The sequence below is a fragment of the Streptomyces sp. NPDC001532 genome, from assembly GCF_040298625.1.
GTDB lineage: Bacteria > Actinomycetota > Actinomycetes > Streptomycetales > Streptomycetaceae > Streptomyces.
Window position 1 is genome coordinate 75,142 of record NZ_JBEPAL010000006.1, and the last position, 53,361, is coordinate 128,502.

The 53,361-nt window shown below is 70.1% G+C and carries 65 protein-coding genes (1 of these 65 only partly in view); 8 read left to right on the forward strand and 57 right to left on the reverse strand.

What is annotated here, in order from left to right:
- Together ABT232_RS08255 and ABT232_RS08260 are read right to left on the reverse strand one after the other, a co-directional pair.
- Positions 1 to 844, reverse strand: an 844-nt coding sequence (locus ABT232_RS08255) for an RpnC/YadD family protein (RefSeq protein ID WP_351837606.1), incomplete at its 3' end; no start/stop codon positions are given.
- A gap of 130 nt (positions 845 to 974) precedes the next feature.
- Positions 975 to 1,346: a holo-ACP synthase gene (locus ABT232_RS08260; RefSeq protein WP_351837608.1), complete on the reverse strand. Its 372-nt coding sequence runs from the start codon at positions 1,344 to 1,346 to the stop codon at positions 975 to 977.
- A gap of 134 nt (positions 1,347 to 1,480) precedes the next feature.
- On the opposite strand from ABT232_RS08260, the gene ABT232_RS08265 reads away from it, so the two are divergent.
- Positions 1,481 to 2,452, forward strand: a complete 972-nt coding sequence (locus ABT232_RS08265) for a tetratricopeptide repeat protein (protein ID WP_351837611.1) — start codon at positions 1,481 to 1,483, stop codon at positions 2,450 to 2,452.
- 13 nt (positions 2,453 to 2,465) lie between these two features.
- The gene (locus tag ABT232_RS08270; protein WP_351837614.1) at positions 2,466 to 4,223 is read left to right on the forward strand and encodes a M16 family metallopeptidase; all 1,758 of its coding nucleotides are present in this window, start codon (positions 2,466 to 2,468) and stop codon (positions 4,221 to 4,223) included.
- Between the two features lie 52 nt (positions 4,224 to 4,275).
- On the opposite strand, the gene glmS is transcribed toward ABT232_RS08270, so the two are convergent.
- The 3 genes from glmS to ABT232_RS08285 form a co-directional block, all read right to left on the reverse strand.
- On the reverse strand, positions 4,276 to 6,123 hold the full coding sequence (glmS, locus tag ABT232_RS08275; protein WP_351837616.1) for a glutamine--fructose-6-phosphate transaminase (isomerizing): 1,848 nt from the start codon (positions 6,121 to 6,123) through the stop codon (positions 4,276 to 4,278).
- Positions 6,124 to 6,284: 161 nt separating this feature from the next.
- The gene (locus ABT232_RS08280) at positions 6,285 to 7,094 is read right to left on the reverse strand and encodes an ABC transporter permease (RefSeq protein WP_351837619.1); all 810 of its coding nucleotides are present in this window, start codon (positions 7,092 to 7,094) and stop codon (positions 6,285 to 6,287) included.
- On the reverse strand, positions 7,091 to 8,101 hold the full coding sequence (locus ABT232_RS08285) for an ATP-binding cassette domain-containing protein (RefSeq protein ID WP_351837621.1): 1,011 nt from the start codon (positions 8,099 to 8,101) through the stop codon (positions 7,091 to 7,093). Before ABT232_RS08285 ends, ABT232_RS08280 begins: the two co-directional genes overlap by 4 nt.
- A gap of 181 nt (positions 8,102 to 8,282) precedes the next feature.
- On the opposite strand from ABT232_RS08285, the gene coaA reads away from it, so the two are divergent.
- Positions 8,283 to 9,272: a type I pantothenate kinase gene (gene coaA / locus ABT232_RS08290; protein WP_351837623.1), complete on the forward strand. Its 990-nt coding sequence runs from the start codon at positions 8,283 to 8,285 to the stop codon at positions 9,270 to 9,272.
- Positions 9,273 to 9,304: 32 nt separating this feature from the next.
- The gene (locus tag ABT232_RS08295; protein ID WP_351837626.1) at positions 9,305 to 10,243 is read left to right on the forward strand and encodes a DUF389 domain-containing protein; all 939 of its coding nucleotides are present in this window, start codon (positions 9,305 to 9,307) and stop codon (positions 10,241 to 10,243) included.
- A 90-nt stretch (positions 10,244 to 10,333) separates the two neighbouring features.
- Here ABT232_RS08295 and glmM read toward each other — a convergent pair whose 3' ends face one another.
- The 4 genes from glmM to ABT232_RS08315 form a co-directional block, all read right to left on the reverse strand.
- Entirely contained in the window at positions 10,334 to 11,692 is a 1,359-nt protein-coding gene (gene glmM, locus ABT232_RS08300) for a phosphoglucosamine mutase (RefSeq protein WP_351837629.1), read from the reverse strand.
- A gap of 222 nt (positions 11,693 to 11,914) precedes the next feature.
- A complete protein-coding gene (gene rpsI, locus ABT232_RS08305) occupies positions 11,915 to 12,427 on the reverse strand; it encodes a 30S ribosomal protein S9 (RefSeq protein WP_103812805.1) in 513 nt (170 codons plus the stop codon).
- A 42-nt stretch (positions 12,428 to 12,469) separates the two neighbouring features.
- Positions 12,470 to 12,913 (reverse strand): 50S ribosomal protein L13, encoded by a 444-nt coding sequence (rplM, locus tag ABT232_RS08310; RefSeq protein WP_030046395.1) that lies wholly within the window; start codon positions 12,911 to 12,913, stop codon positions 12,470 to 12,472.
- Between the two features lie 251 nt (positions 12,914 to 13,164).
- Positions 13,165 to 14,379, reverse strand: a complete 1,215-nt coding sequence (locus ABT232_RS08315; RefSeq protein WP_351837632.1) for a glycosyltransferase family 87 protein — start codon at positions 14,377 to 14,379, stop codon at positions 13,165 to 13,167.
- Positions 14,380 to 14,453: 74 nt separating this feature from the next.
- Here ABT232_RS08315 and ABT232_RS08320 point away from each other — a divergent pair, with 74 nt between their 5' ends.
- Positions 14,454 to 15,338, forward strand: a complete 885-nt coding sequence (locus ABT232_RS08320) for a hypothetical protein (protein WP_351837635.1) — start codon at positions 14,454 to 14,456, stop codon at positions 15,336 to 15,338.
- 6 nt (positions 15,339 to 15,344) lie between these two features.
- On the opposite strand, the gene truA is transcribed toward ABT232_RS08320, so the two are convergent.
- The 31 genes from truA to rpsJ all read right to left on the reverse strand — a co-directional run bounded on the left by truA (position 15,345) and on the right by rpsJ (position 32,758).
- Positions 15,345 to 16,208 (reverse strand): tRNA pseudouridine(38-40) synthase TruA, encoded by an 864-nt coding sequence (truA, locus tag ABT232_RS08325; protein WP_351837637.1) that lies wholly within the window; start codon positions 16,206 to 16,208, stop codon positions 15,345 to 15,347.
- Positions 16,209 to 16,292: 84 nt separating this feature from the next.
- Positions 16,293 to 16,793 (reverse strand): 50S ribosomal protein L17, encoded by a 501-nt coding sequence (gene rplQ / locus ABT232_RS08330; protein WP_351837640.1) that lies wholly within the window; start codon positions 16,791 to 16,793, stop codon positions 16,293 to 16,295.
- A 116-nt stretch (positions 16,794 to 16,909) separates the two neighbouring features.
- Entirely contained in the window at positions 16,910 to 17,932 is a 1,023-nt protein-coding gene (locus ABT232_RS08335) for a DNA-directed RNA polymerase subunit alpha (protein ID WP_003966937.1), read from the reverse strand.
- A gap of 150 nt (positions 17,933 to 18,082) precedes the next feature.
- Positions 18,083 to 18,487 (reverse strand): 30S ribosomal protein S11, encoded by a 405-nt coding sequence (gene rpsK / locus ABT232_RS08340; RefSeq protein ID WP_003956432.1) that lies wholly within the window; start codon positions 18,485 to 18,487, stop codon positions 18,083 to 18,085.
- 64 nt (positions 18,488 to 18,551) lie between these two features.
- The gene (rpsM, locus tag ABT232_RS08345) at positions 18,552 to 18,932 is read right to left on the reverse strand and encodes a 30S ribosomal protein S13 (protein ID WP_020135802.1); all 381 of its coding nucleotides are present in this window, start codon (positions 18,930 to 18,932) and stop codon (positions 18,552 to 18,554) included.
- Between the two features lie 189 nt (positions 18,933 to 19,121).
- Positions 19,122 to 19,235: a 50S ribosomal protein L36 gene (gene rpmJ, locus ABT232_RS08350; protein ID WP_004984509.1), complete on the reverse strand. Its 114-nt coding sequence runs from the start codon at positions 19,233 to 19,235 to the stop codon at positions 19,122 to 19,124.
- 71 nt (positions 19,236 to 19,306) lie between these two features.
- Complete coding sequence (gene infA, locus ABT232_RS08355; protein WP_003948620.1) at positions 19,307 to 19,528, reverse strand: translation initiation factor IF-1; 222 nt, start codon at positions 19,526 to 19,528, stop codon at positions 19,307 to 19,309.
- Between the two features lie 318 nt (positions 19,529 to 19,846).
- Entirely contained in the window at positions 19,847 to 20,683 is an 837-nt protein-coding gene (gene map, locus ABT232_RS08360; RefSeq protein WP_351837644.1) for a type I methionyl aminopeptidase, read from the reverse strand.
- Positions 20,684 to 20,784: 101 nt separating this feature from the next.
- A complete protein-coding gene (locus ABT232_RS08365; RefSeq protein WP_351837647.1) occupies positions 20,785 to 21,447 on the reverse strand; it encodes an adenylate kinase in 663 nt (220 codons plus the stop codon).
- Complete coding sequence (gene secY / locus ABT232_RS08370) at positions 21,447 to 22,760, reverse strand: preprotein translocase subunit SecY (protein WP_351837650.1); 1,314 nt, start codon at positions 22,758 to 22,760, stop codon at positions 21,447 to 21,449. Before secY ends, ABT232_RS08365 begins: the two co-directional genes overlap by 1 nt.
- A 235-nt stretch (positions 22,761 to 22,995) precedes the next feature.
- Complete coding sequence (gene rplO / locus ABT232_RS08375) at positions 22,996 to 23,451, reverse strand: 50S ribosomal protein L15 (RefSeq protein WP_023547373.1); 456 nt, start codon at positions 23,449 to 23,451, stop codon at positions 22,996 to 22,998.
- Between the two features lie 2 nt (positions 23,452 to 23,453).
- Positions 23,454 to 23,636 (reverse strand): 50S ribosomal protein L30, encoded by a 183-nt coding sequence (rpmD, locus tag ABT232_RS08380; protein WP_003974250.1) that lies wholly within the window; start codon positions 23,634 to 23,636, stop codon positions 23,454 to 23,456.
- Between the two features lie 2 nt (positions 23,637 to 23,638).
- Positions 23,639 to 24,244 (reverse strand): 30S ribosomal protein S5, encoded by a 606-nt coding sequence (gene rpsE / locus ABT232_RS08385; protein ID WP_004984517.1) that lies wholly within the window; start codon positions 24,242 to 24,244, stop codon positions 23,639 to 23,641.
- Positions 24,245 to 24,285: 41 nt separating this feature from the next.
- Positions 24,286 to 24,669 (reverse strand): 50S ribosomal protein L18, encoded by a 384-nt coding sequence (gene rplR / locus ABT232_RS08390; RefSeq protein ID WP_217143309.1) that lies wholly within the window; start codon positions 24,667 to 24,669, stop codon positions 24,286 to 24,288.
- A gap of 3 nt (positions 24,670 to 24,672) precedes the next feature.
- On the reverse strand, positions 24,673 to 25,212 hold the full coding sequence (rplF, locus tag ABT232_RS08395; RefSeq protein WP_351837654.1) for a 50S ribosomal protein L6: 540 nt from the start codon (positions 25,210 to 25,212) through the stop codon (positions 24,673 to 24,675).
- 24 nt (positions 25,213 to 25,236) lie between these two features.
- Entirely contained in the window at positions 25,237 to 25,635 is a 399-nt protein-coding gene (gene rpsH, locus ABT232_RS08400; RefSeq protein WP_007384075.1) for a 30S ribosomal protein S8, read from the reverse strand.
- Positions 25,636 to 25,844: 209 nt separating this feature from the next.
- Positions 25,845 to 26,030: a type Z 30S ribosomal protein S14 gene (locus tag ABT232_RS08405; protein WP_003948630.1), complete on the reverse strand. Its 186-nt coding sequence runs from the start codon at positions 26,028 to 26,030 to the stop codon at positions 25,845 to 25,847.
- Between the two features lie 5 nt (positions 26,031 to 26,035).
- Positions 26,036 to 26,593: a 50S ribosomal protein L5 gene (gene rplE / locus ABT232_RS08410; protein ID WP_053661885.1), complete on the reverse strand. Its 558-nt coding sequence runs from the start codon at positions 26,591 to 26,593 to the stop codon at positions 26,036 to 26,038.
- Positions 26,593 to 26,916 carry a 50S ribosomal protein L24 gene (rplX, locus tag ABT232_RS08415; protein ID WP_033272457.1) on the reverse strand — a complete coding sequence of 108 codons (324 nt, stop codon included), beginning with the start codon at positions 26,914 to 26,916 and terminating at the stop codon, positions 26,593 to 26,595. The genes rplE and rplX overlap by 1 nt, the downstream gene beginning before the upstream one ends.
- Before the next feature lie 2 nt (positions 26,917 to 26,918).
- Positions 26,919 to 27,287, reverse strand: a complete 369-nt coding sequence (rplN, locus tag ABT232_RS08420) for a 50S ribosomal protein L14 (protein WP_003998823.1) — start codon at positions 27,285 to 27,287, stop codon at positions 26,919 to 26,921.
- A 96-nt stretch (positions 27,288 to 27,383) separates the two neighbouring features.
- On the reverse strand, positions 27,384 to 27,671 hold the full coding sequence (gene rpsQ, locus ABT232_RS08425; protein ID WP_020941675.1) for a 30S ribosomal protein S17: 288 nt from the start codon (positions 27,669 to 27,671) through the stop codon (positions 27,384 to 27,386).
- Positions 27,668 to 27,892 carry a 50S ribosomal protein L29 gene (gene rpmC, locus ABT232_RS08430; protein ID WP_007494763.1) on the reverse strand — a complete coding sequence of 75 codons (225 nt, stop codon included), beginning with the start codon at positions 27,890 to 27,892 and terminating at the stop codon, positions 27,668 to 27,670. The genes rpsQ and rpmC overlap by 4 nt, the downstream gene beginning before the upstream one ends.
- Positions 27,892 to 28,311: a 50S ribosomal protein L16 gene (rplP, locus tag ABT232_RS08435; protein WP_009190136.1), complete on the reverse strand. Its 420-nt coding sequence runs from the start codon at positions 28,309 to 28,311 to the stop codon at positions 27,892 to 27,894. The genes rpmC and rplP overlap by 1 nt, the downstream gene beginning before the upstream one ends.
- Before the next feature lie 5 nt (positions 28,312 to 28,316).
- Entirely contained in the window at positions 28,317 to 29,144 is an 828-nt protein-coding gene (rpsC, locus tag ABT232_RS08440) for a 30S ribosomal protein S3 (RefSeq protein ID WP_196460385.1), read from the reverse strand.
- Positions 29,144 to 29,491 carry a 50S ribosomal protein L22 gene (gene rplV, locus ABT232_RS08445; RefSeq protein WP_351837660.1) on the reverse strand — a complete coding sequence of 116 codons (348 nt, stop codon included), beginning with the start codon at positions 29,489 to 29,491 and terminating at the stop codon, positions 29,144 to 29,146. Before rplV ends, rpsC begins: the two co-directional genes overlap by 1 nt.
- Positions 29,492 to 29,534: 43 nt before the next feature.
- Positions 29,535 to 29,816: a 30S ribosomal protein S19 gene (gene rpsS, locus ABT232_RS08450; RefSeq protein WP_023547380.1), complete on the reverse strand. Its 282-nt coding sequence runs from the start codon at positions 29,814 to 29,816 to the stop codon at positions 29,535 to 29,537.
- A gap of 12 nt (positions 29,817 to 29,828) precedes the next feature.
- A complete protein-coding gene (gene rplB / locus ABT232_RS08455; protein WP_073940533.1) occupies positions 29,829 to 30,665 on the reverse strand; it encodes a 50S ribosomal protein L2 in 837 nt (278 codons plus the stop codon).
- Between the two features lie 38 nt (positions 30,666 to 30,703).
- Positions 30,704 to 31,123, reverse strand: coding sequence for a 50S ribosomal protein L23 (gene rplW, locus ABT232_RS08460; protein ID WP_351837664.1), 420 nt, complete (start codon positions 31,121 to 31,123; stop codon positions 30,704 to 30,706).
- The gene (gene rplD, locus ABT232_RS08465; RefSeq protein ID WP_351837667.1) at positions 31,123 to 31,779 is read right to left on the reverse strand and encodes a 50S ribosomal protein L4; all 657 of its coding nucleotides are present in this window, start codon (positions 31,777 to 31,779) and stop codon (positions 31,123 to 31,125) included. Before rplD ends, rplW begins: the two co-directional genes overlap by 1 nt.
- An 8-nt stretch (positions 31,780 to 31,787) precedes the next feature.
- Positions 31,788 to 32,432, reverse strand: coding sequence for a 50S ribosomal protein L3 (gene rplC, locus ABT232_RS08470; RefSeq protein ID WP_351837670.1), 645 nt, complete (start codon positions 32,430 to 32,432; stop codon positions 31,788 to 31,790).
- Between the two features lie 17 nt (positions 32,433 to 32,449).
- Complete coding sequence (gene rpsJ / locus ABT232_RS08475) at positions 32,450 to 32,758, reverse strand: 30S ribosomal protein S10 (RefSeq protein WP_003948644.1); 309 nt, start codon at positions 32,756 to 32,758, stop codon at positions 32,450 to 32,452.
- Between the two features lie 553 nt (positions 32,759 to 33,311).
- Here rpsJ and ABT232_RS08480 point away from each other — a divergent pair.
- Positions 33,312 to 33,614, forward strand: coding sequence for a hypothetical protein (locus ABT232_RS08480; protein ID WP_351837673.1), 303 nt, complete (start codon positions 33,312 to 33,314; stop codon positions 33,612 to 33,614).
- 19 nt (positions 33,615 to 33,633) lie between these two features.
- Here the strand turns inward: ABT232_RS08480 and ABT232_RS08485 are convergent, their stop codons facing one another.
- Both ABT232_RS08485 and ABT232_RS08490 read right to left on the reverse strand, forming a co-directional pair.
- The gene (locus tag ABT232_RS08485; RefSeq protein ID WP_351837676.1) at positions 33,634 to 33,828 is read right to left on the reverse strand and encodes a DUF397 domain-containing protein; all 195 of its coding nucleotides are present in this window, start codon (positions 33,826 to 33,828) and stop codon (positions 33,634 to 33,636) included.
- Complete coding sequence (locus ABT232_RS08490; protein ID WP_351837678.1) at positions 33,825 to 34,703, reverse strand: helix-turn-helix domain-containing protein; 879 nt, start codon at positions 34,701 to 34,703, stop codon at positions 33,825 to 33,827. Before ABT232_RS08490 ends, ABT232_RS08485 begins: the two co-directional genes overlap by 4 nt.
- Positions 34,704 to 34,826: 123 nt before the next feature.
- Between ABT232_RS08490 and ABT232_RS08495 the strand changes: the two genes are divergently transcribed.
- Positions 34,827 to 35,258 carry an ATP-binding protein gene (locus tag ABT232_RS08495; RefSeq protein ID WP_351837681.1) on the forward strand — a complete coding sequence of 144 codons (432 nt, stop codon included), beginning with the start codon at positions 34,827 to 34,829 and terminating at the stop codon, positions 35,256 to 35,258.
- On the opposite strand, the gene ABT232_RS08500 is transcribed toward ABT232_RS08495, so the two are convergent.
- From ABT232_RS08500 to ABT232_RS08515, 4 genes are all read right to left on the reverse strand, one after another.
- The gene (locus ABT232_RS08500) at positions 35,219 to 35,770 is read right to left on the reverse strand and encodes a hypothetical protein (protein ID WP_351837684.1); all 552 of its coding nucleotides are present in this window, start codon (positions 35,768 to 35,770) and stop codon (positions 35,219 to 35,221) included. The two genes, ABT232_RS08495 and ABT232_RS08500, sit on opposite strands and share 40 nt — an antisense overlap.
- A complete protein-coding gene (locus tag ABT232_RS08505) occupies positions 35,767 to 37,836 on the reverse strand; it encodes a hypothetical protein (RefSeq protein ID WP_351837687.1) in 2,070 nt (689 codons plus the stop codon). Before ABT232_RS08505 ends, ABT232_RS08500 begins: the two co-directional genes overlap by 4 nt.
- Positions 37,837 to 37,838: 2 nt before the next feature.
- Positions 37,839 to 38,258, reverse strand: a complete 420-nt coding sequence (locus ABT232_RS08510; RefSeq protein WP_351837690.1) for a hypothetical protein — start codon at positions 38,256 to 38,258, stop codon at positions 37,839 to 37,841.
- 136 nt (positions 38,259 to 38,394) lie between these two features.
- Positions 38,395 to 39,570 (reverse strand): hypothetical protein, encoded by a 1,176-nt coding sequence (locus ABT232_RS08515; RefSeq protein WP_351837693.1) that lies wholly within the window; start codon positions 39,568 to 39,570, stop codon positions 38,395 to 38,397.
- Positions 39,571 to 39,741: 171 nt separating this feature from the next.
- Here ABT232_RS08515 and ABT232_RS08520 point away from each other — a divergent pair, with 171 nt between their 5' ends.
- Positions 39,742 to 40,317 carry a hypothetical protein gene (locus ABT232_RS08520; RefSeq protein ID WP_351837695.1) on the forward strand — a complete coding sequence of 192 codons (576 nt, stop codon included), beginning with the start codon at positions 39,742 to 39,744 and terminating at the stop codon, positions 40,315 to 40,317.
- A gap of 20 nt (positions 40,318 to 40,337) precedes the next feature.
- On the opposite strand, the gene ABT232_RS08525 is transcribed toward ABT232_RS08520, so the two are convergent.
- The 11 genes from ABT232_RS08525 to ABT232_RS08575 all read right to left on the reverse strand — a co-directional run.
- Positions 40,338 to 40,787, reverse strand: coding sequence for an FAD synthase family protein (locus ABT232_RS08525; protein WP_351837698.1), 450 nt, complete (start codon positions 40,785 to 40,787; stop codon positions 40,338 to 40,340).
- Complete coding sequence (locus ABT232_RS08530) at positions 40,787 to 42,364, reverse strand: fibronectin type III domain-containing protein (protein WP_351837701.1); 1,578 nt, start codon at positions 42,362 to 42,364, stop codon at positions 40,787 to 40,789. The genes ABT232_RS08525 and ABT232_RS08530 overlap by 1 nt, the downstream gene beginning before the upstream one ends.
- A gap of 79 nt (positions 42,365 to 42,443) precedes the next feature.
- Entirely contained in the window at positions 42,444 to 44,021 is a 1,578-nt protein-coding gene (locus ABT232_RS08535) for an oligosaccharide flippase family protein (RefSeq protein WP_351837704.1), read from the reverse strand.
- Complete coding sequence (locus ABT232_RS08540) at positions 44,018 to 45,700, reverse strand: hypothetical protein (protein WP_351837707.1); 1,683 nt, start codon at positions 45,698 to 45,700, stop codon at positions 44,018 to 44,020. The genes ABT232_RS08535 and ABT232_RS08540 overlap by 4 nt, the downstream gene beginning before the upstream one ends.
- Positions 45,697 to 47,130: a hypothetical protein gene (locus ABT232_RS08545; RefSeq protein WP_351837710.1), complete on the reverse strand. Its 1,434-nt coding sequence runs from the start codon at positions 47,128 to 47,130 to the stop codon at positions 45,697 to 45,699. Before ABT232_RS08545 ends, ABT232_RS08540 begins: the two co-directional genes overlap by 4 nt.
- Before the next feature lie 151 nt (positions 47,131 to 47,281).
- Complete coding sequence (locus ABT232_RS08550; protein WP_351837713.1) at positions 47,282 to 48,487, reverse strand: glycosyltransferase family 4 protein; 1,206 nt, start codon at positions 48,485 to 48,487, stop codon at positions 47,282 to 47,284.
- A gap of 46 nt (positions 48,488 to 48,533) precedes the next feature.
- Complete coding sequence (locus tag ABT232_RS08555) at positions 48,534 to 49,514, reverse strand: NAD-dependent epimerase/dehydratase family protein (protein ID WP_351837716.1); 981 nt, start codon at positions 49,512 to 49,514, stop codon at positions 48,534 to 48,536.
- 62 nt (positions 49,515 to 49,576) lie between these two features.
- Positions 49,577 to 50,359 (reverse strand): CDP-alcohol phosphatidyltransferase family protein, encoded by a 783-nt coding sequence (locus ABT232_RS08560; protein ID WP_351837719.1) that lies wholly within the window; start codon positions 50,357 to 50,359, stop codon positions 49,577 to 49,579.
- A gap of 3 nt (positions 50,360 to 50,362) precedes the next feature.
- Positions 50,363 to 51,526, reverse strand: coding sequence for a glycosyltransferase (locus ABT232_RS08565; protein WP_351837722.1), 1,164 nt, complete (start codon positions 51,524 to 51,526; stop codon positions 50,363 to 50,365).
- Positions 51,523 to 52,110: an LbetaH domain-containing protein gene (locus tag ABT232_RS08570; RefSeq protein ID WP_351837724.1), complete on the reverse strand. Its 588-nt coding sequence runs from the start codon at positions 52,108 to 52,110 to the stop codon at positions 51,523 to 51,525. Before ABT232_RS08570 ends, ABT232_RS08565 begins: the two co-directional genes overlap by 4 nt.
- A gap of 159 nt (positions 52,111 to 52,269) precedes the next feature.
- A protein-coding gene (locus tag ABT232_RS08575; protein WP_351837727.1) for an exopolysaccharide biosynthesis polyprenyl glycosylphosphotransferase crosses the window boundary here: on the reverse strand, positions 52,270 to 53,361 show its 3' portion. The gene runs 381 nt beyond the window's last position; 1,092 of the gene's 1,473 nt are visible here — the last part of the coding sequence; the start codon falls outside the window, past its right edge — the gene reads right to left on this strand; its stop codon occupies positions 52,270 to 52,272.

Here is a 53,361-nt window from a genome sequence, read left to right on the forward strand (position 1 = left end):
GCCCCCGAACCTCGTCGGACACGAACAGCCCCCGCGCCTCCAGCACAGCCAACAGAGACTCGGCCTTGCCCTCCGCCTTGCCCTCCGCCTTGCCCTCCGCCTTGCCCTCCGCCTTGCCCTTGACCTCTCCCTTGGCCTCGCCCTCCAGGAAGGCCTCCTCGAAGACCGTGCCCCTGCCCGGGAAGTAACTGACGACCATCTTCTCCAGCTCTCTCCACGTCTCCTTGGCCGGAGTGTTCTCCAGGCCGACTTCCAGCAGTTCGGACCAGTACGTGGCCGTCGCCTTGTCGAACGACCGCATGGCGCGGGCCAGCAGATTGAGTATGGCGTCGATGCCGCGGCTCTCGCTGTGGACGATGGCGCTGAATGTCGCCATCGCGGGATTGCGTGCCACGGCCGACTCGTCGGTGATCTCGGGCACCGTGTCCGGGCCGAGGACGAAGGGGCGGGTCGTCTGGGTCGCCCAGGGGCCGACGCCGCACACGAACGGCCCCGCCGCCCACGCCGCCGTGGATCTGTGCCGGCAGACCGCGACGAGCAGCACGGGCAGGCCGAACTTCGCTCGTAGGTAAGAGATGTAATACGCCCAGCTGGCGCCCTTGTCCGGTGTCTTGCTCGTCTGTGCCTCGATGGCGACCAGGAAGCTCTCCCAGTCCGACGGCTCGACCTTCAGGACCGTGTCGACGCGCCGTTCCAGCGGTTTGAGTTCCGTGGTGTCGGGCGTGATGGCCTCGATGTCCGCCTTGACGGGCGTCGGCAGCCCCAGCGCCTCGAAGATGGGTGCGAGAACCTCCGGATGGTCCTGGAAGATCCGGTGCGAGGTCTCGTGGGTGGATGTCACCATGCCCGCCACTGTGGCGGGCGGGACCACCGGAAATCCGCCTCTTGCGGACCCGTTCACCCATTCGAGCGTCGGCGAAACGTTCACCCGGTCCGACCAGGTCTCACCCGGTCACCGCGCCCACCCTCCGCGCTCACCCCTCCGCGATCACCACCGCCGAGGCCACCCCCGCGTCATGGCTGAGCGAGACGTGCCAGGACCGTACGCCCAGTTCCGCCGCTCGGGCCGCCACCGTGCCGGTGACGCGGAGCCGGGGGCGGCCGCTGTCCTCGACGTAGACCTCCGCGTCCGTCCAGAGCAGTCCGGGTGGCGCGCCAAGGGCCTTGGCCAAGGCTTCCTTCGCGGCGAAGCGGGCGGCGAGCGAGGCAACGCCCCGGCGCTCGCCGCTGGGCAGCAGCAACTCCCGTTCCCGGAACAGCCGTTGGGCCAGCGCGGGGGTGCGCTCCAGCGACGCCGCGAACCGGTCGATCTCGGCGACGTCGATGCCGACTCCGATGATGCTCATGCCGAGCACCCTACGGTCGGACGCCCCCGTGACGGGCTGCTAGCCTGCGGCGACTTCACACTTCACACACGTCGGGGCGCTCTGGGGGGCCAGTTCGCGCAGCGGCGGCGCGACAGCAGCCTGGGGGCGGAGGAATGAGCAGCACCACCAGCGGCGGCATACCGGGCGCGGTGCCCGGCACCGGACCGTTCTTCGATCCGTACGACACCCTGCCCGAACTCCTCCCCCTGCGGACCGCCGCCCGCGACGGCGACTGGGACGCCGTACGCGCCCGTCTCGCCGCCCTCGACTCGCCGGAGCGGGTCAGCTTCGCCGTCGGGCTGCTCGCCGAGGAGGACGGCGTCGAGACGATGCTGGAGCGGGCCGCCGCCGAGCACCCGGCCGATCCGCTGCCGCGCACCCTGCTGGCCGACCGGTACGTGCGCATCGGCTGGGCCATCCGCAGCTCCGCGCGTGCCGAGCACGTCTCGCGGGACCAGTTCGCGCAGTTCCACGAGTGGCTGCGCAAGGCCGAGCGGATCCTGATCGAGGTGTGCGCGCAGCAGCCGTCGTACGCCCCGGCCTGGACCGTGCGCCTGATCACCGCGCGCGGCCTCCAGCTCGGCCAGGCCGAGGCCCGCCGCCGCTACGACCGGCTCAGCGCCCACCACCCGCACCACTACCCGGCGCAGACCCAGCTGCTCCAGCAGCTGTGCCCGAAGTGGGGCGGTTCCTGGGAGGCCGCGCACGGTTTCGCCCGTGAGGCCACCACCGCCGCACCGGACGGCGCGCACACCGGCGCCCTGGTCGCGCTGGCCCATCTGGAGCACTGGCTGGAGCTGGACGACGCCGAGGGCATCGCGTACCTGAAGGGCGTCCCGGTCCGCGACGATCTGCGGTTCGCCGCGCAGGTGTCGGTGCTGCACCGGGACTACCGGCCCGGCTGGCACTGGATCGGCGCGCACAGCGCGTTCGCGATGGCCTTCTCCCTCGGCGGCCACTTCGCCGACGCCCACCCGCACTTCGCGGTCCTCGGCGACCGGGCGAGCGACTTCCCCTGGTCCTATCTGTCGGATCCGAAGGCCGCGTTCCGCAAGTACCGCAAGTCCGCGCTGGCGACGCTCTGAGGGGGCCGCACACATGACCACCGAGATCACCGACGCCTCCGGGCCGACCGGCCTCGACGCCCTCTCGGGCCTCGTCTCCCACACCACCACCCAGGGCGTTCCCACGCTGTACGCCCCGGCGCAGGGCGAGATCACCGCCGGGCTGTTCTTCCGGGTCGGCCGCGCCGACGAGACCCTCGCGACCAGCGGCATCACCCACCTGGTGGAGCACCTGGCACTGCACCGGCTGGGCCTGTCCGACCTGCACCACAACGGCACCACCGCCAACGTGTACACCCTCTTCCACGTCACCGGCGGCGAGGAGGAGGTCGTCGCGCACCTGAACGCGGTGTGCGCGGCGCTGCGGGACCTGCCGCTGGACCGGCTGGAGACGGAGAAGGAGATCCTGCGCACCGAGGCCGCCGGCCGCGGCCAGGGCCCGAGCTCGCAGCTGCCGCTGTGGCGCTACGGCGCCCGGGGCCACGGCCTGTCCAGCTACCGCGAGCTGGGCACCTGGAGCCTGACCCCGGACCAGGTCCGGCACTGGGCCGAGACCCGGTTCACCCGGGACAACGCGGTGCTGTGGATCACCAGCGACCACGTCCCCGAGGGCCTGGACCTGACCCTGCCCGCCGGCTCCCGCATCCCGGCGCCCGCGCCGACCTGCGCGCTGCCGGTCACCCCGGCGTACATCCACGGCGACGACGGCCATGTCGTCCTCACCTCGGTGCTGCGCCGCACCACCGCCGCCGCCGTCTTCGCCGACGTCCTCGGCCGCGCCCTGTTCCAGGACCTGCGCCAGGAGGGCGGCTACTCCTACACCGCGGAGGCCGACTACAGCCCTCGCGACGCCGACTTCGCCACCCTCACCGCGTACGCGGACGCGCTGCCGCGGAAGCAGGACGCGGTCGTCGGCGGCTTCGTCGACACCCTCGCGCGGCTGCGGGCGGGCCGTATCGAGCAGGCGGAACTGGACGCCGTACGCGGCAAGATCCTCAAGATGTACGACGTCCCGGACCTGGGCGCCGCCGCGCTGCCGTCGTACGCGCTGAGCCTGCTGCTCGGCCACCGCGTCCTCTCCCCCGAGGGGCACCGCGCCGAGCTGGCGGCGGTCACCGTCGAGGACCTGCGCGAGGTGGCCCGCGAGGCGTGGGACTCGGCGCTGCTCCAGGTGCCGGGGCGGGGCGCCGACTGGGCGGGCTTCACCCTCGCCCCGCAGTACTCGGCGGACGCCCTCACCGGCACCCGGCACTCCTCCCTGGAGGACGAGCGGGTCACGCTGGTCATCGGCGCGGAGGGCGTGAGCCTGCTGACGCCGGGCGGCCCGGTGACGGTGCGCTACGACGCCTGCGCCGCGATGTCCGCCCGCCCCGACGGGTCCCGCGTCCTCACCGGTCACGACGGGTTCTCGGTGACGGTGGAGCCCACGCTGTACAAGGGCCTCACGCCGGAACGGATCGCGGCACTGGACGCCGCCGTCCCGCCGGGCGCGGTGGTCCGCCTGCCGGCCCGCGACCCGGAGGACATTCCCCGGCCGAGCGAACGCCGGGCGGCGGGGTCCGGCCGTCCGCTGCGCGGCCGGAGCAAGGCGGCCCTGGCCTGGAACATCGGTCTGTGGCTGTGTGCCGCGGTGGCGATCGTCTGGGGTTCGCTGTGTGCGCTGGTCACCGTCGACGAGGCCGGCGCGGTCCGCCCCGAGTGGGACGCGGTCATCGGTATCTGGGCCCTGGAACTGCCGCTGCTGTTCGTCAGCTGGAAGCTGTACCGGGAGCCGCGCCGCAGGGCCCGCTGACGGCCGGGTCCTCCGGGGTGCCGCCGCGGCGGCACCCCGAGAACCGCTCCGGCTACTCCACCGTCACCGACTTGGCCAGGTTCCGCGGCTGGTCCACCTCGTTGCCGCGGGCGGTGGCCAGTTCGCAGGCGAAGACCTGCAGCGGGACCGTCGCGACCAGCGGCTGGAGCAGGGTCGGGGTGGCGGGGATGCGGATCAGGTGGTCGGCGTAGGGCACGACCGCCTCGTCGCCCTCCTCCGCGATCACGATGGTGCGGGCGCCCCGGGCGCGGATCTCCTGGATGTTGGAGACGATCTTGTCGTGCAGGACGGACCGGCCGCGCGGTGACGGCACGACCACCACCACCGGCAGGTCCTCCTCGATCAGCGCGATCGGCCCGTGCTTCAGCTCGCCCGCCGCGAAGCCCTCGGCGTGCATGTAGGCGAGTTCCTTCAGCTTGAGCGCGCCCTCCAGCGCCACCGGGTAGCCGACGTGCCGGCCCAGGAACAGCACCGTGTTCTTGTGGGCGAGGGTGCGGGCCAGCGCCCGCACCGGCTCCATGGTCTCCAGCACCCGCTCGACCTCGCCGGAGACCTTCGACAGCTCCCGGACCACGTCCCTGATCTCGTCGCCCCACTTGGTGCCGCGCACCTGGCCGAGATAGAGCGCCACCAGGTAGCAGGCGACCAGCTGGGTCAGGAACGCCTTGGTGGAGGCGACGGCGACCTCCGGACCGGCGTGCGTGTACAGCACGGCGTCCGACTCGCGCGGGATCGTGGAGCCGTTGGTGTTGCAGATGGCCAGCACCTTGGAGCCCTGCTCCCGGGCGTGCCGCAGCGCCATCAGGGTGTCCATGGTCTCCCCGGACTGGGAGATCGCGATGACCAGCGACTGCGGGTCGAGGATCGGGTCGCGGTAGCGGAACTCGCTGGCCAGCTCCACCTCGCAGGGGATCCGCGTCCAGTGCTCGATGGCGTACTTGGCGATCATCCCGGCGTGGAAGGCGGTGCCGCAGGCGACGATGACGACCTTGTCGATCTCCCGGAGCACCCGCGGCGGGATCCGCACCTCGTCCAGCGTCAGTGATCCGGAGGCGTCGATACGGCCGAGCAGGGTGTCGGCGACCGCCTTGGGCTGCTCGGCGATCTCCTTGAGCATGAAGTAGTCGTAGCCGCCCTTCTCGGCGGCCGAGGCGTCCCAGTCGACGTGGTAGGAGCGGACCTCGGCGGGCCGGCCGTCGAAGCCGGTCACCGTCGCCCCGTCCCGGCGCAGCTCCACCACCTGGTCCTGGCCCAGTTCGATCGCGGAGCGGGTGTGGGCGATGAAGGCGGCGACGTCCGAGGCGAGGAAGGCCTCGCCGTCGCCGACGCCGACCACGAGCGGCGAGTTGCGCCGCGCGCCGACCACCACGTCCGGCTCGTCGGCGTGCACGGCGACCAGCGTGAACGCGCCGTCGAGCCGCCGGCACACCAGCCGCATCGCCTCGGCGAGGTCGGCGCAGGCGGAGAACTCCTCGGCGAGCAGGTGCGCCACGACCTCGGTGTCGGTCTCGGAGGACAGTTCGTGCCCGCGCTCGGCCAGTTCCGCCCGCAGTTCGGCGAAGTTCTCGATGATCCCGTTGTGGACGACGGCGACCCGGCCCGCGTTGTCGAGGTGCGGGTGGGCGTTGGCGTCGGTGGGCCCGCCGTGTGTGGCCCACCGGGTGTGCCCGATGCCGGTGGTGCCGGTCGGCAGCGGCCGTTCCACCAGTTCCTTCTCCAGGTTGACCAGTTTCCCGGCCCGCTTGGCCGCGGCGAGCCGGCCGTCCGCGAGTACGGCGACTCCGGCCGAGTCGTAGCCCCGGTACTCCAGGCGCTTCAGTCCGGCCGTCACGACGTCCAGCGCCGACTGCGACCCCACGTATCCCACGATTCCGCACATGACCGGCAGCCTACGGTCGTTTCGCGATCCGAACCCGCTGTCGCGTGCCCGAAATCGGAAATTCCCACCGGGGTACGAAGCCCCGAACGGCCCCGAACGGCTGCCGCGGCCGCCACGGCCTCCACGGCCTCCACGGCCTCCAGCGGTCGCAACGGCCCGCGTCAGGTCTTCGCCCGGTACGCCCGCATCGCCAGCGGATAGAACACCAGCGCGATCCCGGCCGCCCAGACCAGCGACCACATCACCGGCTCCGCCACCGGCCCGCCGAGCAGCAGCCCGCGGTAGGCGTCGGACAGATGCGTCACCGGATTCACGTCGCTCCACGCCTGCAGCCATCCCGGCATGGTGTCCACCATGACGAACGCGCTGCTGGTGAAGGTGATCGGAAAGATCAGGGTGAAGGCGAACGCCTGCACCTTCTCCGCGTCCCCGGCGAGCATCCCGATCAGCACCGCGCTCCACGACACGGCCGCCGCGAACACCACCAGCAGCAGCGCGCCGAGCAGGAACCCGTCGAACCCTCCGGTGATCCGGAAGCCGAGCAGCAGCCCGAGGCCGATCATCAGCAGCATCGCCCAGACATGCTTGGCGAGGTCCGCGGTGATGCGTCCGACCAGCGGCGCGGAGCGGGCTATCGGCAGGCTGCGCAGCCGGTCGAAGACGCCCTTGGTGAGGTCGGTGTTGAGCGCCATCGCCGTGTACATCGTCATGAACAGGGTGTTCTGCACGATGATCCCGGGCAGCGCGTACTTCAGGTACGCCTCGGGCGATCCGGCCATCTGGCCGCCCAGCACATAGGTGAACAGGAACACGAACATGATCGGCGTGATGCTGTAGTCGACCAGTTCGAGCGGGTTGTGCTTGACGGCGACCAGGCTGCGCCAGGCCATGGTGAAGGTCTGCCGCAGTCCGGCGAGCGGCGGCACCCGGCCGGACGCGGTGAGCGGCGGGGTGACGGTGGTGGCGGTCATGGCCGCATCACCGCCTTCTGCAACTCGTTCTCGTCGTCCCGGACGGCCGCGCCGCCGTTGCCCTCGGGCGCGCCGGGTTCGGCCCGGTGGCCGGTCAGCGCCAGGAACACCTCGTCCAGCGAGGAGCGGCGCAGCGCCAGCTCGCCCACCGCGATCCCCTCGCGGTCCAGCGCCCGTACGACGGCCGGCATCAGCTCGGGGTCCTTCACCGGGGCGGTGACGGTCTCGCCCTCGATCCGCGCGTGCGGTCCCGCGGCCCCGGTCACCAGCGCGTGCGCCCGCGTCAGGTCGCGCTCCAGGATCGGCCGCAGTTCCAGCACCTGTCCGCCGACCTGCGACTTCAGCTGGTCGGGCGTGCCTTCGGCGATCACCCGGCCCTTGTCGATCACCACGATGTCGTCGGCGAGCACATCGGCCTCGTTCAGGTACTGCGTGGTCAGCAGGGCCGTGGCACCGTCCGCGACCAGGCCGCGGAGCATGTCCCACAGCTCACCGCGGCTGTGCGGGTCCAGACCGGTGGTCGGTTCGTCGAGGAAGAGGATGCTCGGCCGGCCGACGAGCGAGGCCGCCAGGTCCAGGCGCCGGCGCATACCGCCGGAGAAGGTCTTCACGGCCCGCCCGGCCGCGTACGTCAGCTGGAACCGCTCCAGCAGCTCTCCCGCCCGCGCCTTGGCCGCGCGCCGCGGCAGTCCCAGCAGCCGGCCGATGAGCAGCAGGTTCTCGGTGCCGGTCAGGTTCTCGTCGACGGCGGCGTACTGTCCGGTCAGCCCGACGAGGGAGCGCACCACCCCGGCGTCCCGCTCCACGTCGTGGCCGGCCACTCGGGCGGTGCCGCCGTCCGGGCGCAGCAGCGTCGCGAAGATCCGCACCGCGGTGGTCTTCCCGGCGCCGTTGGGTCCGAGCAGCCCGAGCACCGAGCCCTTGCGGGCCGCCAGATCGACACCGGCCAGCGCCTCCGTCTCCTTGAACCGTTTGACCAGGCCTTCCGCCTCTATCGCATACGTCATGGGTCACCCCTCGGGGTCGGTGGACCCGGCGCGGCCCACCCTTCCCACAACTGTGACGCACGCCACTGACATTCCCCCGTTCGCCCCGCTTCCTCCCGTTCCACCCGGTGCCGGCCGGGCCCCGGCCCCCGCGTGACGGATCCCACCCCACCGCCTGTTCGTACTCCCGTAACAATGGACTGTGATCTCTCCGGTCCCCTCGCTGCCCCGGAGCGCCCACCGGCCCCGCCCGGAGGCGACTCCCTACCTCGACCTCACCCGCGCCGAGTGGAGTGCGCTGCGCGACAAGACGCCGCTGCCGCTCACCGCCGACGAGGTCGAGAAACTGCGCGGCCTCGGCGATGTCATCGACCTCGACGAGGTGCGGGACGTCTACCTCCCGCTGTCCCGGCTCCTCAACCTCTACGTCGGCGCCACGGACGGACTGCGCGGGGCGCTGAACACCTTCCTCGGCGAGCAGGGCTCCCAGTCCGGCACCCCCTTCGTCATAGGGGTCGCCGGCTCGGTCGCCGTCGGCAAGTCCACGGTCGCCCGTCTCCTCCAGGCCCTGCTCTCCCGCTGGCCGGAGCACCCGCGCGTCGAGCTGGTCACGACCGACGGCTTCCTGCTGCCCACCAAGGAGCTCCAGGCCCGCGGCCTGATGTCCCGCAAGGGCTTCCCCGAGTCCTACGACCGCCGCGCCCTGACCCGCTTCGTCGCCGACATCAAGGCGGGCAAGGAAGAGGTCACGGCCCCGGTCTACTCGCACCTCATCTACGACATCGTCCCCGGCGAACGCCTGGTCGTGCGCCGCCCGGACATCCTGATCGTCGAGGGCCTGAACGTCCTCCAGCCCGCCCTGCCCGGCAAGGACGGCCGCACCCGGGTCGGCCTCGCCGACTACTTCGACTTCAGCGTGTACGTCGACGCCCGCGCCGAGGACATCGAGCGCTGGTACCTCAACCGGTTCAAGAAGCTGCGCGCGACGGCCTTCCAGAACCCGTCCTCGTACTTCCGCAAGTACACCCAGGTGTCGGAGGAGGAAGCCCTCGACTACGCCCGCACCACCTGGCGCACCATCAACAAGCCGAACCTGATGGAGAACGTGGCCCCGACGCGCGGCCGCGCCACCCTCGTGGTGCGCAAGGGCCCCGACCACAAGGTGCAGCGGCTGAGCCTGCGGAAGCTGTGACGCCGTCAGAAGGCCCTGTTTAGATAGGCGCCATGCTGCATCTGCGCCTGATCACGCCGGCCGACCGGACCGACGCCGTGTGCCGGCTGATCGAGAACACGGTCGGCACCACCCACCTGGTCGTGGTGCCGGGCGCCGCCCGCAACCCCGCCGGCGATGTCGTCCTGTGCGACGTCGCCCGCGAGGCCGGTGACGAACTCCTCGCCGGACTGCGGAAGCTGGACATCGAGACGACCGGCTCGATCGCGGTCGAGAACATCGACCTGTCCTTGTCGAAGCGCGCCGAGAAGGCCGAGGAGGAGGCACCCGGAGAGGCCGCGGACGCGGTCCTCTGGGAGCACCTGGTGGACGCGACCCACGAGGAGTCGACGCTCTCCGTCACCTACGTCGCCTTCATCACCCTGGCCACGATGATCGCGGCCTGCGGTGTGGTGCTCGACAACGCCATCCTGATCGTCGGCGCGATGGCGGTCGGCCCGGAGTTCGGCCCGCTGGCCGGCTTCTGCACCGCGCTCGTCCAGCGCCGTCGGCGCCTCGCCGTGCGCTCGCTGAACGCGCTGCTCGCCGGCTTCGCCGTGGCGATGCTGGTGACGGTCGGCTTCAGCTACTTCATGGACGCGGTCGACCTGTTCAGCGCCGAGGCCCTGGACGCCGACCGCCCCAACACCAACTTCATCTACCGCCCCGACTGGTTCTCGTTCGTCGTGGCGGTCCTGGCCGGCTGCGCCGGCACCCTCTCCCTGACCTCGGCGAAGTCCGGCGCCCTGGTGGGCGTCGCCATCTCGGTGACCACGGTCCCGGCCGCCGCCAACGCGGCGGTCGCCTTCAGCTACGCGGAGTACCGCCAGGCCTGGGGCTCCACGGAACAGCTCCTGCTGAACCTGCTGGGCATCATGCTGGCCGGCACCCTGACGCTGCTGGCCCAGAAGTGGCTGTGGGCCGCGCAGCGCCGGAAGGCCGACGCCGCCTAGAGGTGCGGTGAACCGCACGAGCCACCACGGACCCGCAGGCCCGCAGCGCGCCCCGCACGGAACCCCGCACCACGGACCGGCCGCCGAGAACTACCCCAGCGCCGACTTCACCGCGTCAGCCAGCCGCCCCGCGACCGACCGGGCCTGCTCGATGTCCGCCGCCTCGACCATCACCCGGACCAGCGGCTCGGTCCCGGACGGCCGCAGCAGCACCCGTCCGGTCGCGCCCAGCTCACGCTCCGCCTCACCGACCGCGACGGCCAGCTCCGCGGAGTTCCCGACCCGGGACCGGTCCACGTCCGGCACATTGATCAGCACCTGCGGCAGCCGCTCCATCACGCCCGCCAGCTCCCGCAGCGGCTTCCCGGTCTGCGCGACCCGCGCGGCCAGCAGCAGCCCGGTCAGCGTGCCGTCGCCGGTGGTCGCGTGGTCGAGGATGATCACGTGCCCGGACTGCTCGCCGCCGAGGGCGAAGCCGTGCTCCTTCATCTCCTCCAGGACGTACCGGTCGCCGACCGCGGTCTGGACGAGCCGGATCCCGGCGCGCTCCATGGCCAGCTTGAAGCCCAGGTTGGACATGACCGTGGCGACGACGGTGTCGGACCTCAGCTCCGACCGCTCCCGCATGGCGAGCGCCAGCACGGCGAGGATCTGGTCGCCGTCGACCTCGGCGCCGGTGTGGTCGACCGCGAGGCACCGGTCCGCGTCACCGTCGTGCGCGATGCCGAAGTCCGCGCCGTGCTCGACGACGGCGGCCTTGACCAGGTCCAGGTGGGTGGAGCCGCAGCCGTCGTTGATGTTCAGCCCATCGGGCTCGGCACCGATGGTGACGACCTCGGCGCCGGCCCGCTGGAAGGCCTGCGGGGAGACCACGGAGGCCGCGCCGTGCGCCTCGTCGAGGACGATCTTCAGCCCGTCGAGCCGGTTCGGCAGCACGCTGAGCAGGTGCTCGACGTACTGTCCGGCCCCCTCCTCGTACGCCCGCACCCGGCCGACGCCGCTGCCGGTCGGCCGGTCCCAGGGCGCACCGGTGCGGTGCTCCTCGTAGACGGACTCGATGCGGTCCTCGATGTCGTCCGGCAGCTTGTGACCGCCGCGGGCGAAGAACTTGATCCCGTTGTCGGGCATGGCGTTGTGGCTCGCGGAGAGCATGACGCCCAGGTCGGCGCCGAGCGCCCCGGTCAGATGGGCCACCGCGGGGGTGGGCAGCACGCCGACGTTCAGGACGTCCACGCCGGCGCTGGCGAGTCCGGCCACGACGGCGGCCTCCAGGAACTCCCCGGACGCGCGCGGGTCCCGCCCGACCACGGCTTTCGGCCGGTGCCCCTCGAAGGTGCCCGCCTCGGCCAGCACGTGGGCCGCCGCGACGGACAGTCCGAGCGCCATCTCGGCGGTCAGATCCGCGTTGGCGACACCGCGCACACCGTCCGTGCCGAAGAGTCGTCCCACTTGTCCTCCTGAGGAAGCGTCAGTTCCGAGAGCCCCCGCCGGTGCGGCCCGGGCAGGCGACTCCCGTGATCCCGGGCGAAGCGAACGCCCAGCCCGGCCATCCGATCACACAAGCCTTTGAGCGTCTTGTGCCGTTATACGCCTGTGGTTGTGATAAACGAACGCCCCGGCGGCACAGTGGCGTGCCGCCGGGGCGTTCGGAGTACGAGCAGGCAGCTGTGGTTAGCGCTTGCTGTACTGCGGAGCCTTGCGGGCCTTCTTCAGACCGGCCTTCTTGCGCTCGACCGCACGGTCGTCGCGCTTGAGGAAGCCGGCCTTCTTCAGCGGGCCGCGGTTGTTGTCGACGTCGGCCTCGTTCAGCGCACGGGCGACACCGAGACGGAGCGCACCGGCCTGACCGGAGACACCGCCACCCGCGATGCGGGCGATGACGTCGTAACGGCCTTCGAGCTCGAGAACCTTGAAGGGCTCGTTGACTTCCTGCTGGTGCACCTTGTTGGGGAAGTAGTCCTCAAGGGTGCGACCGTTGATCTTCCACTTGCCGGTGCCCGGAACGATCCGGACACGGGCGATGGCGTTCTTGCGACGGCCCAGGCCGGCGGCCGGCTGGGGCTCACCGAAGCGCGAGGCGAGGGACTCGGAGGTGTACTCACCCTCCACCGGAACCTCGGACTCGGTGGTGTAGCTGTCGATGTCAAGCTCTTCGAGCGGCTGCTCGGCAGTGGTCTCGGCCACGATTCTCCTCAGATTCTGTTCAGTCTTAGGGGGTGGCCGGACTTACTGCGCGACCTGGGTGATCTCGTACGGCTGCGGCTGCTGCGCGCCGTGCGGGTGCTGGTCACCCTTGTAGACCTTCAGCTTCGAGAGCATCTGACGGCCCAGCGTGTTCTTGGGGAGCATGCCCTTGACGGCCTTCTCGATGGCCTTCTCGGGGTTCTTGTCGAGCAGCTCGTCGTAGCGGACGGAGCGCAGACCACCCGGGTAGCCGGAGTGGCGGTACGCCATCTTCTGGGTCCGCTTGTTGCCGGACAGGTGCACCTTGTCGGCGTTGATGATGATGACGAAGTCACCGGTGTCGACGTGGGGCGCGTAGATCGGCTTGTGCTTGCCACGCAGGATGGAGGCCGCGGTGGAGGCCAGACGGCCCAGGACGACGTCCTGAGCGTCGATGACGTGCCACTGGCGCGTCACATCGCCGGGCTTGGGGCTGTACGTACGCACGGTTCGTAGCCTTCGCTTCGAGTGAATGGTCCTGAACAGGTCACCGAAACGATCACGACAGCCTAGACCGCACGGCGGCGACGCATACCGCGTACGTGGGGTCGCTGGTCATCGGCCCGGTGGACCGGTGTAAGGGCCCGTCCCGTGAGAATGAGCAAGCCAATACACAACGAACATGCAGGATACCCGCGCTTGCCCGGACGGGTCAAAACGCGGCGCCACCAGGTACGAGACCTGGTGCCTGCACACTCTCAGGGTACGCGAGCCGCGCCGCCCGACGGCTCCCGGCGCGGTGTGACGATGCCCGCGGGGGCCCGCGCCGCCCGGCGCCCGGCGCAGTGGGCGGCGACTCCGGCGGCCAGGGCCCACAGGGTGAGCGCGTCCTTGACGGCCCGGCGCCGGGGCGACTCCAGGTAGGGCAGGGTCAGGGACGGCAGCTGCGGCGCCAGCGCCAGCCAGAACCAGGGCCGCCGGGCCACCGCACCGGGATACGGCAGCCCGGCGAGCAGCAGCGGCAGCACGACCAGCAGGTAGTGGTCGTACGACGGCCTGGACACCAGGAACGCCGAGAGCATCAGCCCCGTCGCGGTCTCCGCCAGCCGCAGCGGCCCGGCGTCGGCCCGGCGCCAGCGCCGGTGGGCGCACCACACCCCCACGGCGGCCATCGCCGCCCCGATCAGTGCGGCCAGGACCGGCGGCACACCGAGCCGGGGCAGCACGGCGCCCGGGGACGCCTCGTAGAGCCGTACGAAGTCGTCGTGGCCGTGCAGCAGGAAGGGCAGGGTGCGGGTGAAGAAGGCCGCCGGGTCCGGCATCAGCAGACCCGCGCCGGCCGAGGCCACCGCCGGGACCAGGACCGCCGCGGCCAGCGCCGGCCACCGGCGGGCGAACAGGAACAGCAGCGCCATCGGAGCCAGCAGCGGTTTGAGCGCCACCGCGGCGCCGATCACCACGCCGGCCGCCGTCCACCGCCCGCGCCCGGCGAGCAGCAGCGCCAGCGGCAGGGCCAGCGCCGCGGTCACCGTCCAGTTCGCCAGCGACACCAGATGCGCGAACGGCGCGAACCCGGCCGCGAGCCCGGCCAGGCCGAGCGCGGCGAAGCGGCTGCCCAGCGGCACCCGGTGCAGCCGCAGCGCGCAGGTCCAGGCGGCCACCAGCAGGGCGCACACCGCGAGCGGCACCAGGGCCCGCAGCCAGAGCTGGGGCAGCAGGGCCTGCGGGGCGGCGGCGAGGACCGCGCTGGGCAGATAGAGGAAGTGCGGGTCGTCGTACGGGGAGCCGCCGGACAGCCAGGTGCGCGCCGCCCGCACGACGATCGCGTTGTCCATCCCGCCGTCCGGGACCGGCCGCCCCACCCGGGCCGCCTGGGCGCCGATGACGATCGCCGGCACCACCCAGAGGTGCCAGGAGGCCGGTCGCAGCAGCCACCCGGAGATGTCGGTATTGCCGTTGTTGCCGGAATTCATGGACGGCACGCTAGGGGTTCCGGGCCCTTCGGAGGCGGACCAGCGCGCCGCCCGGCCCGTCTAAGATGCGGCCCATGAGCTATGGGCAGGGGGGACCCCAGTCTCAGTGGGATCCCTGGACACCGCAATCGCAGCAGCAGTCCTGGAACAGCGCCGACGGCCAGACCCCGGACTGGGCCGCGCTCGCCGAGGCCTCCGAGGCCCGCAACAAGAGGCGCCGTCTGCTGTTCGTCGGCGGTGGCGCGCTCGCCACCGTCGCGATCGGCACGGCCGTCGCCATGGCCGTCGTCTCGGCGAACGGCGACAGCGGGCAGGCGAACAACCAGACCTCGCAGCTGCCCGTCACCGCGGACATCCCCAGCGAGTCCACCGCCCCACCGCCGTCCTTCGCCCCGACCAGCGCCCCGCCGCCGCTGGACCCCAAGGACTTCGTCTCCAGCAAGTCGAAGGACACCGCCGCGCTCAGCCCGCAGATCCTCTTCCCCGGCACCCAGCTGACCATGGGCGAGACGGTCTACAAGAAGGGCCCGACCGCCGACACCAAGAGCTGTGCCACCGCCGCCCGGCAGACCCTCCCCAAGGTCCTCACCGCCAACGACTGCACCCGCATGCTGCGTGTCACCTACACCAAGGGCGGGATAGCCGTCACGGTCGGCGTGGCCGTCTTCGACACCGAGGCGCAGGCCCTCAAGGCCAAGACCCAGGCCGACAAGAGGAGCATCGTGAAGTCCCTGAACGGCGGCGGAGTGCCCGCCTTCTGCGACTCCGCCGTCTGCCGCACCACCACCAACTCCTACGGCCGGTACGCCTACTTCACCATCGCCGGCTTCACGAACGGCAAGGACGTCACCACCAAGGACACCGAGGTCTTCGCGACCGGCGACGACCTGGCCGAGTTCACCTACCGCCAGATCCGCCGCCGCGGCGAGGCCCAGGCCTCCGCGGCCGCCGAGCAGTAGGCCGCCTCAGCAGCACCCGGCGGCCGGCGCTCCCGGCAGCGACCGCTTGTTGCGCGCCTCCCTGCTCCGCGCCGCCAGCAGCTCGTCCGCCGGGTAGCCGACCTCCTCCAGCGTCAGCCCGTGCGGCCGTACGACATGCACCGCCGAGTCGCGCACGCCGGCCGCCAGCACCTTCGCCGGCCAGTCCGCCGGCCGGTGCCCGTCGCCCACGAACAGCAACGCGCCGATCAGCGAGCGCACCATGTTGTGGCAGAACGCGTCGGCCCGCACGGTCGCGGTGACGATCCCGTCGTCGCCGCGCACCAGGCTCAGCTCCTGGAGCGTACGAATGGTCGTCGCACCCTCGCGCTTCTTGCAGTACGCCGCGAAGTCGTGCTCCCCGAGCAGCCCCCGCGCGGCCTCGTTCATGGCGTCCACGTCGAGCGGCCAGTCGTGCCACAGGACGTGGCCGCGCAGCAGCGGGTCCACTCCCCCGGGGTTGTCGGTGACCCGGTACGCGTAGCGCCGCCACACCGCCGAGAACCGCGCGTTGAAGCCGCTCGGCGCCTCGCGCAGGGCCCAGACCCGCACATCCTTCGGCAGCCGCCCGGCGAGCCGCTTCAGCAGCTTCTCGTGGTGCTCACGCCACACCTCCTCGGGCAGATCCACATGCGCAACCTGCCCGCGCGCGTGCACCCCGGCGTCGGTCCGCCCGGCGACCGTCAGTTCGTACGTCTCCCGCGACCGCGTCACGGTCCGCAGCGCGTCCTCGATCTCCCCCTGCACGGTCCGCTTCCCGCCGGCCTGCTTGGCCCACCCGTGGAAGCCGGTTCCGTCGTAGGACAGGTCGAGTCGGACCCGGACCCGGCCGGGCTGCACTTCTTCACTCACGGGGCAAATCCTCTCAGCAACGCGGAAGCGGGCCCGCTCCGGAAGGGAGCGGGCCCGCTTTTCGCCTGATGGGGCGCGGAACGCTTACGCGTCCTTCGACTCCTCGGCGGGGGCCTCGGCGGCCTCGGTCTCCTCGACCTTGGTCTCCTCGACCTTGGCCTCGTCGGCCTCCTTGACCGCACGCTTGGTGGCGGCCTCGGCCTCACCCACGGCCTTCTGCTGCACCGTCAGCGCCTCGACCAGCTCGATGACAGCCATGGGCGCGTTGTCGCCACGGCGGTTACCGATCTTGGTGATGCGGGTGTAGCCACCCGGACGGTTCTCGTAACGCGGGCCGATCTCGGTGAAGAGCGTGTGCACGATGCTCTTGTCCGTGATGACCTGGAGCACCTGACGGCGGTTGTGAAGGTCGCCCTTCTTCGCCTTGGTGATCAGACGCTCGGCGTACGGGCGCAGACGGCGCGCCTTCGCCTCGGTGGTGGTGATCTTGCCGTGCTCGAAGAGCGACTTCGCGAGGTTCGCGAGGAGCAGCTTCTCGTGCGCGGCGCTGCCGCCCAGACGGGCACCCTTGGTGGGCTTCGGCATGATGTTTCTCCTAGGTGTCTGCCCCGGCCGTATCAGGTACCGGAGTCAGTATCCGAGCAGGCGGTCGCCTGTCGGAGATCCGGGGGACGCGGACGTCCCCCGGAAAGTGGATCCGATCAGTACTGCTCGGTCTCCACGAAGCCGGCGTCCGCGTCGTCGTCGGCGCCGAAGGCGTCCGCGGCGGCGGTCGGGTCGAAGCCGGGAGGCGAGTCCTTGAGCGCCAGGCCCATGCCCGCGAGCTTCGCCTTGACCTCGTCGATCGACTTCGCACCGAAGTTGCGGATGTCGAGCAGGTCCGCCTCGGACCGGGCGACGAGCTCACCCACGGAGTGGATGCCCTCGCGCTTGAGGCAGTTGTACGACCGAACGGTGAGCTCCAGCTCCTCGATCGGCAGCGCCAGATCGGCGGCGAGCGCGGCGTCCGTCGGGGACGGACCCATGTCGATGCCCTCGGCGTCGATGTTCAGCTCGCGGGCGAGACCGAACAGCTCGACCAGGGTCTTGCCGGCGGAGGCCATGGCGTCACGCGGACGCATCGCCTGCTTGGTCTCGACGTCGACGATCAGCTTGTCGAAGTCGGTGCGCTGCTCGACACGCGTGGCCTCGACCTTGTACGTGACCTTCAGCACCGGCGAGTAGATGGAGTCGACCGGGATACGGCCGATCTCCTGGCCGACCTGCTTGTTCTGCACGGCGGAGACGTAGCCGCGACCGCGCTCGACGGTCAGCTCCATCTCCAGCTTGCCCTTGCCGTTGAGCGTGGCGAGGACGAGGTCGGGGTTGTGCACCTCGACACCGGCCGGGGGCGCGATGTCGGCGGCGGTGACCAGACCCGGACCCTGCTTGCGCAGGTACATCACGACCGGCTCGTCGTGCTCCGAGGAGACGACCAGCTGCTTGATGTTGAGGATCAGGTCGGTGACGTCCTCCTTGACGCCCGGCACGGTGGTGAACTCGTGCAGCACGCCGTCGATCCGGATGCTGGTGACAGCGGCACCGGGGATCGAGGAGAGGAGGGTACGGCGCAGGGAGTTGCCGAGGGTGTAGCCGAAGCCCGGCTCCAGCGGCTCGATCACGAACCGGGAGCGGAACTCGTCGACGACCTCTTCGGTCAACGAGGGACGCTGAGCGATCAGCATGTGTGGATCAGATCCTTCATTCGTGGACGCCCGCTATTTGACGCCCGACGGAAACCGCACCCATGAGAAGTGCGGGTACTGCAAGGGTACGGGCGGCACGACCCGAAGGAGCCGTACCGCCCGAGAACCACAGCCGAGAAGCGGCGTACGTCAGACGCGACGACGCTTCGGCGGGCGGCAGCCGTTGTGCGGGGTCGGGGTGACGTCCTGGATGGAGCCGACCTCGAGGCCCGTGGCCTGCAGGGAGCGGATCGCGGTCTCACGACCGGAACCCGGGCCCTTCACGAACACGTCGACCTTGCGCATGCCGTGCTCCTGGGCGCGGCGGGCAGCCGACTCGGCGGCCATCTGCGCGGCGAACGGCGTGGACTTGCGGGAGCCCTTGAAGCCGACGTGGCCGGCGGAGGCCCAGGAGATCACGTTGCCGGACGGGTCCGTGATCGAGACGATCGTGTTGTTGAACGTGCTCTTGATGTGCGCGTGGCCGTGAGCGACGTTCTTCTTTTCCTTGCGGCGCACCTTCTTGGCAGCGCCCTGACGACCCTTGGGGGGCATCTATAACTCCTACGGGAGGTGGTCGGTCCTACAGCGAAGACCGCTGATAAGCGTCCGCTGAGGACTACTTCTTGCCCGGCTTCTTCTTGCCGGCGATGGCGCGACGCGGGCCCTTGCGGGTACGGGCGTTCGTGCTGGTGCGCTGACCGCGGACGGGCAGACCACGACGGTGACGGAGACCCTGGTAGCAACCGATCTCGACCTTGCGGCGGATGTCGGCCTGGATCTCGCGACGGAGGTCACCCTCGGTCTTGATGTTGTTGTCGACGTACTCACGAATCGCGACGAGCTGCTCCTCGGAGAGGTCGCGAACGCGGGTGTTCGGGTCGATGCCGGTCTCGGCCAGCGTCTGCTGGGAAAGGGTCCGGCCGATGCCGAACACGTAGGTCAGGGCGACCTCCACGCGCTTTTCGCGCGGGATGTCAACACCGGAAACGCGTGCCATTCAATGGCTCCAGTTGATCTTCGGAGGTCTTCCGCAGAACCGACTCCCAGCCGCCGTACCAGGTACGAACTGGGTCCCCGGCCTCCGAACCGGGGGTGTCAAGCTGGATGGCTTGGGCTCTGCGTATGAACAAATTCAGCTCGCGTCGCGCGAAGTCTCTGCGTTAGGACAGAGGGAATGATCGAGCGGTCAGCCCTGGCGCTGCTTGTGGCGCGGGTTCTCGCAGATGATCATGACCCGACCGTGACGGCGGATCACCCTGCACTTGTCGCAGATCTTCTTGACGCTCGGCTTGACCTTCATGGGATGTGAGGTTCTCCGGGTCAGTTGCCGGCAGTCCCGCGCACAGGGAGAGCACGGGACCTGGGCAAGATCTACTTGTACCGGTAGACGATCCGGCCACGCGTGAGGTCGTACGGAGACAGCTCCACCACGACCCGGTCGTCAGGGAGGATGCGGATGTAGTGCATACGCATCTTGCCGCTGATGTGTGCCAGGACCTGGTGGCCGTTCTGGAGCTCGACCTTGAACATGGCGTTCGGCAGAGACTCGACGACAGTGCCCTCGATCTCGATGGCACCTTGCTTCTTGGCCACGCTTTGCCCTTCGAATCGACTACCTTGATCGACTCAGTGTGAGCGCATGCAGACATGCGGGTACACAAGAGCCGACGAGTCAGTCTACGTCAGCGCACCCGGAAACACGAATCGAGGCAGTCTGCCCCACGCGAAAGATCATTATGCGACCTCAGCCCAGCGGGTCCGGAGCCGCCGTCACGCCGTACTCGGCGAGCTTGGCCCGGCCGCCGACCCGATTCCGGACGCCGCCCTCGCGGGCTCGGCGCCCGGGGCGCCTCACAGGCTTCGGCCGGCGGCACCGGCCTCCGGCCGGCGGCTGTCCGGCTGCGCGCTCCGTCAGCCCAGCGGGTCCGGAGCCGCCGTCACGCCGTACTCGGCGAGCTTGGCCCGGCCGCCGTCGGGGGCGGTCAGGACCAGCGGGCCCTGCTCGGTCAGCGCGACGGAGTGCTCCCAGTGGGACGACCACGTGCCGTCGGTCGTGATGACCGTCCAGTCGTCCGCCAGGACCTCCGTCCTCGGGGTGCCCAGGGAGACCATCGGCTCGATGGCGAGGCAGAAGCCGGGGACCAGCTTGGGGCCCTTGCCGCGGCGCCGGTCGACGTAGTTCAGCAGGTGCGGGTCCATGTGCATCTCGGTGCCGATGCCGTGGCCGCCGTAGTCCTCGATGATCCCGTACCGGCCGCCGCCCGGCTTCGGCTGGCGGCGGATGTACGTCTCGATGGCGCGGGAGACGTCGACGAGCCGGTTGCCCTGCTTCATCGCCGCGATGCCCGCCCACATCGACTCCTCGGTCACCCGGGACAGCTCGATGAGCTCCGGAGCGTGACCGGACCCGACGAACGCCGTGTAGGCGGCGTCACCGTGCCAGCCGTCGACGATCGCGCCGCAGTCGATGGAGATGACGTCCCCGTCCTTCAGGACGACGTCCTCGGAGGGGATGCCGTGGACGACGACCTCGTTCACGGAGGTGCAGATCGTCGCGGGGAATCCGCCGTAGCCGAGGAAGTTCGACTTCGCGCCGTGCTCGGCGAGGACCTTGCGCGCCACCTGGTCGAGGTCCTTGGTGGAGGCACCGGGGACCGCGGCCTCCAGGGTGGCCGCGTGGATGGCTGCGACGACCAACCCCGCCGCACGCATCTTGGCGATCTGCTCGGGGGTCTTGATCTGCACCATGAGGGCCCTGCGCTCTCCGTCACTCGCGTCAACCGGTTACCTGCACAACAGTACGGCCGTGACGCCCCTCAGGGCGCCACGGCCGGTACCGCGACCGACGGCTACTTGCCGTCGTCCTCACGCTTCAGCGCTTCCAGCGCACGCCCCGTGACCTCGTCGACCGCACCCAGCGCGGAGATGGTGACGACCAGCCCCTGCGCCTTGTAGTAGTCGATGATCGGCTCGGTCTGCGTGTGGTAGACCTCCAGCCGCTTGCGGACCGTGCCCTCGGCGTCGTCGTCACGCTGGTACAGCTCGCCGCCGCAGACGTCGCAGACACCCTCGACCTTGGGCCGGCTGTACGTCACGTGGAAGACGTGGCTGGAGTCCTTGCGGCAGATCCGGCGGCCGGCGATCCGCTTGACGACCTCGTCCTCGGGGGCCTCCAGGTCGAGCACCGCGTCGAGCTGGATGCGCTCGGTGGTCAGCAGCTCGTCCAACGCCTCGGCCTGCGACACGTTGCGCGGGAAGCCGTCCAGCAGGAAGCCGTTCTCGGCGTCCGGCTGCTCCATGCGGTCCTTCGCCATCGCGATCGTGACCTCGTCCGGCACGAGGTTGCCGGCGTCCATGTAGGACTTCGCGAGCTTGCCGAGCTCCGTCTGCTGGCTGATGTTGGCGCGGAACAGGTCGCCCGTGGAGATGTGCGGGATCGACAGCTTCTCGGCAAGGCGCGTGGCCTGCGTACCCTTACCGGCGCCCGGCGGCCCGACGAGGACGATTCGCATCAGCGGAGGAACCCTTCGTAATTGCGCTGCTGGAGCTGGCTCTCGATCTGCTTCACCGTCTCAAGACCCACACCCACGATGATCAGGATGCTGGTCCCGCCGAAGGGGAAGTTCTGGTTTGCCCCGAAACCAGCCAACGCCATTGTCGGAACGAGAGCGATCAGACCCAAGTACAGCGAACCCGGCCAGGTGATCCGGTTGAGCACGTACGACAGATACTCAGCGGTCGGTCGGCCAGCCCGGATGCCCGGGATGAAGCCACCATACTTCTTCATGTTGTCCGCGACTTCCTCGGGGTTGAACGAGATGGCCACGTAGAAGAACGCGAAGAAGACAATCAGGAAGAAGTAGATGGTGATGTGAACCGGGGCCGCGGTGTCCGCGAGGTTCCCCTGGATCCAGCTCGCCCAACCAGCAGTGGAGTTGGAGAACTGGACGATCAGCGCGGGGATGTAGAGCAGCGACGAGGCGAAGATGACCGGAATCACACCGGCCTGGTTCACCTTCAGCGGGATGTAGGTCGACGTACCGCCGTAGGACCGGCGGCCGATCATCCGCTTCGCGTACTGGACCGGAATGCGGCGCTGAGCCTGCTCGACGAAGACCACCAGGCCGACCATGAAGAGGCCGACGAGGATGACGGTCCCGAACTCGATCCAGCCGTCGGCCAGCGAGCCCTGCTCCTTGATGGCCCACAGCGCGGCCGGGAAGGTGGCGGCGATCGAGATGAACATCAGGATCGACATGCCGTTGCCGATACCGCGGTCGGTGATCAGCTCACCCAGCCACATGACGACGGCGGTGCCGGCGGTCATGGTGATGACCATGGTGACGGTGATGAAGATGGACTGGTCCGGAACGATCTCCGAAGCGACCGGGCAGCCGTTGAACAGGGCGCCGCTGCGGGCGGTGGCCACCAGGCCGGTGCCCTGCAGGATGGCGAGCGCCACGGTCAGGTAGCGGGTGTACTGCGTGATCTTCGCAGTGCCGGCCTGGCCTTCCTTCTTCAGGGCCTCCAGGCGCGGGATCACCACCGTCAGCAGCTGCAGGATGATGCTCGCGGTGATGTACGGCATGATGCCCAACGCGAAGATCGTGATCTGCAGCAGTGCGCCGCCACTGAACATGTTGACCAGACCGAACAGACCCTGGTTGCCCTTGGCCACGTCGATACAGGTCTGGACGTTCCGGTAGTCGACACCCGGGATCGGGATGTGCGTACCGATCCGGTACACCACGACGATGCCGAGCGTGAAGAGCAGCTTCTTGCGCAGGTCGGGCGTCTTGAACGCCCGGGCGAACGCGGTGAGCACGGTGCCTCCTGCGACCCCCCGCGTTACTGCGCGGTAGGCGACGGTCTTGAGGTTCGACGAATAAGTAACGGTCAACTGCCGCTCAAGGTGCCCGAGGTGCGACACCCATGGAAAGTTGGCAGTGCAGGCCACCTTACCGGCGAGACCGCCACCCTAGGAACGACCAACCGGGGATACCCCATTTGTGGGGTATCCCCGGTCGGGATCGATCAAGTCATCGAGACGCCTGAAGGACTCAGACGAGCTCGGTGACGGTACCGCCGGCGGCGGTGATCTTCTCCTTGGCGGAGCCGGAGACGGCGTCGACCGTCACCTGCAGCGCCACGGAGATCTCGCCCTGGCCCAGGACCTTGACGAGGCTGTTCTTGCGAACGGCACCCTTGGCCACGAGACCCTCGACGGTGACCTCGCCACCCTCGGGGTACAGCGCCGCCAGCTTGTCGAGGTTCACGACCTGGAACTCGGTCTTGAACGGGTTCTTGAAGCCCTTCAGCTTCGGAAGACGCATGTGGAGGGGCATCTGGCCACCCTCGAAGCGCTCCGGAACCTGGTAACGGGCCTTCGTACCCTTGGTACCACGACCGGCCGTCTTACCCTTCGACGCCTCACCACGACCGACACGGGTCTTGGCGGTCTTGGCGCCCGGGGCGGGACGGAGGTTGTGGATCTTGAGCGGGTTCTGCTCCGCCATGATCAGTCGACCTCCTCGACCGTCACGAGGTGGCGGACGGTGTGCACCATGCCGCGGAACTCGGGGCGGTCCTCCTTGACGACCTGCGTGTTGATGCCCTTGAGACCAAGGGAGCGCAGGGTGTCACGGTGGTTCTGCTTGCTGCCGATGTAGGACTTCACCTGCGTGATCTTGAGCTGCGCCATGATCACACACCCGCCCCGGCACGCGCACGGAGCAGAGCCGCGGGGGCGACGTCCTCGAGCGGCAGACCACGGCGGGCCGCGATCTCCTCGGGACGCTGCAGACCCTTCAGGGCCTCCACGGTCGCGTGCACGATGTTGATCGCGTTGTCGGAGCCGAGCGACTTCGACAGCACGTCGTGGATACCGGCGCACTCGAGCACGGCACGCACCGGACCACCGGCGATAACGCCGGTACCCGGGGACGCGGGCTTGAGCAGCACGACGCCGGCAGCCTTCTCACCCTGGATGGGGTGCGGGATGGTGCCCTGGATACGCGGGACCTTGAAGAAGTGCTTCTTGGCCTCCTCAACGCCCTTGGCGATGGCGGCCGGCACCTCCTTGGCCTTGCCGTAACCGACACCCACGGTGCCGTCACCGTCGCCCACCACGACCAGCGCGGTGAAGCTGAAGCGACGACCACCCTTCACAACCTTGGCGACACGGTTGATCGCGACGACGCGCTCAACGTATGCGGTCTTCTCGGCGGCAGCTGCGCCGCCGTCACGGCCCTTCCGGTCCCGCCGCTCGCCGCCACCGGCACCGCCACCGCGGCGCTGGGGTCCAGCCATTGGAATTACCTCTCTCTGTTTCCGCTAGCTACGGAACCGGCTCAGAACTTCAGACCGGCTTCGCGGGCGGCGTCCGCCAGGGCAGCGATGCGCCCGGCGTACTGGTTGCCACCACGGTCGAACACGACAGCCTCGACGCCGGCGGCCTTGGCACGCTCGGCGACCAGGGCGCCGACCTGCTTGGCCTGCGCCGACTTGTCGGCCTCGCCGCCACGGATCGAGGTGTCCAGGGTGGACGCCGACGCCAGGGTGTGCCCCTTGAGGTCGTCGATCACCTGGGCCACGATGTGGCGGTTGGAGCGGGTCACGACCAGACGGGGACGCTCCGCGGTACCCGCGATCCGCTTGCGGATACGGATGTGACGGCGCTTGATCGCGGCGCGCTTGTAGGCGTCGCCCTTGAGGATCTTCTGCCCGTATGCCATGGCTTACTTACCCGCCTTTCCGACCTTGCGGCGGATGACTTCGCCCTCGTACTTGACACCCTTGGCCTTGTACGGGTCGGGCTTGCGCAGCTTGCGGATGTTGGCCGCAACCTCGCCGACCTTCTGCTTGTCGATGCCCTCGACCGAGAAGCGGGTGGGGGCCTCCACCTTGAAGGTGATGCCCTCGGGCGCCTCGATCAGGATCGGGTGGCTGTAACCGAGGGAGAACTCCAGGTTCGAACCCTTGGCGACAACGCGGTAACCGACACCGCTGATTTCGAGCTTCTTCACGTAACCCTGGGTCACGCCGGTGATCATGTTCGCCACCAGCGTGCGGGACAGGCCGTGCAGGGCCTTGTTCTGACGCTCGTCGTTCGGGCGGGTGACGTTCAGGACGCCGTCCTCACCCTTGACGATCTCGATCGGTGCCACGACGGTGTGGGTCAGCTCGCCCTTGGGGCCCTTGACCTTGACCGTACGGCCGTCGATGGTGACGTCCACGCCGGCGGGAACCGCGATGGGGAGCTTGCCGATGCGCGACATAGCTGTTTCCTCCGTTCCCTTCCGCTACCAGACGTAGGCGAGGACTTCCCCACCCACGCCCTTCTTGCCGGCCTGCTTGTCGGTGAGGAGCCCGTGCGACGTGGAGATGATCGCCACGCCCAGGCCGCCGAGCACCTTCGGCAGGTTGGTGGACTTCGCGTACACCCGGAGACCGGGCTTGGAGATCCGCTTGATGCCCGCGATGGAGCGCTCACGGTTGGGGCCGAACTTCAGCTCCAGGACGAGGTTCTTGCCGACCTCGGCGTCCTCGACCTTCCAGCCCGTGATGAAGCCCTCCTGCTGGAGGATCTCCGCGATGTGAGACTTGATCTTGGAAGCGGGCATCGTCACGGAGTCGTGGTATGCCGAGTTCGCGTTCCGCAGACGCGTAAGCATGTCTGCGATCGGATCAGTCATGGTCATGAATTGGCCTTCGGCCTCTCTCGCCGGGGTTTCCTGGTGCGCCATCCCTCTCCCCGATCCGAGACGGGACGGGTGCGGCGCGGTGGACCTACGGCGTAGTAAGTCGTACGGGCGGCAGACGCCCAACCCCACAAGCCTAAGGCATGCGGGCTGGGCGGTCTGCCGTCCCAGATGCTTACCGAGAGCCCTGCGAATCCCTAAAAGGGGGATTACCAGGAGCTCTTGGTCACGCCCGGCAGCTCGCCACGGTGAGCCATCTCACGAAGGCAGACGCGGCACAGGCCGAACTTGCGGTACACGGAGTGCGGACGACCACAGCGCTGGCAGCGGGTGTAGCCACGCACACCGAACTTGGGCTTGCGAGCAGCCTTAGCGATCAGAGCCTTCTTCGCCATCTCGCTCACGCCTCCTTGAACGGGAAGCCGAGGTGACGAAGGAGCGCGCGGCCCTCAGCGTCGTTGGTCGCCGTGGTCACCACGGTGATGTCCATACCCCGGACGCGGTCGATCTTGTCCTGGTCGATCTCGTGGAACATGACCTGCTCCGTGAGACCGAAGGTGTAGTTGCCACGGCCGTCGAACTGCTTGGGGGACAGGCCGCGGAAGTCGCGGATGCGCGGGAGCGCGAGCGACAGGGTGCGGTCCAGGAACTCCCACATGCGGTCGCCACGGAGCGTGACGTGGGCACCGATCGGCTGGCCCTCACGCAGCTTGAACTGCGCGATGGACTTGCGGGCCTTGGTGACGGCCGGCTTCTGACCGGTGATCGTGGTGAGGTCGCGGATGGCGCCCTCGATCAGCTTGGAGTCGCGGGCGGCGTCGCCCACACCCATGTTGACCACGATCTTGACGAGGCCGGGAACCTGCATGACGTTCTCGTACTTGAACTCGTCACGCAGCTTGCCCGCGATCTCCTCGCGGTACTTCGTCTTCAGACGCGGAGTGGTGGTGGTCGCCATCAGATGTCCTCACCCGTCCGCTTGGCAACGCGGATCTTGTTGCCTTCGTCGTCGAAGCGGTAACCGACGCGGGTCACGACCTTGTTGCCGTCCTTCTCCACGACCAGCTGAACGTTGCTGACGTGGATGGGGGCCTCGGTGGTCACGATCCCGCCGGCCTGCGAGCCGCTGGCGGTCGGGCCGGCCTTGGTGTGCTTCTTGACCCGGTTGACACCCTCGACCAGGACACGGTCCTCACGGGGGAAGGCCGCGATGACCTTGCCCTGCTTGCCCTTGTCCTTACCGGTGATGACCTGGACCAGGTCGCCCTTCTTGATCTTCATGCTTACAGCACCTCCGGCGCGAGCGAGATGATCTTCATGAACTTCTTCTCGCGCAGCTCACGGCCGACCGGGCCGAAGATACGGGTGCCGCGAGGGTCGCCGTCGTTCTTCAGAATGACGGCGGCGTTCTCGTCGAAGCGGATGTACGAGCCGTCCGGACGGCGGCGCTCCTTGACGGTGCGAACGATGACCGCCTTGACGACGTCACCCTTCTTCACGTTGCCACCGGGGATCGCGTCCTTGACGGTGGCGACGATGACGTCACCGATGCCCGCGTAGCGGCGACCGGAGCCACCGAGCACACGGATGCAAAGGATCTCCTTCGCACCAGTGTTGTCGGCGACACGCAGTCGCGACTCCTGCTGGATCACGTCTATCTCCTGATCGTCTGCCGGTTCCCCGGGGGCCGCTCAGTGAGCGGCCCCCGGAGCCTGGCGGAACTGACCTGCGGGTTTGCCCGCAGGAAATTACTTGGCCTTCTCGAGGATCTCGACGACGCGCCAGCGCTTCGTCGCGGACAGCGGCCGGGTCTCCATGAGGAGGACGCGGTCGCCGACACCCGCGGCGTTCTGCTCGTCGTGCGCCTTGAGCTTGTTCGTACGGCGGATGACCTTGCCGTACAGCGCGTGCTTGACGCGGTCCTCGACGGCGACGACGACGGTCTTGTCCATCTTGTCGCTGACGACCAGGCCCTCACGGGTCTTGCGGAAGCCGCGCGCCTCGGTGTTCTGCTCAGTCACGTTGTTCTCGCTCATGCGTTCTCCACCGTTTCGATGCCCAGCTCGCGCTCGCGCATCAGGGTGTAGATCCGCGCGATGTCCTTACGGACGGCCTTCAGCCGACCGTGGTTCTCGAGCTGACCCGTCGCCGCCTGGAAGCGGAGGTTGAACAGCTCTTCCTTGGCCTCGCGGAGCTTCGCCAGAAGCTCCTCGTTGCCCAGCTCGCGCAGCTCGGACGCCTTGGTACCGGCCGACATCACGCTTCACCTGCCTCGCGCTTGACGATCCGGCACTTCATCGGCAGCTTGTGGGCCGCACGGGTCAGCGCCTCACGGGCGATCTTCTCGTTGGGGTACGACAGCTCGAACATGACGCGTCCGGGCTTGACGTTGGCGATCCACCACTCCGGAGAACCCTTACCGGAACCCATGCGGGTCTCGGCCGGCTTCTTCGTCAGCGGGCGGTCCGGGTAGATGTTGATCCAGACCTTGCCGCCACGCTTGATGTGACGGGTCATGGCGATACGAGCCGCTTCGATCTGGCGGTTCGTGACGTACGCCGGGGTCAGCGCCTGGATGCCGTACTCGCCGAACGCAACCTGCGTCCCACCCTTGGACATACCGTTGCGCTTCGGGTGGTGCTGCTTGCGGTGCTTGACCCTACGGGGGATCAGCATTTCGGTCAGGCCTCCGTTCCGGTGCTCTCAGCCGGAGCGGCGGCAGCGGGAGCCTCGGCCTTGGGGGCCTCGGCGCCGGCAGCCTGCTGCGGCTTGCGACCGCGCCGCTCGCCACCACGGCCACCACGGGCCGGGCGGTCGGAGCCGCCACCGCGAGCCGGGCGGTTACCCGCACGGGCGGCAGCGTTCTCGGCGCGGACCTCGGCGATGTTCTTGACGTCGCCCTTGTAGATCCAGACCTTCACGCCGATGCGGCCGAAGGTCGTCTTGGCCTCGAAGAAGCCGTAGTCCACGTTCGCGCGGAGCGTGTGCAGGGGCACACGGCCCTCGCGGTAGAACTCCGAGCGGGACATCTCGGCGCCGCCGAGGCGGCCACCGCACTGGATCTTGATGCCCTTGGCGCCCGCCTTCATCGCCGACTGCATGCTCTTGCGCATGGCACGGCGGAAGGAGACACGGGAGGAGAGCTGCTCGGCGACGGCCTGGGCCACCAGCTGAGCGTCCGTCTCCGGGTTCTTGACCTCGAGGATGTTCAGCTGGACCTGCTTGCCGGTCAGCTTCTCCAGGTCACCGCGGATGCGGTCGGCCTCGGCGCCGCGGCGACCGATGACGATGCCGGGACGCGCGGTGTGGATGTCGACGCGGACGCGGTCACGGGTGCGCTCGATCTCCACCTTCGAGATGCCGGCGCGCTCCATGCCGGACGTCATCATCCGACGGATGGCGACGTCTTCCTTGACGTAGTCCTTGTACAGCTTGTCGGCGTACCACCGGGACTTGAAGTCCGTGGTGACACCGAGCCGGAACCCGTGCGGGTTTACCTTCTGGCCCATTACCGGGTTCCTTCCTTGCTGGCGACGACCACGGTGATGTGGCTGGTCCGCTTGCGGATCCGGTAGGCACGGCCCTGGGCACGCGGACGGAACCGCTTCAGGGTCGGACCCTCGTCGACATAGGCCTCGGAGATGTAGAGGCTCTCAGCGTCGGTGTGGTCGTAGTTGTGCGCGGCGTTGGCAATGGCGCTGTCGAGCACCTTGCCGACCGGCACGGAGGCTGCCTGCGGAGCGAATCGCAGAACAGCCTGGGCCTCCGTGGCGTTCATGCCACGGATGAGGTCCACCACGCGGCGGGCCTTCATGGGCGTGACGCGGATGTACCGCGCCTGGGCCCTGGCTTCCATGGTTGTCCCTTCAGTTACTTACGTGTCTGAATGCGATCCGCTACTAGCGGCGCTTCGACTTCCGGTCTTCCTTGACGTGACCCCGGAAGGTACGCGTCGGCGAGAACTCACCGAGCTTGTGGCCGACCATCGACTCGGTGACGAACACCGGGATGTGGGTCTTGCCGTTGTGCACCGCGAGCGTGTGGCCGAGCATGGCCGGCACGATCATCGAGCGACGGGACCAGGTCTTGATGACGTTCTTGGTGCCGGCTTCGTTCTGGGCGTCCACCTTCTTGATCAGGTGGTCGTCGACGAAGGGCCCCTTCTTCAAGCTACGAGGCATCTCAACCCGTCCTTAGCGCTTCTTGTTCGTCTTGCGGCGGCGGACGATGTACTTGTTCGACGCCTTCTTGGGCGAACGAGTACGGCCTTCCTTCTTGCCCCACGGGGAGACCGGGTGGCGGCCACCGGAGGTACGACCCTCACCACCACCGTGCGGGTGGTCGACCGGGTTCATGACCACACCACGGACGGTCGGGCGAACGCCCAGCCAGCGCTTACGGCCGGCCTTACCCCAGTTGATGTTGCTCTGCTCGGCGTTGCCGACCTCGCCGACGGTGGCGCGGCAGCGCACGTCGACCAGGCGGATCTCTCCGGACGGCATGCGGAGGTGGGCGTAGGCGCCCTCCTTCGCGAGCAGCTGCACGGAGGCACCGGCGGAGCGGGCGAACTTGGCACCGCCACCGGGACGGAGCTCGATCGCGTGGATCGTGGTACCGACCGGGATGTTGCGGAGGGCCAGGTTGTTGCCCGGCTTGATGTCGGCCCCGGGACCGTTCTCGACGCGGTCACCCTGCTGCAGGTTGCGCGGGGCGAGGATGTAGCGCTTCTCGCCGTCGGCGTAGTGCAGCAGCGCGATGCGCGCGGTGCGGTTGGGGTCGTACTCGATGTGCGCGACCTTCGCCGGCACGCCGTCCTTGTCGTGACGACGGAAGTCGATCACGCGGTAGGCGCGCTTGTGGCCACCGCCCTGGTGGCGGACGGTCACACGACCGGAATTGTTACGGCCGCCCTTGCTGTGCAGGGGACGGACCAGCGACTTCTCCGGCGTGGACCGCGTGACCTCGACGAAGTCGGCGACGCTGGAGCCACGGCGGCCCGGCGTAGTCGGCTTGTACTTGCGGATTCCCATTTCTCAGTCCTCGTCCGATATCGGACGATCCGACCCGCTTACGCGGTCGGACCGCCGAAGATGTCGATACGGTCGCCCTCGGCAAGAGTCACGATCGCGCGCTTGGTCGCCGCACGCTGGCCGAAGCCGGTACGGGTCCGCTTGCGCTTGCCCTGGCGGTTGATCGTGTTGACCCCGGTGACCTTGACCGAGAAGACCGCCTGGACGGCCTGCTTGATCTGGGTCTTGTTGGCGCTCGGGTCGACGATGAACGTGTACTTGCCCTCGTCGAGGAGCGCGTAGCTCTTCTCGGACACGACCGGCTTGAGCAGGATGTCACGGGGGTCCGTGTACGCCTTGCTCGCCGGGGTGACGACGGTGTTCTTGCCCTCGGCCTCGTGGCGACGCGCCTTGGCGACGCGCGCGGCCTTGGCGGCCTTGGCGGCCTTGGAGGCAATGGCGGGGTGACGGATAGCCATCAGGCCTCGCTCCCTTCGGTGTCATTGGCCTTCGGGCCGGACACGAAGGACTCGAAGGCGGCCTTGGTGAAGACCACGTCGTCGGAGACGAGAACGTCGTACGTGTTCAGCTGGCCCGGCTCCAGGATGTGGACCTGGGGCAGGTTGCGGGCGGACAGCCACGCGGCCTCGTCGGCGCGGTCGACGACCAGGAGCAGGTTCTTGCGCTCGCTGATCTTGCCGAACAGGCTCCGGGCGGCCTTCGTGGACGGGGTGTCGCCCTCGATCACGCCGGTGACGACGTGGATGCGGTCGTGGCGCGCCCGGTCGGTGAGGGCGTGACGCAGAGCGGCAGCCTTCATCTTCTTCGGGGTGCGCTGCGAGTAGTCGCGCGGCACGGGACCGTGCACGACGCCACCACCGGCGAACTGCGGCGCGCGGGTCGAACCCTGACGGGCGCGACCGGTGCCCTTCTGGCGGTAAGGCTTCTTGCCACCGCCGCGGACCTCGCCACGGGTCTTGGTCTTGTGCGTGCCCTGACGGGCGGCAGCCAGCTGCGCGACGACGACCTGGTGGATCAGCGGGATGCTGACCTTCTCAACGCCGAAGATCTCCGCGGGGAGCTCGACGGAACCGGCCTTGTCGCCCGCCGGCGAAAGGATGTCAACAGTGCTCATCGGTTACCTCAGGCCCCCTTGGCCGCGGTGCGGACCAGGACGAGGCCGCCGTTCGGACCGGGAACCGCGCCCTTGATGAGCAGCAGACCCTTCTCCGCGTCAACGGCGTGGACGGTCAGGTTCTGGGTGGTGACCCGCTCGTTGCCCATACGACCCGCCATGCGGAGGCCCTTGAACACGCGGCCCGGGGTGGCGCAGCCACCGATGGAACCGGGCGAGCGGTGCTTGCGCTGGGTGCCGTGTCCGGCGCCGAGGCCACGGAAGTTGTGGCGCTTCATGACACCGGCGAAGCCCTTGCCCTTGCTCTTGCCGGTGACGTCGACCTTCACGCCGGCCTCGAAGACCGCGGCCGTGACTTCCTGGCCGAGCGTGTACTCGGAGGCGTCGGCGGTGCGGATCTCGACGAGGTGACGACGAGGGGTGACGTCGGCCTTGGCGAAGTGGCCCTTGAGGGGCTTGTTCACCTTGCGAGGGTCGATCTCGCCAAAGGCGATCTGGACCGACTCGTAGCCGTCGACGTCGTTCGTGCGGACCTGGGTGACGACGTTGGGGCCGGCCTTGACGACGGTGACCGGAACAACACGGTTGTTCTCGTCCCACACCTGCGTCATGCCGAGCTTCTCGCCCAGGATGCCCTTGATCTGCTTAGCCATCTGTCAGATCACCGGCCTCAGAGCTTGATCTCGATGTCGACACCGGCCGGGAGGTCGAGTCGCATCAGAGAGTCAACGGTCTTGGGGGTCGGGTCGAGGATGTCGATCAGGCGCTTGTGCGTGCGCATCTCGAAGTGCTCGCGCGAGTCCTTGTACTTGTGCGGCGACTTGATGACGCAGTACACGTTCTTCTCAGTGGGCAGCGGCACCGGGCCCGCGACCGACGCACCAGTGCGGGTCACCGTCTCGACGATCTTCTTCGCCGAGCTGTCGATGACCTCGTGGTCGTAGGCCTTGAGCCGGATGCGGATCTTCTGTCCCGCCATGGCTACTCAGTAGTCCTGTCTCTCTAACGCTCCGGAACCCGGAGTTGTCTTCACTTTCTCCGACCCACGCGGTCGGGCGTGTCGCGCTCCCGCTGACACAGATGTCCCTTGTTCGAACATCCCTGCGGGGAATGCACACACGGCCCTACCGGAACCGCAAGCCGGAGGCGAAAGACCCACCGGGTGCCTGGCCGGTGCCGCACTGACACTTCCCGGAAGATTCCCGTACGTCCGCCCCTGATCAGGGGCGACGAGTACTGTGGGACTCGCTTCCGGTCCTCCCGGCGGGAGGCGCGCAGCATCAACACTCGACCGAGCAACTCGGACAGTCTGCCATATGGGGCAGGCCGGGCGCCAATCGAGCCGGAGAGAATACCCCGAGGGTGACGAAGGTCAAACACCTGGCAGTCTGACGGGCATGAGCATGATGACCGGGTCGTGGGTGCGGCGCGGCCGTCCCGGCCGGTGAGCCTTCTGGCTGACCTACGACGACGGGCGCGGCGAGCAAGCGCGAGAGCGGAAGGCCTGCGCGGGCCTGGTCACCGGCCCGGACGTGATGGACCTGCGCCACGACACGGTCCGGGCCACGACGGACCGGACCATCGCCCAGGAAGCCCTTCTCCTACGACTCGGGCGAGCGGGACGTCACGCCGTCACCGTCCGCTCGGAGTGCGCCGGCGCCGTCTCGTCCGAAGCACCCGGCCTGCTGACCGTCACGGCACGCGCCGACTACGACGCCGACTTCGGCGACAGCGCGCTCACCCGCTCCCCCTGGTGGCTGCGCACGACTACGTACTTCGGCGCCGACGCCCGCTCGGTCGGTCGCCGGGAGGACGTCCTGCGGGCCACCTCGTGAAGCCACCGTCGGCTTCTGCCTACCGGGACTGACCGGCGTACGAGACGAACCCGGCCCAGGCGGCGGGAGTGAGGGCGAGGCGGGGGCCGGCGGGGTGCTTGGAGTCGCGGACGTGGACGGCGTCGGGGGCTATGGCGATCTCGACACAGCTGTCGCCGTCGGGGCCGCTGCTGTGACTGCTCTTGAACCACGCCGGTTCAGGCTTGCGGATCATGTTTCTCCCAGCACGTGCTCGACAAGGGCCAGCGACTCCCCAGGCGGCAGAGCCTGAGCCCGGATGGTGCCATATCGCAGCTCAAGGATGCGCAGCTGACGCAGATCAGTGACGGGTCGCCCGTTGAACGCGCCGTCCGAGCGCCCGACGGCGGTTCCGTCCTCGAACTTCAGCAGCTCGATCCTGCCGCTCATGCCGGGGTGCGCCGCGCTGTCCATCGGCATCACCTGGAGGGAGACGTTGCTCAACTGGCCCACCTCCAGCAGGTGTTCGAGCTGCGACCGTCGAACCATTGTGCCCCCGACCTTCCGTCGGAGCGTCGCCTCTTCCAGGACGAAGCTCAGCGCCGGTGCGGGCGATCGCTCATACACCGCCCGCCTGGCGATACGGGCCGCGACCCGTCGCTCCAGATCCTCCGGCGAGTAGGCGGGCTGCCATGACCGCAGCAGCGCACGGGCGTGCTCAGGCGTCTGGAGCAGACCGGCGATGTTGCTGGTCTCGTACACGCCGATCTCGACCGCCCTCGCCTCCATCTCCGCGAGGTCCCGCACCTTCTTCGGGTACCGGACCTTCCTCACGTCCTCCTTCATCGCGGCCAGAAGCCCCCGCGCGCTCAGCACCTCGTCCGCCCTGTCCAGGAACTCGGGGCGGGGGATCCGCTTCCCCGCCTCGATCTTGTAGACCATGTCCTCGCCGTACCCGACCGCTGTCGCGAAGTCGGCGGCGCGCATGCCCACGGACTCGCGCCGCAGCTTCAGCTGCCGTCCGACGGTGGCGACGACCGCGAGGCCCCACTCGTCGTCCGGGTCGACCTCCCACCCCGGCTCGTCCGCCTCGGTCGTGAGCCGACCCGCGTCACTGTCGACCGCCACCATGCCGTGCCCCTCCGTCCCACCGCCCCGACAGACCCGGACACGGCCGGACGAGCACTGGACAGTGACCCTACGTATCAGCTCGATCACTTATCACGGTAAGCGCAGGCCGCCACGCTGAGTGACGTGAATCAGGAAATCGCTGTCCGCAACCTCGGCCTGCAACTGTCGTCCACACCGCGCGGAGCCCGCCTGGCCCGCCTGCTGGCGGCCGAGCAACTCCGCTCGTGGGGCCTGCCGGCGCACCCGGCGGATCAGATCGTCGCGGAGCTCGCGGCCAACGCCGTCACGCACGGGCGCGTGGCCGGACGAGACTTCCGGCTGTTGCTGTACGTCGTCGGCGGCACGCTGAGGATCGAGGTCACGGACACGCGCGGTGACCGGCTGCCGCACGCCGGGGCAGCCGGCTCCGAGGGCGAGGGCGGGCGGGGTCTGCTCCTCGTGGAGGCGTACGCCGACCGCTGGGGCGTGACCCTGGGCCCGGCTCCGCGCAAGACCGTATGGGCGGAGGTGTGCGCTCAGTCACAGTCCAGGGTGTCGAGGGTCGCCGGGAAGTAGGAGCGCAAGAACTTTTCGAGGCTCGGCCGGTAAGTGACCCTTGTCTGATCAACGCCGTCGAGAAGCACCGAGAGAGTGAAGTACGACCCCTCGGCCGTGGTGCAGGGGGCGGTGGCAATGGCTCCGTTGTTGCCGATCACCGCCCGGCTCTTGGGGACCTTCACTCGCTCGGGCACCTCAAGGAAGGAGACGGAAGAGTGCGACTCGGCGATCCGCAGTGGATCGATCCGGTCCGAGTGCCAGGCGAATCTCAGCCGGAGGGCGGATTCTCCTCCCGCGGTCACCAGACACCAGGACGACGGCTTGGGGTCGTTCCGGTCCACGCCGTCGTCCTGGGAGACGTCTCCGTCGGCTGGAAGCAGCGGCTCCAGAAACTCGGCACCGACCCGCGTACCGCACAAGGAGTCGGGCAGCGTGCGCTCATCACCCCGCCCAGCGAGCCACACTCCAGCGAGGACGACGAGAACCAGCGCCACGACGCCGGGGACGGCGATGCGCGCAGGGCGACTCATGACGCCCCCGCAATGCCGGAGACACCCTGCGCGTGATAGATCCCGCTCTGCGCTGCACGTTCGATCTCGTCAGCCGGCAGGTAACCAGCACCCTCACTACCGTCGTGCACCAGTGCCCATTCCCGAGCCAGGGCAGTGAGCTGCCCGTTCCTCTTCTCGAAGTGAGCGACGTTGTCTTCGGTGGCCTGATCGTCGAGCCTCTTCTGCTCGTCCTCCAGCCACTTCTCGGTGACGTAGTCGACGCCTTGCTGCACCTTGTCCGCGACCATCGGGATGTAACTGATGGCCTCGTCGATCAGCGGCTTCGCCGCGAACTCCGCGGTTTCAGGGTCCCCCTGCGCCTGGATACGCGCCTCCTCCAGGAAACCGACCGTGCGACCGGCCCGCGTCAGTGACTCCTTCGATCCGGACTGGCCGTTGTCATGGATATCGGCCACCATCGCCTGGTTCAGCCCGCCGTTCAGCGTGCTGTAAGCGTCCTGGTCCTTCGAGACCTGCTTGGTGACTTCGAAGAGGTCGGTCTGGTTGAGCGCCGATCCGGCCATGTCGACCTCACTCATGGCCTTATGGACCGTGTCGCCGTGGTTGACGAGGATGTTGGCCATCGGCTGCCGCAGCGAGGCGGGGAGGTCGTCGCCGCTGTCCGCCGTGTACGTGAGGACGGACTTGAACACCGCGTCGTTCTGTTTGCTGTGCTCGACGTAGCGGGCGTTCCCGTCCGACGGGTCGATGCCGGTCGCCGCGGCTTGGAGAGCCGCTCCGAGGCCGGCGCGGGTGTCGCCGTCCTCGCCATGCGAGTAGGTGCTGACCTTCGGGCCCTCGCGTTCGTGGAGGGTGACGTTCCAGTCGCGGTCCTCGATGAGGTACTTCAGCTTCTCGTCGGAGCCGAGGTAGCGCGCCGCGGCGTCCGGGTCGTGGCTCATGATGCCGAGCATTCCGTCGACCGGGTCGTTGGCGAACCAGCCGTCCCGCTTGCCGCTGTACTCGCCCTTGAGCTGCCAGATGTAGGGGTCCCTCCGCTCCGCCGCGATCATGTCGTCGGTGAGGTCGCCGAGCATCTCGGGCGCGTAGCCGTGGCCCTTCTGCATGAGGGTGACGAGCGACTGGTAGCCGACGGCCTTGTCGAGGCGCGTGCCCTGGACGTCGGTGCCGTGGCGCTCGACGCCGGCCGAGCGCATGTCCTCGCGCCAGTCCTCGTACCAGGGCGACTTGGTGTCCCTGGTCGCCGAGGCGAGGGCGTCGGCGAGGCCCGTCTCGATCACCGCGTAGTCGCCGGCGCGGTCGCCGCCGCGTACGTGGATCAGGTCGTTCAGCTGGTTCGTCAACTCGATCGTGCCGGTGGCGCCCAGACCGTCCAGGAGAGCCCGGGAGAACGCGGGGTCGTCGCTGTTGTCGCGGAAGGTCCGCCTCAGCTCGGCGATCTCCTTGTCGGTGAGAGTGCCGCCCTTGCCGAGCTTCGCCAGTGCTTCCTCGGCGGCCTGACCCTCGTACTTCTCGATGTCGCCCTGCGCTTCGCCGTTGAAGCCCTTGCCGCCCGCGATGACGCCGGAATCGACCACGACTGCCTGGAGGGCGATCCGTACGCCGTCGTCCGCGTCCGTGACGTCCTGGACCGCCTTGTTGATGCGCTCCTGCCAGGACCGGACGGCCTCCAGGTAACCAGGGTCGTGATGGACGGCCTTGCGTTCCTGCTCCGTCATCCGCTCGATGTCCAGGCTGACGACGCCCTGGTCGGAGACCTTCATACGCGCGTCGACGGCTTCCTGCCGCGCGGTCTTCAGCCGGCCGCGCAGGTCGGTGAACTGCGTATGGGCGTCGCGCAACAGACCGGCGACGGCCTTGGCCTCGGTCTGGGCGTACTGGAACTGCTTGAGCGTGACGTCGAAGCGGTTGTCGGCCGCCTCCGCGCTCAGGCCGATCCAGCCGTTGCCCATGGAGATGCCGTGGACGTCCCGGCGGTAGGCCTTCTCCTGCTTGGCGAACTCCTCCGCCATGCCGTCCCAGCTCTTCGCGGCGGTCGTCAGCGCGGAGAGATCGGTGGTCATGATCTCGTGGTAGGTCGGCATGTCTAGCTCCGCCCCCGCGAGTACGTGTCGAAGACCGAGAGCCGGGTGACGCCACCTCGAACCGCGAGGTCGGTGCCGGTGAGAGTGGTGTCGGCCTGCCGCAGTTGGTCCTTCTCCGCGCCGAGTCGGTCCATGAGGTTCTTCACCTGGTCGTGCCAGGTCTCATGAGCCTTCTTCAGAGCCGTCGACGTGTCCCAGCCGTCTCCGTCCTTGGCGCGGAACGCCTTGACCGCGCTCGCGGTGTCCTCGTCGGCGTGCCGTCCGGCTTTCCCCGTGTCCGGCTCGATGTGGTCCTGAAGGGCCTTCGCCGCGGCCTTCTTCTCGGCTGGCGTCGACACCAGGTTCTTGCCTCCGCCCGCGGGAGCGCCGCCGCCCCCGCCCTGGTCGGCCGGAAGCTGGTTCAGTCTCGTCCCCGTCGTCACCCGGCGCCTCCCTGTGTGCCTGGTCTCCGCTGCGCCCGCGTCGAGCAAATTCGCGGGGGCTACTTCCGATACGGCGTTCCGCACCGTATCGCGATCACCGCAGAGAGGCATAAGCCGGTCATCCGGCCTCTTTCCATCAGCTTCGCGTCACCGTCCCGCAGTCCCCGCCCTCGAAGACCTCGCCCAGCGGAGTCTCCAGGTCGTAGGGGTCGTGGGCCTCGCCGGTGGGTGGGGTGGCGGTGGGGGCGGCCGTGGGGAAGGACGGGTGGAGCCAGCCGCCGTCGTTCTCGCAGGCGACGTTGAAGAACGCCGAGTCGTAGCGCTCCACCTGGAGCTTTCCGGGTGTGATCGTCCAGCGGGACGGGTCGGACAGGAGCATGGTCAGTTCGCGGCGGACGATGGTGCGCGAGATGCGGTCGGCGCCGGAGTCGGCGCTCGTCATCGGGTAGACGAAGGTGTAGTCGGCGCGCACCCGCACCTGGCCCCGCTTGCCGGCCTCGTAGGTCATGCGGCCGCGCACCTTGACGACGTCGCCCACGGGGCGCACCTCGTCCGGGTCGAAGCGGGAGAAGAGGTTCACCGGGTCGTGGTCGCGGTCCGGGGAGCGCAGGGAGCGGCGGGCGTCCGCCAGCATGTCCGGCTGCTTGGGGTCGAGGAGCGACAGCGCCTCGGCGGGCTGTCCGCCGCGGCGTACGGCCGGGTCCAGGTTCGCGGCGACCAGGAAGTCCTTGGTCCGGCGGAGGGCCTGCTCCACCTGGTCCTTGCTCATGTCGCCGACCGCCTTCGCGGCGGGCAGTTCGATGGCGTCCGCGCCTTCGGCCCACGAGCGGGCCGGTGAGCCGCGGAACGGGGCGTCCAGGGTGGGTCCGCCGCCGGAGGCGGGGGCGACGGGGGATGCCGCGGACGAGGGGCCCTCGTCACCGCCGGGCAGGTGGTCCAGCAGCAGTGAGGGGCGGATCGCGACCACCGCGAGGGCCACGGTCAGCAGTACGCCGACGACCGCTCCGAGCCTGCGTCTGCGGCGGGCGCGGCCGTGGGTCTCCTCCCACGTCGGGCCCGTACGCCATCCCGGCGGCTCCGCGGGCTGCGGCGGTCCGGCCGGCTTGCGGCCCCACCGGCCCGTACGTCCGGCCCGCGCCGCCTCGTCGTCCTCCCGCAGCCGTCGGGCCACCATCCGCGCCCGCGCCGACGGTTCCTTCGGCGCTCCGGCCCCGCCGCCCTCCGCGGCCTCGCGGAGGAACGCCTCCAGCTGCTCGTCGGATATCGAGGGCTGATCCTCGCCGGGCTGCTCGGAAGGCGGGACGGTACTCACGGGCTCGCTCTCTGGCAGGGAATGGGCAGTGCGCTGATCATTCCTAGGCGGTGGCAACCGGTTGCACAAGCGGTTTCAGGGAGAAATGAGTTCGGCTACTCAGACCGGCCGGGTATCCGAGCCCTGCCCGTCCGCGTGCCCGGCGGCTTCGATCGTCGTATGCGCACTCCGATGACTCGTCGTCCCCACCCCGCAGTGCCGCGCGCCGTTCTCCCCGCGGTGCTCGGTGTCGTCCTCGTCGCCCTGCTCGGTCTGGGCGCGTCCGCCTGCCAGTCGGTCGCGGTCGGTCCGGTGCTGTCGGCCGCGGAGTACCGGGAGCGGGTGGCCGGGACGGAGGCGGCGGGCGAGCGGGCGCTGGGTGATCTGGAGCCGGTGCCGGTCGAGACGGGCGGCGGCTTCCTGGAGGAGGCCAACGGCTCCTGCGTGGACGACTTCGGCTTCGACGAGACGGGCGTCACCCGGGATGAGCCGACGTACGAGTGGGCCCTGGAGTTCGCGGACCGGGACGCCTATCTCGCGGCGGTGGAGAACCTGCACCGCCTCTGGAGCGAGCGGGGCTACGACGTCGAGCGCGTCGAGCCCCAGCCGGATGTGGACCTGCCCGGGGTCACCGCCACCGACGACGACGGCGTCGAGCTGACGCTCGCACCGGACTGGTACACCGGGAAGCCGGTGCTGCGGGCGGACGGCGGCTGTGTCCGGCACGAGTACAGCTTCGCGGACGAGGAGTCCTCGTCCGCTCACTGAGGCTCACCGAGGCCCATCCGCTACTCCAGTGCCGGCTCGGCCTGCGCGGCGAGCAGGTCGAGCGCGTGGCGGAGCAGGGTGCTGGAGGTGTGGGCGGTGTAGGGGAAGTAGACGACCTCGACTCCTACCTTGGAGAACTCCGCTTCCAGCTTGTTCCACACCTCGGTGCCGAGCCAGTCGTCGCCCTTGAAGATGACGTCGAAGCGGACGTCCTGCCAGATGGCGATCTTGTCGTCCACGGTCGCGACGTAGGTGTCGTCGACGTAGCGCACGCTGCGGACGATCTCCAGGCGTTCGGAGAGCGGTACGACGGGCGGCCGGCCCTTCAGCCGCACCACCAGGTCGTCGGAGCAGACCCCGGCGACGAGCCGGTCGCAGTGCTGCCGGGCGCGGTGCAGGATGTTGAGGTGGCCCACATGGAAGAGGTCGAAGACCCCGGGCGCATAGCCGAGACGTCGGTGTTGTCCCATCAATGCTCTTCCTTCGGCCGCTCGTCCGCGGCCGTGGCCTCCGTGCTCGTCGTGGTCGCCGTGGCTCCCGCGGTCACGTCGAGCTCCTTCGACCTGGGCGAGGAGTTGTCCCCGTCGGTGACGGCGATCGCGTAGCGGTGGCGCGAGCCGGGGGCGACGGTGTCCGTGAAGGTCATCTCGGGGCGGTCCCACGAGGTGGAGCGCCGGGTCGGCTCGGCCACCAGGCGGCCGTCCCGGTAGATCAGGTAGGTGAGTTCCGCGTCGTCCCGGTCCCAGGCCGCACGCCAGGTGAGCGTGATCCGGCCGGGGGCCGACTCGGTGGCCTTGAGCTGCGGCGGGGCCTCGGGGGCGCCGGTGTCGGGGCCGGCCGCGAAGCGGGTCAGGCCCTGCTGCGGCCGGTTGTTGACCTTGGTGAACTCGCCGCCGGCCCACAGGATGCCGTCGGCCACCACCAGGGTGCGCGGGCCGTTCTGCTCGCCGATCCCGCCGTCGGTGTCGGGGAACCAGTGCAGGATGCGGCGGTCGCGGACGGACTGGGCGAGGAAGTGCTGGCGGTTGTCGTGCTCGGGGAAGCCGCCGGGTGTCTCGCTGCAGTTGTGGGCGTGGGAGCCGCTGTAGAGGACGCCGTCGTGCACGGCCACGGTCTGGGTGGCGCCCAGGCAGGTGTCCTTCCACACCATCTCGTCGTCGGCGAGGCGTCCGGCGAGACGGCCGTCGAAGATGCCGGTGCCCCGGCCTTCGGCCGCCACGTAGAAGTTGGTGGCGTCGCGGGTCAGCCCCTTCACCGACGACCGCTTGGGCAGCCAGCTCGGGAAGGAGGCGACCGTGGCGCCGGTCCTGGGGTCGAGTCCGACCAGCGCCTGCTGTTCCGCGCCGTTCGCCTGGTGGAAGTCGCCGCCGACGAGGAGCTTGCCGTGGTCGGGTGCGGCCATGATCGCCCGTACCGGTCCGTCGAGGTCCGCCGTGAACGGCAGCAGCTTCCCGGCGGGGGTGAACGAGGCGATGTGGGTGCGGCGCTGTCCGGATGCGAACAGGAAGTCGCCGCCCAGGTAGACGGCCGAGTCCGTGGTCTCGATGGCCCGGACGAACGAGGACATGGCGGGCCGGAAGTCCCTGCGCAGCGAGCAGTCGGCCGTGTCGAGCGCGACCGCGCTGGCCACCGGCGTGTCACCGGCCTTGTTGAACGACCCGCCGACGAAGAGCACCTTGCCGTCGCGGGACGCCTTCAGCGCGCGGACGGTGTCGCCGCTGCCGGTGAACGTCGGTGCGCACGGCAGCAGTTCGCCGGTGACGGCGTCGAACGCGGCGAAGTTCCGGCGTGCGACGTCCTGTTCGCCGGGCTTCGCGCCGGGCGGGCGGACGCTGTCGAAGGTGCCGCCGACGTAGACGACGCCGCGGGTGTACTCGACGGACCAGACGATGCCGTCGGTCTGCCAGGTCGCCAACGGGTCGGCGGTCAGGGTCTCCTCGTCGCCGTCGGCCGCCGAGGCCGAGGCGGTGATGAGCGAGGCGGCCGCCAGGAGGGCCACAGCGGCGGCCGTGGTGGCGCCCCTCGTCGTCGTTTTTCGCAGGCGCATGGAACATCCCGGGTGGCTGGAGGTATGGGGAGGAGGAGAGGAAGCGAAGAAGGCGCTGCGGCTCTTTTTCCGAGCGGCCTCAGGTGGCGCGTTCACGCAGCACACCGACGAGTTCGCGGACTCCCAGCGGGGTACGAAATCGCCACAAACCTATACCGAATACGCACAATCCCAAGGTGATTGCGACGGCAAGTCCGACAGTCGTGTCACCTGCCAGCAGCCTGGCGGGAAGCAGCAGCGGCACCGTGAGGCACAGCCCGGTGACGGTCGCCAGCACGTAGCCGTCGTCGACGACCGCGAAGCCGGGATGGCGCCGCACCAGCACGGCCGACACCAGGTTCTCGACGACGACCGCCGCGCCCCAGGACAGGGCCGCCCCGAGGACGCCCAGCCGCGGCACGGCCAGCACGCCCACCGTCAGCTGCACCGTGAACGCGGCGCCGGTGACCGCGAGGTGCCAGGAGCTCTTGCCGGCCATCAGCAGCACCGTCTGGGCGTTGCCCACACCGACGTTGACCGCCGAGGCGACGCAGAGCACGACCAGCGCGTCCGCGCCCTGCTCGAACTCCGGCCCGAACAGCGACAGTACGGTGCCCGGGAAGCTGGTGAGCAGGGCGAGCAGCGGCCAGGAGAACAGCACGATCCAGCGCGTCGAGACGCGGTGCAGCTGGGCGGCCTGTGCCAGGTCACCGACGGCGAGCAGGCGGCTGATCTCCGGGGCCACGGCCAGCCGGATGGCGAGCTGGAGGAGCGTCGCCGCGACGATGACCCGGCCGACGGCGGTGTAGATGCCCGCCTCCTCGCTCGTGCCCAGGCTCGACAGGAGGACGACGCCCACCCACACCGAGCTGATGTCGAAGACGGACGAGATCGCCCGGGGCGCCGAGAAGGCCCAGAACCCGCGCCGGGTGACGGGCGGTTGGGGTTCGAGGGCGCGCTCCGGCTCCGTACGGCGCGGGGACACAGGGCGGCCGGGTGTCGTACGACGGCATCTGCGCAGCGCGAACCAGGCGATGACGACGCCGGCCAGGGAGGGAACGAGCCAGGCGGCGGCCAGGCTCAGCACGCCCGGCGCGAGCAGCGCGACCGGGACGGCGATCAGCACCCGCAGCACGGGCTTGCCGATCTGCTCGACGCCGACGAACGGGACGACGGTGCCGTATCCCTGGGTGGCGCCCAGCAGGATCAGGGTGACCGTGGCCAGTGGGAGGACCAGGGCGAACAGCCGGACCAGGGTCACCGCGTCGGCCGGGTCGAGGTTCGGCAGCAGTCTGGTGGCCGTCCAGGGCGACAGGAACAGCACGGCGGCGGCCGCGGTGCTCACCACCGCCCCTGGCAGCAGTGCGCTGCGCAGCAGCGCGCCGATCTGGCGGCCGCCGCTGGTGGCGAGGTCGCGGGAGACGAAGCGCACCAGCCCGGTGTCGGCGCCGATCTTGCAGGTGTTGCAGAGGATGGTGAAGACGGCGACGCCGGTGAACACCGCGCCGGCCCCGTACGCCCCGAGCGCGCGGGTGATCAGGGTGACCAGGACGTAGCCGAGGACGGCGTTGACCGTCGCGCCCAGAAAGCCCCACCAGCCGCCGCGCGCGGTGGCGGCGATCCCGCACCGGGCGGCCGGCCCGCCGGTGGCGGGTACGGCCATTCCGGAGGCGCTCATCGGGAGACGCTGAGGGTGTCGTCCTGCACGGGCGCGGGCAGTTCCTCGACCAGGTCGTCGCCCGGCGTGGCCGGCGCGGCGGACGTGTCCTTGCCGAGCCGGCGGGACAGTCCGCCGCCGCCGTCGCGCCGGAACGGGCCGCGTCGTCCGCCGTCGTCGAGGACCGCGCCGACGATGTGCCCGCCCGCGCAGTCGATCAGCTCGCGGACCCGCTTGAGGTCGTCACGGCGGGAGCGGTCCAGGCCGCCCACCACGAGGACGCCGTCCACGCGCTGGGCCACCGCGAGCCCGTCGGCGTGTTCGAGCAGCGGCCGGGTGAGCACGAGCGCGGACACCTCGGGGCCGGCGGCGGCCAGGGCCCGCGTCACCGCCGGGGAAGCCGGGCCGCCGTCGCCGTCGGTGCCGCGGCTGCCGGGCAGGAGCGTGAACCGCCCGGCCGTGCCGGCGTCGACGACGACCGTGCCCTCGGGGGCGTCGGCCGCCAGCGGGAGCCGGGCCGGCAGGCCGGGGAGGCCCGCGCCGGCGTCGACCAGCAGCACCTCGTCGCCGGCCTCCGCGAAGGCGGCGGCGAGGTTCACCGCGGCGGCCTCGGCGTGCGGGTCCTGCTTGGGTGCCACGACGAGGAGCGTGCCGGCCAGGCCCCGGCCTTCAGCGGCACGACCCTGTACGGCACGACCCTGTACGGCACGATCAGCACCGCCGCGCTCCCGGCCGCGGCCCTCCCCGGCCTCCGCCGTGCCTCGGCCCGCTCCGGCGCGGAGCCGGAAGGCCAGGGCCCGATAGGCCTCCGCGCGGCTGCCGCCGGAGCGGCCGACCTGGAGCAGGTCCGGGCCGGCGTCCGGGCCCGGCAGGATGCCCAGCACCGGGGCGCCCAGCGCGTCCTGCACCTCGCCGACCGAGCGCGCCCGCGGTTCCAGGGCGGAGCGCAGCCAGGCGGCGAAGAGGCCGAGGAGGAGGCCGCTGAGCAGGCCCAGGGCGACGAGCCACGCGGGGCCGGGTCCGGAGGGTCCCGTGGGCGGCTCGGCCCGGCGCACCACGTCCCCGCCTGAGGTGTCGTAGGACCTGATGTCCGAGGCGCGCCGTTGCAGCAGGCCGATCTGGTCCCTCAGGCCCGCGGCCGAGGCGGACTCGTCGGACTTGGCGTCGGCCTGCTTGTCCAGTGCGGCGATCTGCCGCTCGAGGCCGCCCGTCATCCGCTCGATCATGGTCTTGGTGCGGTTCTGGCGGTCGGCGAGGTAGGCGTCGGCGAACGCGTTGGTCACCCGGGCGGCCCGCTGCGGCGTGCCCGCCGTGTACTCGAAACGGAGCACCTGGGTGTCCGGCGGGTTGGTGACCCGCAGGTCCTCCAGCAGCGCGTCGGCGCGGGACGGCTGGCGCAGCGCCCGTGCCGCGCGGTCGGCGACGGTGGCGCTGAGCGCGATCTGCCGCTCGGTGCCCATGCTCAGCTGGTTGTCGGCGGCCACGCCGAACGTGCTGAACGGGTCCGTCCGGGAGCGGACGAGCACCTCGCTGGTGGAGCTGTAGCTGCCCGCGCGCAGCAGCACCAGCAGCAGTCCGCCGAGCAGCCCGAGGACGACGCCCGCCGCGATGGTCAGGCGGTACCGCAGCAGCCGGCGCAGCTGGTCGCGGAGCTGGTCGGGTTCGTCGTACCGGTCGTCGAAGGTGGCGGGGCTGGTCACGATTGCCTCCTGTGTCCGGGGATGGGAGCGTCGCCCGCCCTCGCGGGCGGCCGCGCCGGGAGCCGGAAGGGGGCCGACCGGGCGACGGCGCGAGTGGTGATGAGGAGCGGGACCGCCAGGAGCAGCAGCAGGGGTCCGACGATCGCCATGAGGCTGCCGCGCAGCAGGATCAGCTGGTAGAAGGCGAGCGCGGGGACCAGGAGGACCGCCAGCGTGCCCGGCTGGTCCCCCAGTCGTGCCCGCAGGTCGTCCATACGGCGTCCGGTGAGGCCGAGCAGGCAGAAGACGGCGGCGACGCAGGGGGCGCCGCCCCAGAGGTAGGTCTCGATCCACAGGGGTGCGGAGAGGTTGTGGAAGTCGTAGCCCGCGTACTGGGCGAGTTCGATGCCCGTGGTCTGCGGCTTCTCCGGCCACAGGGTGCGGGGCACCATGAACAGCGCGGGACCGAGCGCCGCCGACGGCGAGAAGCCGTTGTCCCTCACGTAGTCGATGCCGGTCTGCATCTGCTGGAAGGCGTCGTAGTCCATGGTGGTGCTGAACTGTTCGGTCAGGGTCAGCAGCTGGACGGCTTCCCGCTCGTCGTAGCGGAAGTAGTCGCTGTACGGGAAGACGAACAGCACGCCGATCGTGAGGGTGGCGGCGGCGGCGCGGAAGGCGCGGGGGCTGCCGAACCGGCGCCAGGCGAAGAGCAGGACCAGCAGGACGGTCCCGGCCCAGAAGCGGGGCCTGCTGACCGGGTTGTTGACGATCACGTTGAGGACGAGGAGGGCCGGGAGCAGCAGCAGGCGCGCTCCCTTCAGCAGCCGGTCCCCGCCGGGCCGCCGGGGCAGGTGCAGCAGGGCCACCAGGCCCCAGAAGGCGGGCACAGCCACGGCCCACACCCGCAACGCCCGCTCCGAGTCCCCGTCGGCGCCGGTCTGCCGGATGGCCTCCCTGCTGGTGAAGAACGCCTCCAGGCCGCCCTGCCGGGGGATCACCAGGACGGCGAGCACCAGGGCCAGTCCGCACAGCAGCAGGACGGGCAGCGGCGTGAGCCGTCGGGAGAGCAGGGGTTCGAGGAGGGCCGGGCCGTCGACCGCGCGCCGGGCGGCGAGTGCCGCGCCCGCGCTGTAGGCGAGGAGGCCGAGTTCGGTGAGGGCGGCGGCGGCGAAGGCGGTGGTGGCGCCGGTCCGGTGGTCGAGCGGATAGGTGTCGGTGGCGAGCATGGCGAGCGGGGCCAGGCCGAGCCACACATAGGCGAAGAGCCAGAACCCGAAGGCGACGAGACGGACGGAGGTCGCGGTGAGGACCCGGGTGAGGGCTCCTCCGGTGTGCGCGACGACGACGCACTGCACGGCGAGTGCCGGGCCGATGCGCAGGTCGGGGGTGAGCAGGATCAGGGTCGGCAGCAGACCGATCAGGAGAGCGGCCCAGCAGCACACGGCCGCCACGCAACGCTGGTGACTGCCTGGCACCTGCACCCCCGAGAGAACCCGCAAAAAGGAACAAAACGGTCGCCAAGGGATTTATATCCGCAGTTCACCTGCGGGTCAGGAATTTCGACCGTATTCCAAAGGGTGTTTTGTTTGCCAGAAATTGCTATTACTGCACAATATGGGAGCCGCTGATGGCGCTCAGAATCTCCTCGAATCGTGAGGCGCAGTTCTCCAGAGCGAATTCCCGTTCGGCCAGTGCGCGGCTCTCCTTGCCCAGGGCCTCGGCGCGCACCGGGTCGGACAGCACCTCGCGCACCCAGTCCGCGGCGGCGTCCAGCGAGGACTCCTGGGGCGGCAGTACGGCCGAACCGGCCTCGCGCAGCAGCTTCGCCGCCAGATTGTCCGCGGGCATCAGGCCCAGCACCGGGCGCCCGGCGCACAGATAGGACAGCGTCTTGGACGGCACCGAGAACTCCCCGGCGTCCGCCGCCAGCAGTACGACCAGGACGTCGCCCGAACCGAGCACCTCCGGAAGCCGCTCGTACGGCTGGAACGGCAGCAGGGTCAGCTCGACACCGCGGGCGGCGGCGGCCTCCCGCAGGACCGGTACGGCCGGGCCGTCGTTGACCACCACCAGCCGGACCCGCTCGCCCCGCTCCCGCAGCCGCTCGGCGAGCCGGACGAGCAGGACGGGGTGGTGCTTGAGGCCGAGGGTGCCCGAGTACAGCACGGTCCGGACGCCGTCGAGGCCGTGCTCCGCCGACCAGGCGTTGGCGCGGGCCACCGGCCGGATCTCGTCCAGCGGCGCCCAGTTGGGGATGACGGTGACCTTGTCCGCCGTACCCCACTCCCGGTGCACCCGTGTGAAGGAGTCGGCGATCACCACGATCGCCGCCGCCCGCCGTGCCGCCCACCGCTCGCCCCGCGCGAACAGCCGGGCGGCGACGCCCATCAGCCTGGAGACCCCGGCGGCGGCGAAGGTCCGCAGCGCGATGGCGGTGACGTCCTGGTGCCACAGCGCCCAGGGGATCCGCAGCGCCCCGGCCGCCAGCGCCGCCACCACCAGCGTGGGGACGGGCAGATTGCCGAGCAGGGCCACGTCGGGCCGCTCGCGCCGTAGCTGCCGGGCCAGTTCGAGGCCCAGGCCTGTCTCCTGGAAGAGGCGGTGGACGTAGGCGTCCTTGCGCAGCGCGGTGCGGTCGCCGATGGTGACGAACCGCAGGCCGTCGGAGGCGTCCGCGGCCAGGTTGCCCTTGCCGGAGACGTACGCCACGCAGGTGGAGTGCGCGACGTCGTGGCCGCGGCGGGCCAGTTCGCGGCTGAGCTGGGCCTGGAACGGGTGGCCGCTGTAGTCGTGGACGAGGATCTTCATCGGCTGCTCTCCTGCCGGACGCGGGCGGCGCGGACGCGGACGCGGATCAGCGGCCGGCCAGCTTCACCTGGTCGTAGACCCAGGCGTAGGTCTTCTCCAGGCCGACGGCGAGCGGGATCGACGGCTCCCAGCCGTGCAGTTCGCGGATCAGCGTGTTGTCGGAGTTGCGGCCGCGCACGCCCTGCGGGGCGTCCAGGTGGTAGGTGCGCTCGCAGCGGATGCCCGCGATCTCCTCGACCGCGTCGACCAGTTGGTTGATGGTGACCAGCTCGGAGGAGCCGAGGTTGACCGGGGTGCTGCTCGACCCCTTCATGATGATCTGGGTGCCGTGCAGACAGTCGTCGATGTACATGAAGGACCGTGTCTGGAGGCCGTCGCCCCAGATGTCGATGCGGTGGTCGCCGGAGACGACCGCCTCGGCGATCTTGCGGCACACCGCGGCCGGCGCCTTCTCCCGGCCGCCGGTCCAGGTGCCGGCCGGGCCGTAGACGTTGTGGTAGCGCGCCACCCGGCAGGTGAGGCCGTAGTCCTCCTCGAAGTGCCGGCACATGCGCTCGGTGAAGAGCTTCTCCCAGCCGTAGCCGTCCTCGGGCTGCGCCGGGTAGGCGTCCGCCTCCTTCAGCGCGGTGACGTCCGGGTCGGCCTGTTTGCCGGCGGCGTACACGCAGGCGGAGGAGGAGTAGAAGACGCGCTCGGTGCCGGCCTCGTGCGCGGCCTTGAGCATGTGCGTGCTGATCAGCACCGACATCATGCAGGCGGCCTTGTTGTTCTCGATGAAGCCCATGCCGCCCATGTCGGCGGCGAGCAGGTACACCTGCCCGGCGTCCCGGACGGCCGCGCGGGCCTCGTCGAGGAGCGACAGATCGGCGACGGTGTTCTCCGCCTCGGGGTGCACCTGGTGCCACTCGTTACGCGGCTTGATGTCGACGCATCGGACGGTCAGCCCCTGGCCCAGGAGGTCGGCGGCGAGGTGCCCCCCGATGAATCCCCCACCTCCGGCGACGACGACGTCCACGTGCTTGCCCATGGCAGCTCCTTCGAGGAATCCGGCGGAATCTACCCCGAAGGTTAAGCACCCTTTGTCCGCATTTAGGCGATATTGCTTGCGCCTTCGTGTCGCACAGTCCTCGACGGCTCCGTCCGAGGACGCCCGGACAGCTCCCGGAACCACTTGGCCACGAACACCGGCAGCAGCAGCACATGGGCCGCCAGCAGCGTGACGTACAGCGCGAAGAACAGCCGCTCATCGCCGAGGAACAGGAAGACCAGGCACAGCAGGCCGTAGTCGAGGGGCAGCAGCGCCACCGCGCGCAGGGTGGACGGCGGCGGCACCGCGGCGGCCCGCCCACCGGCCGCCACCGCCGCCTCGGCCGCCCGCCTCCTCAGCTGCTCCGCCAGGATCCCGCCGAAGAACAGCAGGACGGCGACGAACTGGAAGGCGATCGGAAGGAGCAGCAGAGCGGGGCGCGGCAGGTCGAACCAGCGGTAGCAGGAGATCAGCACCGCCGCGTGGATGCCGAGGAGTTTCCCGCAGTCCATGAGGTGGTCGAGCCACTCCCCGGCCCTGCTGGTCGACCGGTGCAGCCGGGCCAGCTGGCCGTCCGCGGAGTCGAGCGCGAAGCCGAGGGCCAGCGTCACGGCCACGCACGCGCCGAGCGTGCGGGACGGCGGCAACAGCGCGGTCGCGGCGATGGCCGTGAAGGTGACCAGCGCGCTGACGGCGGTGACATGGTTCGGTAAGAGCCCCGCCCGGTGCGCCGCGGCCGCGAGCACCCGGCCCGCCGGCCGGTTGACGAACCGTGCGTAGAGCGACACCCCACGGGCGGGTTTCTGCGCCTGGGAGAGCTGCCGCAACGCGTTGGAGAAGTCCATTCCTCAACCTCGTACCTGGAGGGGTTCCGGCCGGCCCGGGTCTCGGGGTGCCGCGCACAGCCGCCCGTAGATCTCCTCCAGCCGGTCCGCCACCGCGTGGACGGAGAAGGCATCCGCGACGGCCCGCCGGCCCGCCTCCGCCATGGCCCGGCGCCCGCTCTCGTCACCGAGCAGAGCGCACACCGCGTCGGCCAGCTGCCGGGGGCTGCCGTCGGTGACCACCGCCGCTCGCCGGCCGGCCAGTTCGTCCGCGATGCCGCAGGTGTCGGTGCACACCACCGGGGTGCCGGCGGACAGGGCCTCGATCAGGGTCATCCCGAACGGCTCGTCCACGCTGGGCAGCACATAGACCGCGGCCCGCTCGTACGCCCGGACCGCCTCCGCGTGCGCCAGCGCGCCGCCGTAGGAGACCACGCCCTCCAGTCCGCGGGCGGCGATCAGCCGCAGCACCTCCGGCAGCGCGCCCTCGTCCGCGCCGTAGAGGGTGAACCGGGCGCCGGGCACGGCCTGGTGGACCAGCGCGGCCATCTCCACGAACGCCTCCGGGCGTTTGCGCGGATGCAGCCGGGCCAGGAACAGCACCTCCTGCCCGCGGCGCGGCGGCACCTCCTCTCCAGGGCGCCGCGGCCGTACCCCGTTCGGCACGGTCAGCAGCGTCGGGCCGTCCGCGCCGACGACCTCGGCCACCTCCCGGCGCTCCCGCTCGGTGAGGACCAGGCAGCCGCGCGCCTGCCGCAGCAGGGGCACGTACACCCGGTCGAAGAGCCGTGCGACGGCCGAGCGCCGGGGCTGGATCATGCCGTGCGTCTGCGCGACGAACCGCTTGCGCCGCAGCACGGCGACGGCGAGCGCCGCGAGGGAGACGAGATCGCGTCCCGCGTGGACGTGGACCACGTCGGCCCGGCCCATGGCCCGCCACAGGTCCAGGGCGAGCAGCGGATGCATCAGCCCGGTGAACCGGCCGGGCAGCAGCCGGCGCGCCGGGCGGCTGCGCAGCGGTACCGGGCCGAGGCGGGCCGGCGCCGGCCGGCGGCCGCGCCACAGGGCCACCAGCGTCACCTCGTGGCCGCGCGCCGCGCACTCCTCCAGCTGCCCCGCGGCCACGCTCGTCGGACCGCCGTACGCTCCGTCGTCGCTGACCAGCGTCACCACGTGGACCACTCTCATGAGCCGGCCCCCGCGGTGACGACCGCGCCCGGCGCGAGATCGCGGTGGGCGACCGCGCAGGCACCCACCACCGCGCCCCGGCCGACGGTGACCCCGCGCAGCACCACGGACCGCGCCGCGACCCAGGCGCCGGGCTCCAGCCGGATGGGCCCGTTGTCGAACTCGAAGGTGGGATGGCGGTGCCGGTGGCTTCCGGTGCACAGCAGCGCGCCCTGCGAGACGCACACATCGCTGCCGATGGTGATCTGCTCCAGGTTGAGCAGCCAGGCGTCCTCGCCGATCCAGACGTCGTCGCCGACGCGCAGCCGCCACGGCCAGTGCACCCGGACGCCGTGCCGGATCAGCACCCGCCGCCCGACGCGCGCGCCGAAGGCCCGCAGCAGGGCCGGCCGCCAGCGGGCCGGGAACCACCACTTGACGAAGACGAGGTGGAGCACGGCGAACCAGGCGGCCTGCACGAGCAGCGGGCGCCCCTTGTCGTATCCGGCTCCCGTGAAACCCCGCAGGGAACGCTCCACGACGGCCCTGACGTCAGCCTCCTCCGCCCGGTGGCCCGGATCGGGCGGCGCTGCGGTCTCTGTCATGGCGATGACCTTCCCGGTCTGAACGATTTGCGCATTTTCGTACGTCGCTGTGGGGCACGTTGCTACGGAGCACGGGGCCCGGGCCAGCACATCACCGCGTGTCGGCGGCCTGCTCGACCGCTTGGAAGAGCCCCGCGGGCCGGCTCGCCCGACCGGGGCTCAGTAGGCGCCGCGTCCGTCCAGCACGGCCCGGACGGTGCGGGCCATGACGGTCATGTCCCAGGTCAGGGACCAGTTGTCCACGTACCGCAGGTCCAGTGAGACGGTCTCGTGCCAGGACAGGTCGGAGCGGCCGCTGACCTGCCACAGCCCGGTGAGACCGGGTTTGACGCTCAGCCGGCGCAGCTCCACCGGGTCGTAGCGGGCGACCTCCTCGGGCAGCGGCGGCCGGGGGCCGACCAGCGACATGTGCCCGAGCAGGACATTGACCAGCTGAGGAAGCTCGTCGAGCGAGTAGCGGCGCAGGAACCGGCCGAGCGAGGTCACCCGGGGGTCGCGGCGCAGCTTGAACATGGGTCCGTCGTGTTCGTTGACGGCCGCCAGGTCGCGCTTGAGCAGGTCGGCGTCGACGACCATGGTCCGGAACTTCCACATCGGGAACGGCGTGCCGTCACGGCCGATCCGGGTCTGGCGGTAGAGGACCGGGCCCGAGGAACTCGTCCGCACGGCCAGCGCGAGGAGTGCGAACAGCGGGGCGAGCGCGGCGAGCAGGAGGAAGGCGCCCACCCGGTCCGTGAGGGCCTTCAGCAGTATCGGAAGACCGCGCCGGGTCGGCGGGGAGACGTGCAGCAGGGTGAGTCCGGCCGCCGACGTCAGCCGGACCCGGCGCCGGGCCACCTCGGTGAGGCCCGGCAGGATCATCAGCGGATGGCCCCGGTCGTGCAGGGCCCAGGACAGCCGCCGCAGCCGGTCACCGGCCAGTTGCCGGCCGGTGGCGGCGAAGACCAGGTCGGCGCCGAGCGCCTCGGCCGCGTCCGCCACCGGTGCGGCGTCCTCGTCGATGCCGGCCGGCCGGTCGGCCGTGAGCCGGGCGGACACCGGCACCCCGGACAGCACCCCGCCCTCCCCCACCACGCAGGCTCCGACCGCCACATACCCGTGGTCGGTCCGCTCCGCGAGCTGCCCCACCACGGCGTCCACCGCCTCCGGCTCCCCGACGACGAGGACGCGCCGGAGTCCGCGGGCGCGCCGCCGTACGGCCATCAGGCGGCGGTGGATCGCCTTCCGGCAGACGACGGTGACCAGCAGCGA

Excerpts from the sequence above, each read along its gene's own strand:
- ABT232_RS08260 (WP_351837608.1), bottom strand. The coding sequence starts at position 1,346 with ATGAGCATCATCGGAGTCGGCATCGACGTCGCCGAGATCGACCGGTTC.
- ABT232_RS08265 (WP_351837611.1), top strand. The coding sequence starts at position 1,481 with ATGAGCAGCACCACCAGCGGCGGCATACCGGGCGCGGTGCCCGGCACC.
- ABT232_RS08270 (WP_351837614.1), top strand. The coding sequence starts at position 2,466 with ATGACCACCGAGATCACCGACGCCTCCGGGCCGACCGGCCTCGACGCC.
- glmS (WP_351837616.1), bottom strand. The coding sequence starts at position 6,123 with ATGTGCGGAATCGTGGGATACGTGGGGTCGCAGTCGGCGCTGGACGTC.
- ABT232_RS08280 (WP_351837619.1), bottom strand. The coding sequence starts at position 7,094 with ATGACCGCCACCACCGTCACCCCGCCGCTCACCGCGTCCGGCCGGGTG.
- ABT232_RS08285 (WP_351837621.1), bottom strand. The coding sequence starts at position 8,101 with ATGACGTATGCGATAGAGGCGGAAGGCCTGGTCAAACGGTTCAAGGAG.
- ABT232_RS08295 (WP_351837626.1), top strand. The coding sequence starts at position 9,305 with ATGCTGCATCTGCGCCTGATCACGCCGGCCGACCGGACCGACGCCGTG.
- ABT232_RS08315 (WP_351837632.1), bottom strand. The coding sequence starts at position 14,379 with ATGAATTCCGGCAACAACGGCAATACCGACATCTCCGGGTGGCTGCTG.
- ABT232_RS08320 (WP_351837635.1), top strand. The coding sequence starts at position 14,454 with ATGAGCTATGGGCAGGGGGGACCCCAGTCTCAGTGGGATCCCTGGACA.
- rplQ (WP_351837640.1), bottom strand. The coding sequence starts at position 16,793 with ATGCCGAAGCCCACCAAGGGTGCCCGTCTGGGCGGCAGCGCCGCGCAC.
- ABT232_RS08335 (WP_003966937.1), bottom strand. The coding sequence starts at position 17,932 with ATGCTGATCGCTCAGCGTCCCTCGTTGACCGAAGAGGTCGTCGACGAG.
- rpsK (WP_003956432.1), bottom strand. The coding sequence starts at position 18,487 with ATGCCCCCCAAGGGTCGTCAGGGCGCTGCCAAGAAGGTGCGCCGCAAG.
- rpsM (WP_020135802.1), bottom strand. The coding sequence starts at position 18,932 with ATGGCACGCGTTTCCGGTGTTGACATCCCGCGCGAAAAGCGCGTGGAG.
- rpmJ (WP_004984509.1), bottom strand. The coding sequence starts at position 19,235 with ATGAAGGTCAAGCCGAGCGTCAAGAAGATCTGCGACAAGTGCAGGGTG.
- map (WP_351837644.1), bottom strand. The coding sequence starts at position 20,683 with ATGGTGCAGATCAAGACCCCCGAGCAGATCGCCAAGATGCGTGCGGCG.
- ABT232_RS08365 (WP_351837647.1), bottom strand. The coding sequence starts at position 21,447 with ATGCGAATCGTCCTCGTCGGGCCGCCGGGCGCCGGTAAGGGTACGCAG.
- rplO (WP_023547373.1), bottom strand. The coding sequence starts at position 23,451 with ATGGCGGAGCAGAACCCGCTCAAGATCCACAACCTCCGTCCCGCCCCG.
- rpmD (WP_003974250.1), bottom strand. The coding sequence starts at position 23,636 with ATGGCGCAGCTCAAGATCACGCAGGTGAAGTCCTACATCGGCAGCAAG.
- rpsE (WP_004984517.1), bottom strand. The coding sequence starts at position 24,244 with ATGGCTGGACCCCAGCGCCGCGGTGGCGGTGCCGGTGGCGGCGAGCGG.
- rplR (WP_217143309.1), bottom strand. The coding sequence starts at position 24,669 with ATGGCATACGGGCAGAAGATCCTCAAGGGCGACGCCTACAAGCGCGCC.
- rplF (WP_351837654.1), bottom strand. The coding sequence starts at position 25,212 with ATGTCGCGCATCGGCAAGCTCCCCATCGCGGTTCCCGCCGGCGTGGAC.
- rpsH (WP_007384075.1), bottom strand. The coding sequence starts at position 25,635 with ATGACCATGACTGATCCGATCGCAGACATGCTTACGCGTCTGCGGAAC.
- ABT232_RS08405 (WP_003948630.1), bottom strand. The coding sequence starts at position 26,030 with ATGGCGAAGAAGGCTCTGATCGCTAAGGCTGCTCGCAAGCCCAAGTTC.
- rplE (WP_053661885.1), bottom strand. The coding sequence starts at position 26,593 with ATGGCGACCACCACCACTCCGCGTCTGAAGACGAAGTACCGCGAGGAG.
- rplX (WP_033272457.1), bottom strand. The coding sequence starts at position 26,916 with ATGAAGATCAAGAAGGGCGACCTGGTCCAGGTCATCACCGGTAAGGAC.
- rpsQ (WP_020941675.1), bottom strand. The coding sequence starts at position 27,671 with ATGAGCGAGAACAACGTGACTGAGCAGAACACCGAGGCGCGCGGCTTC.
- rpmC (WP_007494763.1), bottom strand. The coding sequence starts at position 27,892 with ATGTCGGCCGGTACCAAGGCGTCCGAGCTGCGCGAGCTGGGCAACGAG.
- rplP (WP_009190136.1), bottom strand. The coding sequence starts at position 28,311 with ATGCTGATCCCCCGTAGGGTCAAGCACCGCAAGCAGCACCACCCGAAG.
- rpsC (WP_196460385.1), bottom strand. The coding sequence starts at position 29,144 with ATGGGCCAGAAGGTAAACCCGCACGGGTTCCGGCTCGGTGTCACCACG.
- rplV (WP_351837660.1), bottom strand. The coding sequence starts at position 29,491 with ATGGAAGCCAGGGCCCAGGCGCGGTACATCCGCGTCACGCCCATGAAG.
- rpsS (WP_023547380.1), bottom strand. The coding sequence starts at position 29,816 with ATGCCTCGTAGCTTGAAGAAGGGGCCCTTCGTCGACGACCACCTGATC.
- rplB (WP_073940533.1), bottom strand. The coding sequence starts at position 30,665 with ATGGGAATCCGCAAGTACAAGCCGACTACGCCGGGCCGCCGTGGCTCC.
- rplW (WP_351837664.1), bottom strand. The coding sequence starts at position 31,123 with ATGGCTATCCGTCACCCCGCCATTGCCTCCAAGGCCGCCAAGGCCGCC.
- rplD (WP_351837667.1), bottom strand. The coding sequence starts at position 31,779 with ATGAGCACTGTTGACATCCTTTCGCCGGCGGGCGACAAGGCCGGTTCC.
- rplC (WP_351837670.1), bottom strand. The coding sequence starts at position 32,432 with ATGGCTAAGCAGATCAAGGGCATCCTGGGCGAGAAGCTCGGCATGACG.
- rpsJ (WP_003948644.1), bottom strand. The coding sequence starts at position 32,758 with ATGGCGGGACAGAAGATCCGCATCCGGCTCAAGGCCTACGACCACGAG.
- ABT232_RS08485 (WP_351837676.1), bottom strand. The coding sequence starts at position 33,828 with ATGATCCGCAAGCCTGAACCGGCGTGGTTCAAGAGCAGTCACAGCAGC.
- ABT232_RS08490 (WP_351837678.1), bottom strand. The coding sequence starts at position 34,703 with ATGGTGGCGGTCGACAGTGACGCGGGTCGGCTCACGACCGAGGCGGAC.
- ABT232_RS08500 (WP_351837684.1), bottom strand. The coding sequence starts at position 35,770 with ATGAGTCGCCCTGCGCGCATCGCCGTCCCCGGCGTCGTGGCGCTGGTT.
- ABT232_RS08505 (WP_351837687.1), bottom strand. The coding sequence starts at position 37,836 with ATGCCGACCTACCACGAGATCATGACCACCGATCTCTCCGCGCTGACG.
- ABT232_RS08520 (WP_351837695.1), top strand. The coding sequence starts at position 39,742 with ATGACTCGTCGTCCCCACCCCGCAGTGCCGCGCGCCGTTCTCCCCGCG.
- ABT232_RS08525 (WP_351837698.1), bottom strand. The coding sequence starts at position 40,787 with ATGGGACAACACCGACGTCTCGGCTATGCGCCCGGGGTCTTCGACCTC.
- ABT232_RS08530 (WP_351837701.1), bottom strand. The coding sequence starts at position 42,364 with ATGCGCCTGCGAAAAACGACGACGAGGGGCGCCACCACGGCCGCCGCT.
- ABT232_RS08535 (WP_351837704.1), bottom strand. The coding sequence starts at position 44,021 with ATGAGCGCCTCCGGAATGGCCGTACCCGCCACCGGCGGGCCGGCCGCC.
- ABT232_RS08550 (WP_351837713.1), bottom strand. The coding sequence starts at position 48,487 with ATGAAGATCCTCGTCCACGACTACAGCGGCCACCCGTTCCAGGCCCAG.
- ABT232_RS08555 (WP_351837716.1), bottom strand. The coding sequence starts at position 49,514 with ATGGGCAAGCACGTGGACGTCGTCGTCGCCGGAGGTGGGGGATTCATC.
- ABT232_RS08560 (WP_351837719.1), bottom strand. The coding sequence starts at position 50,359 with ATGGACTTCTCCAACGCGTTGCGGCAGCTCTCCCAGGCGCAGAAACCC.
- ABT232_RS08565 (WP_351837722.1), bottom strand. The coding sequence starts at position 51,526 with ATGAGAGTGGTCCACGTGGTGACGCTGGTCAGCGACGACGGAGCGTAC.
- ABT232_RS08570 (WP_351837724.1), bottom strand. The coding sequence starts at position 52,110 with ATGACAGAGACCGCAGCGCCGCCCGATCCGGGCCACCGGGCGGAGGAG.